General features: G+C 63.4%; 53 protein-coding genes, 2 tRNA genes and 2 pseudogenes (1 of these 57 only partly in view). 32 read left to right on the top strand and 25 right to left on the bottom strand.

Annotated elements, in window-relative coordinates; genetic code table 11:
- From HWX91_RS30105 to pncB, 4 genes are all read right to left on the bottom strand, one after another.
- Positions 1-707: the 5' portion of a 2-hydroxyacid dehydrogenase gene (locus tag HWX91_RS30105; protein WP_028199222.1), read on the bottom strand. It extends 283 nt beyond the left edge of the window; 707 of the gene's 990 nt are visible here — the first part of the coding sequence; its start codon is at positions 705-707; its stop codon lies off the left edge, out of view.
- Between the two features lie 66 nt (positions 708-773).
- The gene (locus HWX91_RS30100; protein WP_028199223.1) at positions 774-2,201 is read right to left on the bottom strand and encodes a sodium:proton antiporter; all 1,428 of its coding nucleotides are present in this window, start codon (positions 2,199-2,201) and stop codon (positions 774-776) included.
- Positions 2,202-2,267: 66 nt separating this feature from the next.
- Positions 2,268-2,930, bottom strand: coding sequence for a LutC/YkgG family protein (locus HWX91_RS30095; protein ID WP_028199224.1), 663 nt, complete (start codon positions 2,928-2,930; stop codon positions 2,268-2,270).
- 170 nt (positions 2,931-3,100) lie between these two features.
- Positions 3,101-4,300: a nicotinate phosphoribosyltransferase gene (pncB, locus tag HWX91_RS30090; RefSeq protein ID WP_028199225.1), complete on the bottom strand. Its 1,200-nt coding sequence runs from the start codon at positions 4,298-4,300 to the stop codon at positions 3,101-3,103.
- Positions 4,301-4,580: 280 nt separating this feature from the next.
- On the opposite strand from pncB, the gene fdxA reads away from it, so the two are divergent.
- The 8 genes and pseudogenes from fdxA (at position 4,581) to HWX91_RS30050 (ending at position 9,361) form a co-directional block, all read left to right on the top strand.
- On the top strand, positions 4,581-4,904 hold the full coding sequence (gene fdxA / locus HWX91_RS30085; protein ID WP_028199226.1) for a ferredoxin FdxA: 324 nt from the start codon (positions 4,581-4,583) through the stop codon (positions 4,902-4,904).
- A gap of 117 nt (positions 4,905-5,021) precedes the next feature.
- Positions 5,022-5,097 (top strand) — tRNA-Asn (locus HWX91_RS30080).
- A 62-nt stretch (positions 5,098-5,159) separates the two neighbouring features.
- Positions 5,160-5,235: transfer RNA gene (locus HWX91_RS30075), tRNA-Asn, on the top strand.
- A gap of 256 nt (positions 5,236-5,491) precedes the next feature.
- Complete coding sequence (locus HWX91_RS30070) at positions 5,492-5,968, top strand: CreA family protein (RefSeq protein WP_028199227.1); 477 nt, start codon at positions 5,492-5,494, stop codon at positions 5,966-5,968.
- Positions 5,969-6,161: 193 nt separating this feature from the next.
- Positions 6,162-6,989: a helix-turn-helix transcriptional regulator gene (locus tag HWX91_RS30065; RefSeq protein ID WP_028199228.1), complete on the top strand. Its 828-nt coding sequence runs from the start codon at positions 6,162-6,164 to the stop codon at positions 6,987-6,989.
- 185 nt (positions 6,990-7,174) lie between these two features.
- A pseudogene (locus tag HWX91_RS30060) lies at positions 7,175-7,927 on the top strand (AzlC family ABC transporter permease); the annotation flags it as partial.
- Between the two features lie 95 nt (positions 7,928-8,022).
- Positions 8,023-8,346, top strand: a complete 324-nt coding sequence (locus HWX91_RS30055) for an AzlD domain-containing protein (protein WP_028199229.1) — start codon at positions 8,023-8,025, stop codon at positions 8,344-8,346.
- A 241-nt stretch (positions 8,347-8,587) separates the two neighbouring features.
- Positions 8,588-9,361, top strand: coding sequence for a DUF4088 family protein (locus HWX91_RS30050; RefSeq protein ID WP_028199230.1), 774 nt, complete (start codon positions 8,588-8,590; stop codon positions 9,359-9,361).
- A gap of 17 nt (positions 9,362-9,378) precedes the next feature.
- On the opposite strand, the gene HWX91_RS30045 is transcribed toward HWX91_RS30050, so the two are convergent.
- The 3 genes from HWX91_RS30045 to HWX91_RS30035 form a co-directional block, all read right to left on the bottom strand.
- Positions 9,379-11,607, bottom strand: a complete 2,229-nt coding sequence (locus HWX91_RS30045) for an ATP-dependent helicase (RefSeq protein ID WP_028199231.1) — start codon at positions 11,605-11,607, stop codon at positions 9,379-9,381.
- A 200-nt stretch (positions 11,608-11,807) separates the two neighbouring features.
- Positions 11,808-12,071, bottom strand: coding sequence for a hypothetical protein (locus HWX91_RS30040; protein ID WP_028199232.1), 264 nt, complete (start codon positions 12,069-12,071; stop codon positions 11,808-11,810).
- Positions 12,072-12,184: 113 nt separating this feature from the next.
- Positions 12,185-12,640, bottom strand: a complete 456-nt coding sequence (locus tag HWX91_RS30035) for a hypothetical protein (RefSeq protein WP_028199233.1) — start codon at positions 12,638-12,640, stop codon at positions 12,185-12,187.
- Positions 12,641-12,954: 314 nt separating this feature from the next.
- Here HWX91_RS30035 and HWX91_RS30030 point away from each other — a divergent pair, with 314 nt between their 5' ends.
- The 5 genes from HWX91_RS30030 (at position 12,955) to fumC (ending at position 19,630) form a co-directional block, all read left to right on the top strand.
- Positions 12,955-13,173: an RNA-binding S4 domain-containing protein gene (locus HWX91_RS30030; protein WP_011489423.1), complete on the top strand. Its 219-nt coding sequence runs from the start codon at positions 12,955-12,957 to the stop codon at positions 13,171-13,173.
- A gap of 266 nt (positions 13,174-13,439) precedes the next feature.
- Positions 13,440-14,852 carry an MATE family efflux transporter gene (locus HWX91_RS30025; protein ID WP_028199234.1) on the top strand — a complete coding sequence of 471 codons (1,413 nt, stop codon included), beginning with the start codon at positions 13,440-13,442 and terminating at the stop codon, positions 14,850-14,852.
- Between the two features lie 337 nt (positions 14,853-15,189).
- Positions 15,190-16,149 (top strand): ketopantoate/pantoate/pantothenate transporter PanS, encoded by a 960-nt coding sequence (gene panS, locus HWX91_RS30020; protein ID WP_028199235.1) that lies wholly within the window; start codon positions 15,190-15,192, stop codon positions 16,147-16,149.
- 499 nt (positions 16,150-16,648) lie between these two features.
- Positions 16,649-18,199, top strand: coding sequence for a phospholipase D family protein (locus tag HWX91_RS30015; protein ID WP_244144165.1), 1,551 nt, complete (start codon positions 16,649-16,651; stop codon positions 18,197-18,199).
- A 30-nt stretch (positions 18,200-18,229) separates the two neighbouring features.
- On the top strand, positions 18,230-19,630 hold the full coding sequence (fumC, locus tag HWX91_RS30010; protein WP_028199237.1) for a class II fumarate hydratase: 1,401 nt from the start codon (positions 18,230-18,232) through the stop codon (positions 19,628-19,630).
- A 102-nt stretch (positions 19,631-19,732) separates the two neighbouring features.
- On the opposite strand, the gene HWX91_RS30005 is transcribed toward fumC, so the two are convergent.
- From HWX91_RS30005 to HWX91_RS29990, 4 genes are all read right to left on the bottom strand, one after another.
- Positions 19,733-20,239: an acyl-CoA thioesterase gene (locus HWX91_RS30005; RefSeq protein ID WP_028199238.1), complete on the bottom strand. Its 507-nt coding sequence runs from the start codon at positions 20,237-20,239 to the stop codon at positions 19,733-19,735.
- Positions 20,240-20,368: 129 nt separating this feature from the next.
- Positions 20,369-21,424, bottom strand: coding sequence for a GlxA family transcriptional regulator (locus tag HWX91_RS30000; protein ID WP_028199239.1), 1,056 nt, complete (start codon positions 21,422-21,424; stop codon positions 20,369-20,371).
- Positions 21,424-22,710, bottom strand: a complete 1,287-nt coding sequence (locus tag HWX91_RS29995; protein WP_028199240.1) for an MFS transporter — start codon at positions 22,708-22,710, stop codon at positions 21,424-21,426. The genes HWX91_RS30000 and HWX91_RS29995 overlap by 1 nt, the downstream gene beginning before the upstream one ends.
- A 137-nt stretch (positions 22,711-22,847) precedes the next feature.
- Positions 22,848-22,991 carry a hypothetical protein gene (locus HWX91_RS29990; RefSeq protein ID WP_167346786.1) on the bottom strand — a complete coding sequence of 48 codons (144 nt, stop codon included), beginning with the start codon at positions 22,989-22,991 and terminating at the stop codon, positions 22,848-22,850.
- Positions 22,992-23,278: 287 nt separating this feature from the next.
- Here HWX91_RS29990 and HWX91_RS29985 point away from each other — a divergent pair, with 287 nt between their 5' ends.
- On the top strand, positions 23,279-23,992 hold the full coding sequence (locus HWX91_RS29985; protein ID WP_028199241.1) for an ArsR/SmtB family transcription factor: 714 nt from the start codon (positions 23,279-23,281) through the stop codon (positions 23,990-23,992).
- A gap of 182 nt (positions 23,993-24,174) precedes the next feature.
- On the top strand, positions 24,175-26,592 hold the full coding sequence (locus HWX91_RS29980; RefSeq protein ID WP_028199242.1) for a DUF6600 domain-containing protein: 2,418 nt from the start codon (positions 24,175-24,177) through the stop codon (positions 26,590-26,592).
- 125 nt (positions 26,593-26,717) lie between these two features.
- Here HWX91_RS29980 and HWX91_RS29975 read toward each other — a convergent pair whose 3' ends face one another.
- Positions 26,718-27,689 (bottom strand): thymidylate synthase, encoded by a 972-nt coding sequence (locus tag HWX91_RS29975; RefSeq protein WP_028199243.1) that lies wholly within the window; start codon positions 27,687-27,689, stop codon positions 26,718-26,720.
- A gap of 140 nt (positions 27,690-27,829) precedes the next feature.
- A complete protein-coding gene (locus tag HWX91_RS29970; protein WP_028199244.1) occupies positions 27,830-29,224 on the bottom strand; it encodes a sigma-54 dependent transcriptional regulator in 1,395 nt (464 codons plus the stop codon).
- Between the two features lie 536 nt (positions 29,225-29,760).
- On the opposite strand from HWX91_RS29970, the gene HWX91_RS29965 reads away from it, so the two are divergent.
- The 9 genes from HWX91_RS29965 (at position 29,761) to HWX91_RS29925 (ending at position 38,373) form a co-directional block, all read left to right on the top strand.
- On the top strand, positions 29,761-30,327 hold the full coding sequence (locus HWX91_RS29965; RefSeq protein WP_028199245.1) for a hypothetical protein: 567 nt from the start codon (positions 29,761-29,763) through the stop codon (positions 30,325-30,327).
- Between the two features lie 62 nt (positions 30,328-30,389).
- The gene (locus HWX91_RS29960) at positions 30,390-30,881 is read left to right on the top strand and encodes a hypothetical protein (protein ID WP_028199246.1); all 492 of its coding nucleotides are present in this window, start codon (positions 30,390-30,392) and stop codon (positions 30,879-30,881) included.
- Between the two features lie 131 nt (positions 30,882-31,012).
- Complete coding sequence (locus HWX91_RS29955) at positions 31,013-31,528, top strand: hypothetical protein (protein WP_244144164.1); 516 nt, start codon at positions 31,013-31,015, stop codon at positions 31,526-31,528.
- A gap of 29 nt (positions 31,529-31,557) precedes the next feature.
- Complete coding sequence (locus tag HWX91_RS29950; protein WP_028199248.1) at positions 31,558-32,961, top strand: hypothetical protein; 1,404 nt, start codon at positions 31,558-31,560, stop codon at positions 32,959-32,961.
- Positions 32,962-33,055: 94 nt separating this feature from the next.
- The gene (locus HWX91_RS29945) at positions 33,056-33,766 is read left to right on the top strand and encodes a C39 family peptidase (RefSeq protein ID WP_030101276.1); all 711 of its coding nucleotides are present in this window, start codon (positions 33,056-33,058) and stop codon (positions 33,764-33,766) included.
- Between the two features lie 6 nt (positions 33,767-33,772).
- On the top strand, positions 33,773-34,573 hold the full coding sequence (locus HWX91_RS29940; protein ID WP_028199250.1) for a hypothetical protein: 801 nt from the start codon (positions 33,773-33,775) through the stop codon (positions 34,571-34,573).
- Between the two features lie 111 nt (positions 34,574-34,684).
- Entirely contained in the window at positions 34,685-36,124 is a 1,440-nt protein-coding gene (locus HWX91_RS29935) for a hypothetical protein (protein WP_028199251.1), read from the top strand.
- A gap of 24 nt (positions 36,125-36,148) precedes the next feature.
- The gene (locus HWX91_RS29930; protein WP_028199252.1) at positions 36,149-37,759 is read left to right on the top strand and encodes a sigma-54 dependent transcriptional regulator; all 1,611 of its coding nucleotides are present in this window, start codon (positions 36,149-36,151) and stop codon (positions 37,757-37,759) included.
- Positions 37,760-37,872: 113 nt separating this feature from the next.
- On the top strand, positions 37,873-38,373 hold the full coding sequence (locus HWX91_RS29925) for a dihydrofolate reductase (RefSeq protein ID WP_028199253.1): 501 nt from the start codon (positions 37,873-37,875) through the stop codon (positions 38,371-38,373).
- 177 nt (positions 38,374-38,550) lie between these two features.
- Here the strand turns inward: HWX91_RS29925 and pmbA are convergent, their stop codons facing one another.
- A complete protein-coding gene (gene pmbA / locus HWX91_RS29920; protein WP_028199254.1) occupies positions 38,551-39,921 on the bottom strand; it encodes a metalloprotease PmbA in 1,371 nt (456 codons plus the stop codon).
- Positions 39,922-40,272: 351 nt separating this feature from the next.
- On the opposite strand from pmbA, the gene yjgA reads away from it, so the two are divergent.
- Together yjgA and mog are read left to right on the top strand one after the other, a co-directional pair.
- Complete coding sequence (gene yjgA / locus HWX91_RS29915) at positions 40,273-40,884, top strand: ribosome biogenesis factor YjgA (RefSeq protein WP_028199255.1); 612 nt, start codon at positions 40,273-40,275, stop codon at positions 40,882-40,884.
- On the top strand, positions 40,865-41,509 hold the full coding sequence (mog, locus tag HWX91_RS29910) for a molybdopterin adenylyltransferase (RefSeq protein WP_042276451.1): 645 nt from the start codon (positions 40,865-40,867) through the stop codon (positions 41,507-41,509). The genes yjgA and mog overlap by 20 nt, the downstream gene beginning before the upstream one ends.
- Positions 41,510-41,605: 96 nt before the next feature.
- Here mog and orn read toward each other — a convergent pair whose 3' ends face one another.
- Positions 41,606-42,214, bottom strand: coding sequence for an oligoribonuclease (gene orn, locus HWX91_RS29905; RefSeq protein ID WP_028199257.1), 609 nt, complete (start codon positions 42,212-42,214; stop codon positions 41,606-41,608).
- A gap of 179 nt (positions 42,215-42,393) precedes the next feature.
- Between orn and HWX91_RS29900 the strand changes: the two genes are divergently transcribed.
- The 3 genes from HWX91_RS29900 to HWX91_RS29890 are packed head-to-tail and all read left to right on the top strand — an operon-like array spanning position 42,394 to position 44,944.
- Positions 42,394-43,653, top strand: a complete 1,260-nt coding sequence (locus tag HWX91_RS29900; RefSeq protein ID WP_028199258.1) for a M48 family metallopeptidase — start codon at positions 42,394-42,396, stop codon at positions 43,651-43,653.
- Positions 43,650-44,591: a ribosome small subunit-dependent GTPase A gene (gene rsgA, locus HWX91_RS29895; protein WP_028199259.1), complete on the top strand. Its 942-nt coding sequence runs from the start codon at positions 43,650-43,652 to the stop codon at positions 44,589-44,591. Before HWX91_RS29900 ends, rsgA begins: the two co-directional genes overlap by 4 nt.
- A gap of 32 nt (positions 44,592-44,623) precedes the next feature.
- Entirely contained in the window at positions 44,624-44,944 is a 321-nt protein-coding gene (locus tag HWX91_RS29890; RefSeq protein ID WP_028199260.1) for a putative signal transducing protein, read from the top strand.
- Between the two features lie 105 nt (positions 44,945-45,049).
- Here the strand turns inward: HWX91_RS29890 and HWX91_RS29885 are convergent, their stop codons facing one another.
- The 6 genes from HWX91_RS29885 to rpsP all read right to left on the bottom strand — a co-directional run bounded on the left by HWX91_RS29885 (position 45,050) and on the right by rpsP (position 49,346).
- The gene (locus tag HWX91_RS29885) at positions 45,050-45,988 is read right to left on the bottom strand and encodes a CobD/CbiB family protein (protein ID WP_028199261.1); all 939 of its coding nucleotides are present in this window, start codon (positions 45,986-45,988) and stop codon (positions 45,050-45,052) included.
- A gap of 114 nt (positions 45,989-46,102) precedes the next feature.
- A complete protein-coding gene (locus HWX91_RS29880) occupies positions 46,103-46,819 on the bottom strand; it encodes a CoA pyrophosphatase (protein ID WP_028199262.1) in 717 nt (238 codons plus the stop codon).
- Between the two features lie 93 nt (positions 46,820-46,912).
- Positions 46,913-47,302, bottom strand: coding sequence for a 50S ribosomal protein L19 (gene rplS, locus HWX91_RS29875; protein ID WP_007180916.1), 390 nt, complete (start codon positions 47,300-47,302; stop codon positions 46,913-46,915).
- Positions 47,303-47,446: 144 nt separating this feature from the next.
- Positions 47,447-48,214, bottom strand: a complete 768-nt coding sequence (gene trmD / locus HWX91_RS29870; protein WP_028199263.1) for a tRNA (guanosine(37)-N1)-methyltransferase TrmD — start codon at positions 48,212-48,214, stop codon at positions 47,447-47,449.
- A gap of 25 nt (positions 48,215-48,239) precedes the next feature.
- Positions 48,240-48,974 (bottom strand): ribosome maturation factor RimM, encoded by a 735-nt coding sequence (rimM, locus tag HWX91_RS29865; protein ID WP_028199264.1) that lies wholly within the window; start codon positions 48,972-48,974, stop codon positions 48,240-48,242.
- 117 nt (positions 48,975-49,091) lie between these two features.
- Positions 49,092-49,346: a 30S ribosomal protein S16 gene (gene rpsP, locus HWX91_RS29860; RefSeq protein WP_012734974.1), complete on the bottom strand. Its 255-nt coding sequence runs from the start codon at positions 49,344-49,346 to the stop codon at positions 49,092-49,094.
- A gap of 172 nt (positions 49,347-49,518) precedes the next feature.
- Between rpsP and HWX91_RS29855 the strand changes: the two genes are divergently transcribed.
- Together HWX91_RS29855 and HWX91_RS29850 are read left to right on the top strand one after the other, a co-directional pair.
- Positions 49,519-50,721 (top strand): PQQ-dependent sugar dehydrogenase, encoded by a 1,203-nt coding sequence (locus HWX91_RS29855; RefSeq protein WP_028199265.1) that lies wholly within the window; start codon positions 49,519-49,521, stop codon positions 50,719-50,721.
- Positions 50,722-50,841: 120 nt separating this feature from the next.
- Positions 50,842-51,309 (top strand): NINE protein, encoded by a 468-nt coding sequence (locus tag HWX91_RS29850; RefSeq protein WP_028199266.1) that lies wholly within the window; start codon positions 50,842-50,844, stop codon positions 51,307-51,309.
- Between the two features lie 19 nt (positions 51,310-51,328).
- Here HWX91_RS29850 and HWX91_RS29845 read toward each other — a convergent pair whose 3' ends face one another.
- Entirely contained in the window at positions 51,329-52,474 is a 1,146-nt protein-coding gene (locus HWX91_RS29845; protein ID WP_028199267.1) for a PA0069 family radical SAM protein, read from the bottom strand.
- A gap of 99 nt (positions 52,475-52,573) precedes the next feature.
- Complete coding sequence (locus HWX91_RS29840) at positions 52,574-53,062, bottom strand: Lrp/AsnC ligand binding domain-containing protein (protein ID WP_028199268.1); 489 nt, start codon at positions 53,060-53,062, stop codon at positions 52,574-52,576.
- Between the two features lie 159 nt (positions 53,063-53,221).
- On the opposite strand from HWX91_RS29840, the gene HWX91_RS29835 reads away from it, so the two are divergent.
- Positions 53,222-54,508, top strand: coding sequence for a D-amino acid dehydrogenase (locus HWX91_RS29835; RefSeq protein WP_028199269.1), 1,287 nt, complete (start codon positions 53,222-53,224; stop codon positions 54,506-54,508).
- A gap of 153 nt (positions 54,509-54,661) precedes the next feature.
- Here HWX91_RS29835 and HWX91_RS29830 read toward each other — a convergent pair whose 3' ends face one another.
- Together HWX91_RS29830 and HWX91_RS29825 are read right to left on the bottom strand one after the other, a co-directional pair.
- Positions 54,662-56,452 (bottom strand): acyl-CoA dehydrogenase, encoded by a 1,791-nt coding sequence (locus tag HWX91_RS29830; RefSeq protein WP_028199270.1) that lies wholly within the window; start codon positions 56,450-56,452, stop codon positions 54,662-54,664.
- Positions 56,453-56,559: 107 nt separating this feature from the next.
- Positions 56,560-56,685, bottom strand: a pseudogene (locus HWX91_RS29825) (electron transfer flavoprotein subunit alpha/FixB family protein); the annotation flags it as partial.

Raw genomic sequence — 56,685 nt, 5'->3', positions numbered from 1 at the left:
CCGCGTGCGATGTTGGTCAGCGTTGCAGTCGGCTTCATCTGCGCAAGTTCGGCCGCGCCGATCGTGTGATGATTTTCCTTCGTGTACGGCAACACCAGCACCACGTGATCGGCGCGTTTCAGCAGGTCTTGCTTGGACACGTATTCGGCGTTCAACTCCGCCTCGATCTGCGCTGCGACGCGCGAACGGTTGTGATAGATCACCTGCATATTGAAGCCCTTCGCGCGGCGCGCCAGCGCCTGCCCGATCCGGCCCATGCCGATCACCCCCAATGTGGAACCGTACAGATCCGTGCCGAGAAAGCCGTCATAGGCCCACTTTTGCCACTTGCCGGCGCGCAGCCAGTGCTCCGATTCGGCAATGCGGCGCGCCGCGGCCATCATCAGCGCCCAGCCAAAATCCGCGGTCGATTCGTTCAGTACGTCCGGCGTATTGGTGCCGAGCACGTTGGCCGCATTAAAGGCGGCCATGTCGAAGTTGTTGTAGCCCACTGCCATGTTCGACACCACACGCAGGCGCGGCGCCGCGGCGAGCGCCGCCGCACCGACCGGATCGCCCGCGGTCAGCGCGCCGTCTTTGTCCGCGAGACGGCGTGTCAGTTCCTCGGCGGACAACACATCGCCCTGATTCCAGTCGACGTCGAAATACTGTTTGAGCCGTTCGATCACATCGGGAAAGATCGGACGGGCAACGAGGATCTTCTGCATTGCAATTCTCCGAATAGCGCGCCGGGCTCAATGGCCCCGGCGTCAAAATAAGCGGGAAACCAGGCGTCAAAAAAACAGCCAGCCGGTGATGAGAAACACGGGCACGAGCACCACGACAGACCAGCCGAGATACGCGAAAAAGCTCGGCATCCGAATGCCGCGCGACTCCGCGATCGCTTTCACCATGAAATTCGGCGCATTGCCGATATACGTGTTGGCGCCCATGAACACCGCCCCGGCCGAGATCGCCGCGAGCGTGGTGGCGCCGGTGGTCATCAGCGTCTGCGCGTCGCCGCCGGCCAGGTTGAAGAACACCAGGTAGGTCGGCGCATTGTCGAGAAACGACGATAGCAGGCCGGTCGCCCAGAAGTACATCAGGTCGTGCGGCTGCCCGGCCGGATTGACCAGATGGACGATGCCAGCAAACGCACCCGCCTCGCCGGCCCGCAGGATCGTGATGACCGGCGCGATCGTCACGAAAATACCGGCGAACAGCTTGGCGACTTCTTCGATCGGCGCCCAGTTGAAGTCATTGCCCGTGCGTGCGGCGCGCGGCGTCAACGCGAGCGAGAGCAGAGTGACGCCGATCAGCGCGACATCGCGCACGGCATTCTGCAACGCGACATGCGTACCGAAGACATCGAACACGACCTCCGACTTCCACAGTCCGCTCATCAGAACCAGCGCAATCACCGCAACAAGAAGCACGAAGTTGATCTTGCCGTCGATACCCAACGGCGGCGAATCCGGCGTCGGATCGAGAAACCGCGAGCGCTCTTCTTCACGCCGATGAAAATAGTACGAATCCAGCGCATAGAACGCGGTGAGCAGCACAACGCAGACGAATAGCATCGGCAACGCCAGATGCGTGGTGGTCCAGAAAAAACTGACACCCTGCAGGAAGCCGAGAAAGAGCGGCGGGTCACCGAGTGGCGACAAGGAGCCACCCGCGTTCGCGACCAGAAAGATGAAGAACACCACCACGTGAACAACATGCTTGCGATTGTCGTTGGCGCGCAGCAAAGGGCGGATCAGCAGCATCGCCGCGCCGGTCGTTCCCATGATGCTGGCCAGCAAGGTGCCCAGCGCGAGGATGGCGGTATTCAGCCGCGGCGTGCCATGCAGATTACCGCGCACGCAGATGCCGCCCGCGACGGTGTAGAGCGCCGTCAGCAATACGATGAACGGAATGTATTCTTCGAGCAATGCATGGACCAGCGTGCCGAATGCAACGCCGGAGCCGAAGGTCAGCGCAAACGGCGCCAGGAACAGCAGCGCCCACGCTGCTGCGATCTTGCCGAAATGGTGATGCCAGAATGCCGGCGCGACCAGCGGGAACACCGCGATCGACAGCAACACGCCCGCAAACGGCAAGCCCCACAGCGCCGACAACGACGCGCCGTCGAGCGTGGCTGCCGCGGCCAGTTGAGGCCACATTGCCAATGTCAGTGCAGCGGCAAGCACCATGCTCGCGCCTACGGCATGTCGTTTCATATCGTTGAAGTCCTTGTTATAACGGCGGCGGCTCGCGCCGTGAAGATACGCCGACGTGCACTACGCTCAGGCGCCGCGTACGACGATCGCATGGACCCGGTAAGGTCCATGCGCGCCAAGCACGATAGTCTGTTCGATATCGCCGGTACGCGAGGGCCCGGAGACGAAATTGACCGCACGCGGAAGTTCGCCGCGTTCGCTGCGGATCAGCGCGAAGGCCTCTTCATGCCCAGAGACGATGCGCGAAGCCGGCACGATCGCAATATGCGTTTCCGGCAGCAAGCCAGCCGATGCGTAGGTTTGCGGTCCGGACAGCAGCACAAGGGTGCCGGTCTCCGCGGTCGCGCAGAAGCAGCCGGTGAGGCCGACCGCGTCGCCGTCTTCGGGCTTGCGGAATTCGACGCTGAGCCCAGCTTCGGCCCATTGCAGATCTTGTAGTGTTTGCCAGGCGATCGCCTGCAGCGGCAATGCATGTTCGGTGAGATAGCGATGCGCGGCTGAAGGCACCTCGCTCAGCGTTTCGACCGTATCGACCGTGGTCGCCATTTTTTGCGCTTCTTCAATGAAACGCGTGGTCAGATCGGCCGGCATTTCCGGACGCGGACCTTGGGGATGGCGCGCCAGATAATCAGCGGCCGCCTCGCGCTCGGAAGCGGACGGCTCAGGCTCGCGCCCTTGCGCCGCGCGGATGCGCGCCAGGATGTTACGGCGGGCAATCGATGTATCCATATGCGAAATCCTCGTGTCGACAGCCGTGCGATATGGCGAGGATTATACCGGCCACCCTGCGCGCGAACACCCTGGCCGAACGGCCAGTCGCCGCGTATCAAGCCCGCCGCGAACGCGATCTCCGCGAGGTATCGGCCCATGAGTCGCCCATGGGCCGGGCTGACGCAGCGTTACTTCGCAGCGCCATCTTCCTCGGGTTGCGCAATGCCGAACACCTGGCGCAGATACGCCAGATAAGCCTTGTCCTCACACATGTTCTTGCCCGGCGAATCCGACAGCTTGGCGACCGGCTGGCCATTGCAGCGAACCATCTTGATGACGATCTGCAACGGGTTATAGCCGAGATCGTTGGTCAGATTGGTTCCTACGCCGAAGGCCAGTTTGCAGCGGCCACGGAAACGCTCGTACAGTTGCAGCACCTTCGGAATGTCGAGTGCGTCGGAAAACACCAGGATCTTGGTGCGCGGGTCGCAGCGGTTCGCCTCGTAGTGTTTGAGCAGGCGCTCGCCCCAGTCGAACGGGTCGCCGGAATCGTGGCGCGCGCCGTCGAACAGCTTGCAGAAGTACATGTCGAAGTCGCGCAGGAACGCCTCCATGCCGTACACGTCCGACAGGGCGATACCCAGGTCGCCGCGATATTCCTTCGCCCACATCTCGAAGCCGTAGATCTGCGAATCGCGCAGCCGCGGACCGAGCGCCTGGCACGCCTGCAGGTATTCATGCGCCATCGTGCCGAGCGGCGTGAGGCTGTGCTTCATTGCATAGAAGACGTTGCTGGTGCCGGCGAACTGCTCACCCAGACCGTCTTTCAGCGTGAGGATCACTTCCTCGTGCCATTGTTTCGAGAAGCGGCGGCGTGTGCCGTAGTCGGCGATCTTGCAGTCGGCGAATTCCGGGCGCGCGCCCAGCAGTTTCATCTTCTCGACGAGACGGTCGCGCCCTTCGCTGTAGTCAGGCTTTTGCTGGGTGTTGCGGAAATAGACCTCGTTTACGATCGCGAGCATCGGGATCTCGAACAGGATCGTGTGCAGCCACGGCCCCTTGATCTCGATGTCGATTTCGCCATTGCCCTTCGGCGACGGCTCGATCGAAATGTATTTCTCGTTCAGATGGAACAGCGCGAGAAACTCGATGAAGTCGCCCTTGATGAAGCGCATGCGCCGCAGGTAATCGAGTTCGTCGTCGGCGAAGCGCAGATCGCACAGCTTGCGCACTTCTTCGCGAATCTCGCCGATGTACGGCACGAGGTCGACATTCGGCGTGCGGCAGCGAAACCGGTACTCGACATTCGCCGCGGGAAAGTGATGCAACACCACTTGCATCATCGTGAACTTGTACAGATCGGTGTCGAGCAGCGAAGTAATAATCATGATGGCGCGAACTGGACTGCAGGAAAAACGGAAGGCTTGGCTCGACCAGACACGTCAACCCATGCGCGTGCGGCGCGCCCCGTGCGCACCGGTCTGACGGCATGTTACCCGAATGCGCCCGGATTCAGCGTGCCGCCGGGCGGCTGTGCCGGACGCCATAAACTAATCACAAAAACGTATAAAAGCCGTTGTGCGATGCCATATGCGGCTCTTGACGTTACGTTACAATAGCGCTTTTGGCGTTTCGCCTCCCCTGATTCCGCATGCAGGAGCTGCCTGAATGACTCACGTTGTGACCGAAAGCTGCATCAAGTGCCGCTATACCGACTGCGTCGATGTGTGCCCGGTGGACTGCTTTCGCGAAGGTCCCAACTTCCTCGCGATCGACCCCGATGAATGCATCGACTGCGCCGTGTGCGTGGCCGAGTGCCCGGTGAATGCCATCTATGCCGAAGAAGACGTGCCGAGCGACCAGCAGAACTTCATCGAGCTGAATGCCGATCTGGCGAAGAACTGGCCGAGCATCACCAAGACCAAGGCACCGCTGCCGGAAGCTGATGAATTCAAGGACGTGAAGGAAAAGCTGGCACTGCTCGCACGCTGAGCGGCGCGGCCCGCCTGCCGCCTTGCCGGATTCGACCCGAATCGAGATGAACGCAAGGTATTGACAGGTGCCTAAGCTGCCCCTACAATTTCGCTTCTCTGCTGTTTGTTGTTCTGTTCCTCGATAGCTCAGTCGGTAGAGCGCCGGACTGTTAATCCGTAGGTCCCTGGTTCGAGCCCAGGTCGAGGAGCCAAGAATTGCAAAAGCCCGTTAACCAATACGGGCTTTTTTATGTAGATCAAGTTGTACTGCTGTTCCTCGATAGCTCAGTCGGTAGAGCGCCGGACTGTTAATCCGTAGGTCCCTGGTTCGAGCCCAGGTCGAGGAGCCAAAAAATTTAGAAGGCCCGCATTCGTGCGGGCCTTTTTGTTTTGGCTGCACGTTCTGACCACACCTCCCGGCGCTGCCTGCTTCAACCCCGGATCAGGTGGCTGAACTCGGGGGTCGGCCGTTTTTCTCCAGTTGGAAAATAGCGCACGATCCAGGGCATTTGCACCGGCCCTCTGAGACCCACGCCGTTATACGATGCTGCTTTGTCGGCGCAACGCCCTCTCGCGCTCAATCCCTCCATCTTTCCCGGCCAGCTCATGAAATCGACCTTGTTGCGCATCGCGCTTGCAGCCACCGCCGCCCTGCTGCTGTCCCCGGCACACAGCGAAGAAGTGGGCAGCGTCAATACCAACTTCCGTGTCACGGGCTCCGACCGCGTGGTCGTCGAAGCCTATGACGACCCGCTGGTCCAGGGCGTGACCTGTTACGTGTCGCGGGCGCGCACCGGTGGCGTCAAGGGTACGCTCGGCATCGCCGAAGATCCGACCGAAGCGTCGATCGCCTGCCGTCAGGTCAGCGAGATTCACTTCACGGGGCCGGTGAAAAAGCAGGCCGACGTGTTCTCCGTGAGCATGTCGCTGATCTTCAAATCGCTGCATGTGGTGCGCGTGGTCGACACGAAGCGCAACACGCTCGTGTACATGACCTATAGCGACCGCGTCGTCAGCGGCAGCGCGAAAAACAGCGTGACCGCCGTGGCGATGCCGGCCGGCACGACGATCCCGGTCAAGTAAGCCCCGGAGCCTACGGTAAAACTCACGGCGTAAAGGCCTGGGCCGCATGCGTGACGGCGCCCGCGGCGGCCATGCCGCGCTAAACTAAGGGGTCCAGCCGACCGGCCTGCCGGCCACCGGTATGCCGGCCACCGGTATGCCGGCCACCGGAACGCCGGCCGCCGGCAGGTTTGCCGGACCACGGACCTTCACCATGACCGCCCATCACTTCCAGGACTCCGCCCGCTACTGGCGCACGCCGCTTCTGCCCGGCGCGGATCTGCTCACGGCCGAATATCACGATCACGAGTTCACGCCGCATTGGCACGATGCGTACACGATTCCGGTGATTGTCGCGGGCGCGGAGTGCTATCGGTATCTGGGTTCGGACTATGTCGCCGAAGCGGGCAGCGTGCCGATCATCAATCCCGGCGAGTTGCATACAGGGTCAAAGGCTATCGAAGCAGGCTGGCGGTATCGCGTGATGTACGCGCCCGTGCCCTTCATCCACGACCTCGCCGGCCAGGTGGCCGGCAAACCGCAGGCCTTGCCCTGGTTTGCACCGGGCGTGATCCGCGACCCCGATCTGGCGCATCGGCTGGCGCGCGCGCACCGTTTGCTGGAGGCCGGCGACGACCCGCTCGCCGCCGAAGCCGCGATGCTCGACGCGCTGTCCACCTTGCTGGTCCGCTACGCCCAAACACGCCCGAGGCCGTCGCGCCCCGCCGCCGACGACGCCCGTGTTGCGACAATGCAGGAGCGCCTGACAGGCGACCTCGCCGAGCCGGTTACGCTCGCCGAAGTCGCACAGGCCGCGGGGCTGTCGTCCTTTCACGCGGCTCGTCTTTTCACGCAGACCACCGGCTTGCCGCCGCATGCATGGCGCAATCAGGTGCGCTTGCAACGCGCGCTCGCACCGCTACGGGCCGGCGTCTCCGTCACGGAGGTCGCCGCGGCCTCCGGTTTCACGGATCAGAGCCATTTCACGCGCCATTTCCGGCGCATGTTCGGCGTGCCGCCAGGACGCTGGCAAGGAAACTGATGCGACGCGCCCGTGGGCACCCGCCCCCCGCAGCGCCCCGGCATTCATGCCCCATCCGCGCAATTGCCGCCAACGCAGCCTGAGCGCCGCAAGCACACGATCCGCGCCGCCTCATCTCCCACCGCAAGAACGTACAAGCGCCAGCCGCCACCGCTCGCTATGCTTGCCCAATCAAGGAGGCAAGATTGACCCATTCCAACCCCGGCCGGCCCTCGGGCACAGGCCACTTAAAAGAATTCACCGCCGGCGCGCGCGACATTATCCCGATGATGGTCGGCGCGGCGCCCTTCGGCGTGATTTTTGGCACCCTCGTCGCGTCCGGCCCGCTGCATCTATGGCACGGGCAACTGATGTCGCTCGTCGTATTCGCCGGCTCGGCGCAATTCATCGCGCTCGGCCTGATCGCCGGCCACGCCAGCTTTGCGCTGATCTGGGCGACCACGCTGGTCGTCAACCTGCGTCACGTGCTGTACAGCGCGACGCTCGCGCCGCACGTCGCGCATCTGTCCGCGCGCTGGCGCTGGGCGCTTGGCGCGCTGCTCACCGACGAAGTCTTCGCGGTCGCGTGGGAGCATTACCGGCATCGGGAGCCCGGCACCGTCGGCCCGCACTATTTCTTTGGCGCGGGTCTGGCCATGTACCTGAACTGGCAGATCTGGACCGTCGCCGGCCTGCTGTTCGGCGCGGCCTTTCCAGGACTGCAGTCGCTCGGGCTCGACTTCGCGATGGTCGCGACCTTCATTGCGATCGTCGTGCCGCAACTCGTCGCGCTGCGCTATATCGCGGCGGCGGCCACCGCGGGTACGCTGGCGTTCTTCTGGCAAGCCTGGCCGTACAAGCTCGGCCTGCTCGGCGCGGTGTTCGCGGGTGTGGCAATCGGTGTCCTGCTGTCAGCGCCCCGATTCGGGCGAGGCGCGCAGGGCAATCGTGAATCGTCCGAGGACGCCTCACGCGATAACTCTCAGGCAGCTCGACGGGAAACCCCGCGGGAAACCCCACGCCAAACCTCGCAGGAAACCATGGAGGCGTCGCGATGAACTACGTCGTTTTGATCCTCGGCATGGCCGCGATTACGTGGGTGATCCGCGCCGCCGTCTTCGTGCTCGGCGACCGGCTGGTCTTTCCGCCGCTCATGCGCACCGCGCTCGGTTTCGTCCCCGTTACCGTGCTGACCGCGATCATCGTCCCGATGGCGGTCTCGCCGCACGGCACCCAGGCCGAATTGACCTGGCGCAATCCGCAACTGGTCGGAGCCCTGGCGGCCATCGCGGTCAGCGCGCTGACGCGGCGGCCACTCCTGACCATCGCGGTCGGCCTGACGGTCTTTTTTGTCTGGCAAGGCGTCGTGCTGAAATAGGCGTGCCCCGCGCGCTCTGGCGACGCTTCCCTCTAAAGCCGTCGCCAGAACGTCGCCTACCCTTAAGTTTCCCTTAATTCCGCCGATATGCAGTCGAGGTCCGCTCATCGGGATACCCCCGCTGGTTACGCGGCAACAGGCAGGAATCAACCGCGCCGGCATTCGGCGTCGCGTCTCACCGGGCCCGGATGCGTTCGGGCGATGCGACGAGGCCGCGCGGCAGGACCAAACGGGATAACACATGGGTCAAATCACCCTCACGCTCAAAGACGAGACCATTGCGACGCTGCGCAAGGATTTCGATGCGTTTCTGCGGGTTTCGCTGAAGCTCGATCCGCAGTTCGCGACGCCGTCGTTTGAGGATTTTTTGCGCGCCAAGCTACTCGACAACATGGTGCCGCTGACAGAACACGCAGTTCAGCGGATGTTGCAAGGCGGCCAGTACGCGTGGGCGAAACGCACGCTGGACAAGGAATTCCCGGACGTCGTGGCGATTCTGATGCGGCAGGCGGGGGAATTCGGTTTCGGCTTTGCAGCCCGCTCGGAATGGACGCCTGAAGAGCTCGCCAAGCATTGCCGCGACTGGGCCGCGGCCATCGTCAAGGAAGCGGAAGGCGACGCCGCGCTGATCGATCCGCTCGCGGCCCAGATCAAAAGCGCGGCGCAGGACATCCAGGCGCTCGAGGAAATCATGCAGACGCCGGCCTGGCGTCTGGTGGAATCGCTGCGTCAACGCGTCTATGAAGCCAAGGTGGCGTGCGAAACGAACGTGGGCAGCACGGCGCGCGAAAAGCTCGGTGAGTTGCGCGGACTACTGCGTCTGGGAATTTCGCACGGCTCGTTCCAGAAGCAGGAAGCGCAGCAGATCATGGAGTACCTGCGCCTGCTGAAGCCGGAGATTTTCATCGAAGAACCGTATGACGTGTTCTCACGCCTCGCCGCATGGTTGCGCAATTTCTTTGTGCCGCCGCGCCCGGTGCCGCAACAGCAGCAACAACAGCGGCAGTCGCGGTAATCGCAGTAAAAGCCGGCTCAGTCCCACATCTTCCTGAGCCTCGCGCCAATTTCGATCTTCGCCTGCGCCGCCGCGGCCAGCCCCGCCGCCGTCGGCGCGCTCGGCACCGGCACGCGCGGCCACGCATAGGCGTCGAATAAAGGCATCAGATGCGCCGGAATGAACCGGGTGCGCGACGCCCATACGTGACGGTCGCCCAGATGAGTCTGGTTGTGCACGTAAAAGCGCTGCGGCACGACGATATGCAGGTCCTCCTTCGCGCGCGTCATCGCCACGTATAGCAGGCGGCGCTCCTCGTCGATTTCCTCTTCGCTGCCGGTGCCGAGATCGGACGGAATGCAGCCATCCACGCCATTCAGGACGAACACGTTGCGCCACTCCTGCCCCTTCGCCGAATGAATCGTGGACAGGATCAGGTAGTCCTCGTCGATTAGCGGCACGCCGGATTCGTCGCTGGTGGCGTCGGGCGGATCGAGCGTCAACTCGGTCAGAAAACGCTCGCGCGACGGGTACGTGCCCGCGATGCTTTCCATCTGCAGCACGTCCGCATGACGGATCGCCGCGTCTTCGTGATTGCGTTCGAGATGCGGCTCGTACCAGCGCCGCACCATTTCGAACTCGGCCGGCCACGGCGTCTCACGCCCGTACACGCTCGACATCAGCTTGACGAACGGATGCCAGTCTTCCCGCGCGCGGGCGGGCGGCGCAAAGGCAGCCAGCGCACCACCTGCGCTCCGGGTGAAATCGGCCGGATTGCCGGCGCCTGCCCGCGCCGCGACCTCGTCCAGCACCTTCGCGGCGGTAGTGGGACCGACGCCCGGCAGCAATTGCACGACCCGAAAACCGGCGACGCGGTCGCGTGGATTCTCCGCCCAGCGCAGCACGGCGAGCACATCCTTGACATGCACCGAGTCGAGAAACTTCAGGCCGCCGAACTTCACGAACGGAATATTGCGGCGGGTCAATTCGATCTCGAGCGCCGCGCTGTGATGAGCCGCGCGAAACAGCACCGCCTGGGACTTGAGCTTCATGCCTTGCTCGCGCGCTTCGAGCACCTGCTCGACGATGTAGCGCGCCTGATCTGCTTCGTCGGCGACCGTCACCAGACGCGGGCGCTGCGCCGAGGCCTTGTCGGTCCACAGATTCTTCGTGTAGCGCTCGCTGGCCAGCTCGATCACCGCATTCGACGCCGCCAGAATCGGCTCGGTCGAGCGGTAATTGCGCTCAAGCGTAATCTGCGTCGCGGGCGGATCGAAGTGCCCCGGAAAATCGAGAATATTGCGCACGGTCGCGCCGCGAAACGAATAGATCGACTGGGCGTCGTCGCCGACCACGGTCAGGCCACGGCCATCGGGTTTTAGCGCGAGCAGGATCGACGCCTGCAGGCGATTGGTGTCCTGATACTCGTCGACCAGCACGTGATCGAAGCGGGCTGACAGATCGGCCGCGATGGCCGGCTCGGCGGCCATATGCGACCAGTAGAGCAGCAGATCGTCATAGTCGAGCACGCTCTGCTTCTGCTTGGCTTCGGTGTACGAGGCGAACAGCCTGCGCAGATCGGCCTCCCACTCGCGGCACCAGGGGAACGCGCTGTCGAGCACGTCGGCGAGCGACGCGCCGGTGTTCACCACGCGCGAGTAAATCGCAAAGCAGGTGCCCTTGGCCGGAAAGCGCCGCTCTTTCGCGGACAAACCGAGCTCGTGGCGCACCAGATTCATCAGGTCGGCGGAATCCTCACGGTCGTTGATCGTGAAGGCGGGCGCGAGGCCGATCAGGTCCGCGTATTCGCGCAAAAGCCGCGCGCCGACGCTATGGAAGGTTCCGGACCACGTCAGCCCTTGCGCCAACGCAGCCCGCGTACCGAGCGCCGCGCCGGCGATGCGCGTGACGCGGCGGGTCATTTCGAGCGCAGCGCGGCGTGAGAAGGTCAGCAGCAGAATACGGCGCGGATCGGCGCCCTTCACCACCAGATTGGCGACCCGATGCGCCAGCGTATTGGTCTTGCCGGAACCCGCCCCCGCTATCACCAGCAGCGCGCCGGGCGGCGCGTTGGGACTGTCAGCGCCATATTCGACGGCTTCGCGTTGCGCGTCGTTGAGTTTGGTCAGCCAGTCGGCGGTATCAGAATGAGGATGAGGATGGGTACCGGAATCGGCATCGACCGGTGACGGAGATTCAGCGACGGAGAGCACGATGGATTCGGGCCTGAGAGGGAGTGGACGCGGCGACGCATACTGTATATCCATACAACCCGCTGAGACAAGCGACCCTTTTTTAACAACGCCGCCAAGCTCCGCGAGGTCTCGCGAAATGAGCGTCGCGGCCGGTCGACCAAGCGAAGCAAACCAAGCATAAAAAATGGCCCGGGCGCACACACGCTCCGGGCCATTCTGGCGACGACGCCGGGCAACGCGTTCGCGACGCGTTGCCTCCCATCGAAGTAGTCTTACTGCTTCTTCGCGTCCTTCAAACTGGCGTCGGCGTTCGCCTTGTCGGCGTCGGCCTGCGCATCGGTCTTTTGCTTGTCGGCCTTGGCTTGCGCCACCGAGGCCTTCTTGTCAGCCTTCGCCTGTTCCTTGGCCGCTTTCTTGTCGGCGTGGGTCACCGGCGCGGCGGCCGGGTCGCTCGCCTGCGCGAACGCGACTGACGACAGGCAACCGGCAATCAGCGCGGCGTAAATCCGGTTCTTCATCGGCTGGGTGATGTTCATGCGATACCTCCGTACAACGGGAATGCGGGTCAATCAGACAGCTTGCACAGCCCCGCTTCACGCCGCGGAAAACCGGGTGAAGCGGGCCGCACAGGACGTGTCAGAACTCGGGCTTAGTGCTTCACGTCGGCGCCGTCGTCCTGAGCGGCAGCCTGGCCTTGCATGTTCATCTTCATTTCGTTGTTGGCGGCCTGCTTGTCAGCCTTCTGGTTGATCTTGGCGTCGCGCACCTGCTCCTTGTACTGCGACTTGGCAGCCTTTTCCTGCTGCTTCAACTCGGTCTTGGACGCCTTCTTCGACGCCTTGTATTCGGCATTGGCCTGCGCGTTTGCCTCACGCTTCTGGACCAGCGGATCGGTCGAGCCCGATGCCGTCAGACGCGTCGGCGCCGGCGTGACCGGCTGCACACCCTGCGCGGCCGGTGCGGCGGGCGCGTCAACGGCGCCCTGGGCCTGGACTTGTGCCTGGCCATTCATCCCCGCGGCCGGTTGCGCGGTCTGCGCGAAAGCAGCGGTAGCGGCAAATGCAGTCAGGGCGGTACCGATCAGGAGCGAACGAATCTGAGTCATGGCGAAATCCTCTCTAAAATTGTTGTGACACGGGCGCCGCATCCAGTGCGGCATACGGATGAGCGATTCATGCCTCTCGCCCGGTCTATTCGCTGCTGGAAAAATTCAGCAGGCTTTCCTACAGACCCGCACTTTACGAGTGAAGTTCGTTATGTACGACCAGTGTTACGGAACGTTTCATTTTCTGACAAAAGTACAACATCACATAACAACTGCTTGCAATTGCCAGTGCAAGGTCCAAACCCACCGGGACTTTCATTCAAGGCCAGCTTCTGCCTTATGATGCGAACCCTTTGCTCCAACGCGCAAACGCCATGCCCAACCTCGATTTCACACTGACCGGCGACTACGTCGAACTGCACAATCTTCTGAAGATAACGGGGCTCGCCGACAGTGGCGGGTCCGCAAAAATGATGGTCGCGGACGGCGCGGTGACCGTCGACGGTCGGGTCGAAACGCGTAAAACCTGCAAAATCCGCGCGGGCCAGGTCGTGCTGCTGGGCGATACGCGAATTGCGGTGCATGAGGCCTGACGCCCCCGGAGTCTGAAAACCAGTCCGAGAACTCGGAAGACCGCACGCACCAAAATCGTGCTTCCTCCATCGACATCCCCGTGCTGAAGCAATAAGCTGTCGGTTTCGACAGACAAACAATCGGCTGACAGCCGCCCTACGCCCCGGTGAGCCGCCCGCGCCACCCCGCCAACGGCACGCAAGCCGCGGGAGTCGCATGCGCCGTGCGGCTCCGTGCGGCTTACACCGCCGCCGCGCTGTCACCCCATTCCGCCTCCAGGCGCTCCATGACTCAATCCGGCTTCACCCGGGTGGCCGCCCGGCCGCCGACTTTATCCCGCCACGCCGCCGATACCGCCCGGCTGGCGGCGCCGCTCGCCATCGCCCAACTGTCGCAAATGGCGATGGGCGTCACCGATACGATCCTGCTCGGCTCGCTCGGCCCCGACGCTCTGGCAGCCGGCGGTCTCGGCGCCAATCTGTTCTTCGTCGTGGTCACGCTGCTGCAAGGCGTGCTGACCTCCGTCAGCGTGAGCGTGTCGCATGCGCGCGGCGCGCAGGACGAAGGCCGCGTGCCGCACATCTACTGGACCGGTTTCGTCTTATCCGTCCTGCTGTCGGTGCCCGCGTTCTTCCTGCTGTCGTTCGCCACGCCGATCCTGCTGGCGTTCGGCGAACCCGCACTGCTTGCCCACAACGTCGGCGAATACGCGGCGGTGCTGCGCTGGGGCTCGCTCGGCAGCCTGATCGGCGTCGGCCTGATGCGCTCGTTCCTGCCGGCCATCGGTGCGGCCAAACGGCTCCTGTGGGTGTCGCTCGTCAGTGTGTTCGTCAATGGTTTTCTCAATTACGGGCTGATTCACGGCGTCTACGGCTTGCCTCGTCTCGGCTTTCTCGGTTCGGCGGCGGCCACCTCGATCACCGTCTGGCTGAGCGCGCTCGTGCTGATGGCCTTGCTGCATCTGCGGCCCCGCTATAGACACTTTGTCGTCGCCACGCGGCCGAACGTGCCGTTGATGGGCGAGCTATTCGGCATCGGCTGGCCGGTCGCGATTACCTACGGCGTCGAGTCGACCCTGTTCCTCGCCACCGGCCTGATGGTCGGCCTGCTCGGCGAGTCGCAACTGGCCGCGCATCAGATCGCGTTGAACGTCGCGTCCGTCGCCTTCATGGTGCCGCTCGCGATCGGCCAGGCGGCCAATGTGCGGGTCGGCTACTGGTCCGGCGCGGGGCAGCCGCTCGCCGCGCGCCACGCGGGTTTCGTCGCGCTCGCGCTCGGCGTCGGTTTCATGACGCTGTCCGGCATCGTGCTGATCGCGGCGCCGCATTGGATCGTGGGCCTGTATCTGCATCTCGACGACCCGGCCAACGCGGCCACGGTCACGCTGGCGAGTTCGCTGCTCGGCGTGGCCGCGATCTTCCAGATCGTCGACGGCATGCAGACGGTCGGCTCAGGCTGCCTGCGCGGCCTGAAGGACACGCGCGTGCCGATGATCGCCGCGACGTTCGGGTACTGGGTGATCGGCTTTCCGACCGGCTATGTGCTGGCCTTTCACTTCGGGCTGGGCGCGCGCGGTTTGTGGTGGGGTCTCGCGGCCGGCCTCGCCAGCGTGGCGCTGCTGATGACCTTGCGCTTTCACAAGCTGAGCTTGCGGCGCATGCCGGTCGCGCCAGACGCGCCGCCGGCCACCTCGGCCTGAGTTCGGCCTGAGTTCGGCATGAATTCCGCATGAGGTCCGCCTGCGCCTCACAAGAGCGGCTCTGAACCACGCAACGCCCGGATGGTTGCGCCCGCAACCATCGTTTCCCGGAAAAACCGCCGTCAACGGTAAAATACGTGCTCCGGCGACACTGCGCGCACCCGCGTAACGCCACTCGCGCGCCTCACGAAGGCCTGCGTCACCCGACGGCTCGACACCTGACGTCGGGGCATGCCGCTCCTTGCGAACAGCACCTCGAACATGCACCGCTTCTTGCGGCGTGCCGTTCGGCCGACCTTCAATACTCGCCATAAAACATAACCAGGGACCACCCGTCATGCTTGCCCGCGTCACCCGTTTATTTCCGCTTTGGGCCGTGCTCGTCTCGATCGCCGCGTACTCCTCGCCGGCCTCCTTCACCAGCATTGCGCCGCATGTCACCACGCTGCTGACGATCATCATGCTGGCCATGGGCGTCACGCTCTCGGTGGCCGATTTCCAGCGCGTCTTCACGCGCCCCGCGCCGGTGATCGCCGGCATCGTGCTGCATTACCTCGTGATGCCGCTCGCTGCATGGGTTATCGCCAAGGCACTGCGCATGCCGCCCGATCTGACCGCCGGCATGGTGCTGGTGGGTAGCGTGGCGAGCGGCACGGCGTCGAACGTCATGATCTATCTGGCACGCGGCGACGTGGCGCTGTCGGTAACGATCAGCGCATTGTCGACACTGGTCGGCGTATTCGCGACGCCGCTGCTCACGCGCCTTTATGTGGACGCGTCGATTGCCGTCGACGTGCACGGCATGCTGATGAGCATCCTGCAGATCGTCGCGTTGCCGATCGTGGTCGGACTCGTCGTCAACCAGTTGTTCAACAAGGCGGTGCGCAAGGTCGAACCGATCCTGCCCCTGATCTCGATGGTGGCGATTCTGCTGATCATCGGCGCGGTGGTTGGCGGCACGCAGAAGAGCATCGCGTCGGTGGGTCTCGTGGTGATGCTGGGCGTCGTGCTGCACAACGGCATCGGCTTGCTCGGCGGTTACTGGGGCGGGCGCTTGCTCGGCTTCGACGAAGCCGTCTGCCGCACGCTCGCTATCGAAGTGGGCATGCAGAATTCAGGGCTCGCGGCGACGCTCGGCAAGCTGTATTTCACGCCGATCGCGGCGTTGCCGGGCGCGTTGTTTTCCGTATGGCATAACCTCTCGGGCTCGCTGCTCGCGGGCTATTGGGCGGGACGTCCCGCGAAAGGGTCGACGCATCCAGATGGCCAGCGCGCGTTGAACGCCGAACGAGGATAAGCACCCGCACGCGACCGGCAAGTTACCACCCGGCGTCTGCCAGACGCCGCGGCGCTCGGGCCACTGGCCTTAGCCGGATTTATCTGGCCTTGGCTGGATTTGCCTGGCTTTAGCTGGCGGTATGTGTCCTCACGCTCACAGCGCGCCGACAAATACCGCCAGCCTCCGTCATGCGGGCAAACAGACCAAGGACCCGCTTTACGGTCAATTCCAGCAACGAAAGCCCGCCCGCCTGATTCCCCTTAGAATGCATTCCTCGGCAGCGCGATCAAGCCGCACGCGCTGCCGCCATGAGAGGCCTGCCAACGGGAGAAACAGCGTGTCGTGGCATCAAGACAAAAATCAGAACGCACTGCACCACAAGTCCGCTTTGAGCACGTCCCCGAGGACGTCCTCCGCCCTCAACGAAGCGCCGCGCCGGGCAGATAGTCCCGGTAGCGAATCGCGGGATGGGTGGACAACGATACGTTTCTTCCTGTTGTGCTGCGCGGCGGCATGTTTGACCGCTTGCGCCGCCAAGCCTCCCGCCACCGCATTCGAGCGCCCCGTCACCCACGCACTGCCGGTCACCGAGCCAACACCGCTTCGCACGGCCCTCGCGCCGCTCGAAGCGGCGCATCCGAACGAGTCCGGTTTCCGGATCTTGCCGAGCGGCACCGACGCCTTGCAGATGCGCATTGCCCTCGCGCGCGCGGCGACGAAAACGCTCGACATGCAGTACTACATCGCCAATGAGGACACCACCGGCAAGCTGCTGCTCGGCGCCGCACTCTACGCGGCCGATCACGGCGTGCGGGTGCGCATGCTGGTCGACGATCTGAACTTCAAGGACATCGACCGCACGATGGCGGGTCTGAACTCGCATCCCAACATTGCGATCCGCGTCTTCAATCCGTTCGGCAGCGCGCAGGAGGGCGTGTTCCAACGCACCACCAACCTGTTCACGCAGATCGATCATTTCACGCGCCGCATGCACAACAAGTCGATGATCACCGACAACCAGCTGGCGATCGTCGGCGGCCGCAACCTCGGCGACGAATATTTCAGCGCCAGCGAAACGCTGCAATTTCGCGACCTCGATGTACTCGCCGCCGGCCCGATTACCGCCGACGTCTCCGCGAGTTTCGACGACTACTGGAACAGCAGCGTCGCCTATCCGTTGCAGGTGTTGAACAAACAGAAGTTCAGCGCGCAAGAGCTCGACCAGACACGCGACGACTTACGTCAGCACTGGCGCACCAACGCCGACCCCTACAACGCGAAGCCGCTGAACGCCACACCGCTCGCCTCGCAGATTGCCCAGAATCAACTCGGCCTGACGTGGGCTCCCGCGGAATTCAAGGCGGACCTGCCGGAGAAAATCGAACATCCGTCGCCGGACTACGTCAGCCCGCCGATGCAGCGCCTCGCCGAACTGATGCGCGACGCGCAGAAAGACTTTCTGATCATTTCGCCCTACTTCGTACCGCACGAGAGCGGCGTCAAGGCGGCCGGCGAACTGACGCATCGTGGCGTGCGCATCGCCGTACTGACCAACTCGCTCGCCGCAACCGACGCGGTGGCCGTGCAAGCGGGCTACAGTCCGTTTCGCGTGCCGCTGCTGCAACAGGGCGTGGAATTGTACGAATTCAAACCGCAGCAGAATACGCCTCGCGCCCGCTTCACCGGATCTCACTCGCGCGCCAGCCTGCATGCCAAGACCTACGTGATCGACCGCAAGATTCTGGTGATCGGCTCGATGAATCTCGATCCGCGCTCAGCCAATCTGAACACTGAGCAGACGCTGGTCATCCATAGCCCGGCGCTTGCCGAACAGGTCGCGCAAATCTTCGAGCGCGCCATCGCACCCGACGCGAGCTACCGCGTCACGCTCGCCGATCCGGCTCAGCTCGCCTATCTGCGCTCGATCGGCGCGCCCCTTTCGCCTCTGGTCTGGACCGACGTCGAAGACGGCACACACCGTGCCTATATCTTCGATCCGCAAGCGGGTTTTTACCGGAACGCGCTAACCGGTCTATTCTCCTTATTGCCGGTTAACGCACAACTTTGATCGCACCACTTTGAGAAGCGGAGTTGAACCATGACTGAAGACGTACGAATGGAGCGCGACACGTTCGGCGAAATCGCCGTACCGAACGCCCGTCTATGGGGTGCGCAGACCCAGCGCTCGCTGCAGAATTTCCGCATTTCGTCGGAGAAACAATCGCCCGAACTGATCACCGCGCTGGCCGTCATTAAACGCGCGGCCGCGGAAGTCAATCTGGGTCTGGGCGTGCTCGACGAGAGCAAGGCGAAGGCGATCATGCAAGCGGCCGACGAGATCATCGACGGCAAGCATCCGGAGGAATTTCCGCTCGCGGTCTGGCAAACCGGCTCCGGCACGCAGACCAACATGAACCTCAACGAGGTGATCGCGAATCGCGCGAGCGAACTGCTCGGCGGCGAGCGCGGCGAAGCGCGCAAAGTGCATCCGAACGACGACGTGAATCGCGGCCAGTCGTCGAACGACGTCTTTCCGACGGCGATGCACGTGGCCGCAGCCTACGCGATCGTCAAGCATCTGCTACCGGCGCTGAAAACGCTGCGCGATACGCTCGACAGCAAGGCAAAATCCTTCGCCGACGTCGTCAAGATCGGCCGCACGCACCTGCAGGACGCCACACCGCTGACGCTCGGCCAGGAGTTCTCCGGCTACGTCGCGCAACTCGATCATGGCATGCGCCACGTGGAGTCGGCGCTGCCGCATCTGTACGAACTCGCGCAGGGCGGCACGGCGGTCGGCACGGGTCTGAACGCGCATCCGCAATTCGCGGACAAAGTGGCGGCCGCGATCGGCAAGCTGACCGGTTTGCCGTTCGTCTCCGCGCCCAACAAATTCGAAGTCATGGCAGGGGCCGATGCGCTGGTGTTCGCGCATGGTGCATTGAAGACGGTGGCGGCCAGCCTGAACAAGATCGCCAACGACATCCGCTGGCTCGCGAGCGGCCCGCGCTGCGGGCTCGGCGAACTGTCGATTCCGGAAAACGAACCCGGCAGCTCGATCATGCCGGGCAAGGTCAATCCGACCCAATCCGAAGCCGTGACAATGCTGTGCTCACAGGTGTTCGGCAACGATGTCGCGGTGAATATCGGCGGCGCGAGCGGCAACTTCGAGTTGAACGTGTTCCGGCCGATGATCGCGCACAACGTGCTGCAATCGATCCGTTTGCTCGCCGACGGCGCGCACAGCTTCAACGACAACTGCGCGGTGGGCATCGAGCCGAATCGCGAGCGTATCGATACGCTGCTCAACGAATCGCTGATGCTGGTGACGGCGCTCAATCCGCACATCGGCTACGACAAGGCCGCGCAGATCGCGAAGAAAGCGCATAAGGAAGGCACCACGCTGAAGGCGGCGGCGCTCGCGCTCGGCTATGTCACCGGGCAGCAGTTCGACGAATGGGTACGGCCAAAGGATATGGTCGGGCATTCGGCCAAATGACCGGCTACGTCACCGGGCGGCATTGAGCCTGGTGACCGCTTTGCCGACGCGGGTTGTACAGCAGGCCGCGAATGCAACGATCGCGCGGCCTGCAGGCGCGGCTTAAACCTTTCCCTGCGCCACTTCTTCCGGCTTCAGCTCGACGATCGCGTCGAGCGCTTCCTTGACGTCCATCGCGTACTTGGCGAGGCGCTTCTGCTCATCCGTTTCCGGCACGAATGCCGGCACCGGCACCGGATGGCCGTTCTCGTTGACGGCCACCATCACCACCAGACAGTCCGTGGTTTGCAACAGCTCGCCGCCCTTCGGATCGCCCGCCTGCACCGACACGTGGATGTGCATGCTGGTGCGGCCCGTCGCCACGACCCGCGCGCGCAGCTCGACCAGGTTGCCGACCAGAATCGGCCGGCGAAAGCGGATATTGCCGACGCTGACCGTCACGCAGTAGCGCCCCGACCATACCGCCGAGCACGCATAGGCGGTTTCGTCGATCCACTTCATCAACGCGCCGCCATGCACCTTGCCGCCGAAGTTGACCGAACTGGGTTCGGCAAGAAAGCGGAAGGTGGTTTCGGAACGGTCCAGCGGCGCTAAGGCAGGGGTGCTCATCTTGACTCCGGTCAATCGGATGCATTAAAGGAGGCGATTATACGAGCGCAATATTGACTCCGTCGCGAGTCGGACCGGGTTATCTTGCGGAATTCGTACCGGGGTGGCCGCCATGCTTTCGTCGGGCTTTCATTCGCGCCGTGGCGCGACCGCCGATTCGAACCGCTCCCGATACTCGAGCGGCAACACGCCGAAACGCCTCACAAATGCGCGCCGCAAGTTCTGCTCGCTGCCGAAGCCGCAATCGAGCGCAATCCGCTTGAGCGGCCGCTGCGATTCGGCGAGCACCCGTGCGGCTTCCTCGAGCCGCAGTGCCGCGACGGTTTTGGCCGGCGTGCGGCCGACCTCGTCGACGTAGCGCCGCGCGAAAGTCCGCGGGCTCATCCGCGCGCGCTCGGCGAGGCGCTCGACCGACAGATCGTCGCGTAAATTGGCCGCCATCCAGCTATGCAGCGCCTCGAATGGTCCGCGCGCCGACGCCTGGGCCGCCAACGCGGCGCTGAATTGCGATTGCCCGCCGGGCCGCTTCATGAACACCACCAACCGCCGCGCCGCCTGCATCGCGACTGCGTGGCCGACATCCTCTTCGATCAGCGCGAGCGCCAGATCGATACCCGCCGTGACGCCCGCCGATGTCCAGACCACGCTCTCACCTTCCCCGCGCCCCGCGTCGCGGATGAAAATCGGGTCGGCGTCGACCTGCACGTTCGGGAAACGGCGCGCCAGAAGCGGCGCATCGCGCCAGTGAGTGGTCGCGCGACGGCCGTCGAGCAGGCCCGCGGCCGCCAGATAGAAAGCGCCCGTGCAGACCGAGCACACACGCCGCGCCTGCGGCGCACGGCGCCGGATCCACGCGACGAGTTCGGGCTGCAAGGTGCAGGCTTCGTCGATCGGCACGCCCGGGACGATCAGCGTGTCGATCGGCTGGTCGTCGAGCGAATCGAGCCGTTCCGTGACGACCGGCAGGCCCGGGAAGGTTTGCAGCACGCCACCGTCGATCGACGCCACGGTCGTGCGATAGGCAACCGGTCCGGCGGGCTTGCCGACTGAGTTCGCGGTGCGGTTCGCAGCGCCTGCCGCAGCCGCCATGGTCAGCTCGGCACGCCAGAACGCTTCGAGCGGACCGCACGCATCGAGCAACACGAGTTCAGGCGCCACCGCGAAAACGATATGACGTGCAACCATCAGGAAACCCCTTTTGCGAGTTGCCGCTTGCTCGACCACGCATAGCTCAGCGTGGCCAACGCCGCGATTCCGAGCAACGGAAAAATCGCGGCGTTGATCGTCGCCCAGCCGAAGCGCGCCAGCAATTGCCCGGCGAACAGCGAGCCCAACGCGGAAAACGCAAAGGTCGTGAACTCGCTGGTGGCCTGCGTCTTCGCGCGCTCGGACGGCCGGTACGATTGCGCGAGCAAGGTCGATCCGCCGACGAACATGAAATTCCAACCCACGCCGAGACACGCGAGCGCCGCATAGAAGTGCGGTAGATCGGTGGAGCGCAACGCCAGCACGCCGCACATCGCCGACAGCGCGATCCCCGCGCCGATCACCGGCAGCACGCCGAAGCGCTGGATCAGCCGCGCGGAAAACAGCGATGGCGCGAACATGCCGACCAGATGCCATTGAATGATCCCGGCGCCGTCGCCGATCGTGTGGCCGCACGCGACCGCCGCAATCGGCGTCGCGGTCATCACGAACATCATCACGGCGTAGCCGAGCGCATTGTTGGCGAGTGCCGCGGCAAAAATCGGTTGCCGGACGATTTCGCCGAGCGGCCGGGCCGCGTCTTGAGTCACGGCCGCGCTCGCGTGCGGCGCGGCGTCGCGATACAGCAGCGCCAGCATGGCGATCGATACGAGTCCGAAGCCCGTGACCAGCGCATAGGAGCCCGCAAATGCGACCGGCGCGAGCCAGTCCTTGCTCCACGCGGCGAGGAGCGGCCCGCAGACAGCGGCCACCACGCCGCCGGTGAGCACCGTTGAAATCGCCCGGCTCTTGCCTTCGATGCCGACGGCATCCGCGGCCGCCAGCCGGTAATACTGCGCGAACGCCTGAAACACACCGACTGTGGCCGTACCGGTACAGAACGCCCAGAAACTGTGGTGAAAGATCGCCCATACGGAGACGGCCCCGCCCAGTGCACCGACGCCCGCGCCGAGCACGAAGCCCGCGCGCCGGCCGATGCGCGCCATCAGGAACGAAGCAAAGATCGTGGTCAACGCGGCAGCGACGGTGATCAGCGAAAACGGCAGCGTCGCGAACGCCTTGTCGTCGGCAAGCGTGTAGCCGACCAGACCGGTCAAAGTCAGATCGATTGAGACAGACGAGGTATAGAGCGCCTGGCAGATCGCCAGCACGCGCGCCGCGCGCCGGCCGTTGGGGTCGGAATGGCCGGAGCCGGTTTGACTGGCGGTAAAGCTGGCAGCGGTGGAAGGGGCGGAAGAAGCAGTGGAAGAAGCAGCGGGCGGCATCGGTAAGCCTCGGGTCGGCGAAAGTGGCGATGCCCAGATCGTCACATGGCTCGCAATGGCAGGAATGACAATGATGCATCAATTCCAGCCAGTCGCCGCACTCGTCCGTCGAAAAAGCGGCCGCAGCCGCCTCCGGACTACTTGTGGACTGTAATGCCTTCGTCGATCGTGCCGTACATCGTGATGCTGCCGGTACCCGCGCCCGAGCTCGAACCCGATCCGCCCTGCGCACACGCGCTGAACAGCAAAACCGCCGCGGTGGCGGCAAGAAGAAATTTCATGACAGCGCGTTCCTGCAAGGACAGGCTTCGATTTTAGCCTGGCCGTCTGGCGCGACTCAGAAGCGACTCAGCAGCGGCTCACAACCCAACTCACAGGCGACTCACAAGCGGCCTTGAAGCGCCCACGAAGCGATTTGAAAGCGACCGCGGCGCACACCCAACCCTGCCCGCCGCATTTTCGTAGCCACTACATTCGACAATTCACGCTAAGCTGAAACATCGAATGCACCAACCCTATAGAGTGAACTGCATGGCGCCCTGCCCGCGCCGCCAACCGGAGACGCCCGATGCCCGCGAACCTCGCAGACGAGCAAAACCATTTTCCAGGCTTGAGCCGTATCGGCGCGCTGCTCGCCGACCCCGGCCGCGCCGCAATGCTGTGGGCGCTGATGGACGGCAGCGCCCGCCCGGCCGGCGAACTGACGATGATCGCCGGGCTCTCGCCGTCGGCGGCCAGCGCTCATCTGGCGCGCCTGACTGACGGCGGCCTGCTCGCGCTCGAAGTGCGCGGCCGGCATCGTTACTTCCGGATCGCCTCGCCGGATATCGCCGCGTCGATAGAAGCCCTCGCCAACGTCGCACAGGTTAGCGCGCCGCAACGGGCGGCGCCGCGTCCGGCGCGCACCGTGCCGGTCGACATGCGCTACGCCCGCACCTGCTACGACCACATGGCGGGAGAACTGTCGGTGCGGGTGTTCGAGCGGATGGTCGAGGGCGGTCTGCTGACACTGCACGGTTCGTCGCTTGAAGCCACCGCTGACGGCGCCGCCCGCTTCGCCGATTGGGGCATCGACCTGTCCGCCCAGAAGAGCCGCCGGCGGCGCTTCGCCTGTACCTGTCCCGACTGGAGCGAACGGCGTCCCCACCTGGGTGGCGCGCTCGGCGCGGCACTGCTCGATTCATGGTCGACGCATGGCTGGGTCGAGCGCACGGAGCGCCCGAGGATCCTGCGAATCACACCCGCGGGCCACCGTCATTTCGACGCGTTCCTCGCCACCTGAGTCGCGCCTAACCGATTGATGTAATTACAAAATTTGTTCTATCAGCTTACGAAATGCCTTATCGAGACCTTTTGTTACACGCTCGCGAAAGAGCCTTACAAAACTGGGGGCCTTGAAACAATCCGTACGGGTAGAGTGGTTCTCACGGTTACGGCACAATGCCGCGTCCGTCGGAGAAAACCATGAGAACAGTCACCACACCTCAACACTCGAAACGCCGGACGACCGGCTACACGCTGATCGCTGCCGCGGCCTTTCTGTTCGCCGCGCAGGCCACCTTCGCACAGGAAGCCGAACAGGCACCGCCGGGCGCCGCAACGCAAAATACCGATCCGCCGGGGCGCGTGGCGCGTCTGAACTACACGGCCGGCGCCGTGACCACCGAGCCGGCCGGCGCAAGCGACTGGTCGTACGCGCAAATCAACCGCCCGCTCACCACGGGCGACCAATTGTGGAACGACCAGAACGCGCGCTCCGAACTGCATATTGGCTCGACCGCGGTGCGCCTCGACCAGTCCACCAGCCTCGACATCCTCAATCTCGACGACAACAGCGCCCAGTTGAAAGTCGCGCAGGGCACGTTATCGGCGCGGGTGCGCGAACTCGCGCCCGGCTCCTCGTATGAAATCGACACGCCGAATCTGGCGCTCGGCCTGAACGGCCCTGGCGACTATCGCGTCGACGTCGCACCGGACGGCAGCAGCACCACCCTCACCGTACGCAGCGGCAGCGCGACGGTGTATGGCGACAGCGGCCAGGTGCCGGTCGCGGCGGGCCAGCAGGTCCGCTTTGCCGGCACCAACCTGCAACAGGTCGCCGACAATGGCGCGCCCGGTCTCGACCCGTTCGACCAATGGGCGGCAAGCCGCGACGCAGCGGAAGACCGCTCGGTGTCGGCGCGCTACGTGTCGCGCGACATCCCCGGCTATCAGGATCTCGACGCCAACGGCACGTGGCAGAGCAGCCCGCAGTACGGTGAAGTGTGGGTGCCGCGTGCCACGCCGGCCGGCTGGGCGCCGTATCACGACGGCCATTGGGTATGGCAGGCACCGTGGGGCTGGACCTGGGTAGACGACGCGCCTTGGGGTTTCGCACCCTATCACTATGGCCGCTGGGCCTATGTCGACAACTCGTGGGCGTGGGTGCCTGGGCCGATGGTAGTCAGCGCGCCGCCGGTCTACGCACCGGCACTGGTCGCGTTCGTGGGCGGCGGTGGCGGTGGCGGCGGAGTCAACTGGGGAGTCAGTCTGGCGATCGGCGGCGCTGTCGCGGCCGGTGTCGCGTGGTTCCCGCTCGGCCCCGGCGAGCCGTGGCACCCGAACTGGGGTGGCCACGACCACTGGAGCCCGGGTTACTACAACCGCGTCAACAACACGACGGTCGTCAACAACTACAACCGCAACATCAACGTGACGAATGTGAATGTGACCAACATTCACAACACGTACATCAACTATCGCGCGCCGGGTGGCGTGACCGCGGTACCGGCGACGGCTTTCGTGCACGGTCAGCCGGTTGGCCGCTTCGCGCAGAAGGTCGATCCGCAACAGTGGCGCAACGCGCAGATCAATCCGGGCGGTCCGGGGATCGCGCCGGTGAAGCAAAGCTTCGGGCCGGGCCTGCGTAACGCGAACTATCGTCCGCCGGCCGCCGTGACGGCGCGGCCGGTCGTCGCCACGCGCAGCCCGGCCGTACCGGCCGCGTACCACGACACGCTCGCGCAGCGCTTTGCGCAGAGCGGCGGACGGGTGCCGGGCGCGGGTGAGCCGATCGTGCGAACCTCGGTGCCGGCGCACATGGTGGGCGCTCCAGGAGCCGTGCCGGTGCAAAACGTGCGGGTCGTGCAATCGCACATGGCCGGGCGGACACCGGGTGCAGCGCCGGGTGCGCCTAATGGCATGCAACAGGGCATGCAACAGGCCGGCCAGCGGGCCGGCGCAGCGCCGAACGCTCAACCGCAGCGTGGCGGCGAACCACAAGCCCGGCCGGGCACGCCGCCGCAAATGGCCAATCTGCACGAGCAACCCGGCGAAGCAGCACGTCCGTCGAATGGCGTGCCGCGCCCGCCGCAAGCTAACAGCGCCAACCCGAACGCCTACGCACAGCAGCACGGTGCGCCGGGGCTAGCGGGTCAGCAACCGGGTGCGGAGGCACGGCGCGAGCCGGCCTGGACGCAGCCGCATGCGCCGATGGCCCAGCAGGCGCAGCAACATGGCGCCCCGCAGGAGCAGGCACGTCAGCCGGAGGGCCGTCCTGAGCCGCAGCAACAGGCCCAGCGTCAGCCGGAAGCGCAACCGCCGCGTGCGCCCGAAGTGCACGCCCAGCCGCAGCAGCAACCGCGTGAGGAATATCGTCCGCAGCCGCAACAGGCACAGCAGCCGCGCCCGGAGCCACGTCCGCAACAGGTGCAGCAGCCACGCCCGGAGTCACGTCCGCAGCAGGTGCAGCAGCCACGTCCTGAACCGCGTCCGCAACAGGTGCAGCAGCCACGCCCGGAGCCGCGTCCGCAGCAGGTGCAGCAGCCGCGCCCGGAGCCGCATCCCCAGCATGAGGAGCAGCATTCGAGCGGCGCTAATCGCGACGAGCATCACAAAGGCTAAAGATGACGCGCGCGGCTAGATGCGCGCGCAACGCGACCGTCAGAAGGCGCTAATAAAAAACCTCCGCGACTCACGTCGCGGAGGTTTTTCTTTGAGCAGATTGCAAGCCGGCGCTCGGGCCGTACTCAAACCGCCATGGGCGCCGTAAGCGGCTCGTGATGACGGTAGCCGACCAGCGAGAAATCCGACGGTTCGATTTTCTCGAGCCACTCCGGCTCGTACACGCCGGTTTTCGCATAGTCCGGAACGCGGTCCGAGATCGCGAAGGCCGGGCTTTCGTACGGCTCGCGCGTGAGCTGTTGTTGCAGCATATCGAGCTGGTTCTCGTAGATATGCGCGTCGCCGATGAAATAGGTGAACCAGCGCGGCGTGTAGCCCGTCAGGCGGCCAACCAGATGCAGCAAAGCCGCGCCTTCGGTCAGATTGAACGGCGTGCCGAGCCCGACATCATTGCTGCGAATGTACAGGCACAGCGAAATTTCACGGCGCGCGACATTCGGCACGAACTGATAAAGCAGATGGCAAGCCGGCAGCGCGATCTGATCCAGCACGGCGGGGTTCCAGGCATGAAACAGAATTCGCCGGTCGGCGGGATTCTGCATGATCGTGTCGAGACACTGCCGCAGCTGATCGATCGCTTTGTACAGCAGCACCTTGCGGCCGCCGTCCTCGTCGAACTCCGTCACTACCCGGAAGCCACGCGCGGTGGCGTCGGCCAGTTGCGCGTCGGCGCCGGCGTCCAGCACCTTGTAAGCCGGCCATTGGCGCCACTGCACGCCGTACACATCGCCGAGGTCGTCCGGGCCCTGACGATACGGATTAGCAAGCCATTGCGGATTCTGATTGGCGTTCGCGTCCCACACCTTGCAGCCCAGATCGCGAAAATCCGCGGCGCTGCGCGAAGCGCGCAGAAACCCGACCAGTTCGCCGATTGCCGATTTAAACGCCAGCTTCTTCGTGGTGACGGCGGGAAAGCCCTGCTGGAGGTCGAAGCGCAACATGGCGCCCGGCATGCTGATCGTGCGGATGCCGGTGCGGTTCTCCTGCCACGTACCGGTGTCGAGAATCGTGCGGACGAGGTCGAGATATTGTTTCATGCGGGTTCCTTCGACGCAGCGCGCCCTTCGGTCGGGAACATGCGCCACGGAGAGTGAGCGGAAAACCCGATTTTAACAAGCGCAGCCGCGCGGCGCCCGATTGGGGCGCGCGGCGAAGAAAATATCGGAGGGAAAGCCTGCTAGAGATGCGGCACCGACGCCGGCAGCTCGCCGTGCGGGGTAGCCAGCGGTTCGCCTTCCATATGGCGCATGCCGTGGGAACACAACAGGCGATACAGCGTCACGCGCGAAATGCCGAGTTCCTGGGCGGCGTCGCCGAGACGGCCGCGATGGCGCAGAAGCGCAAGTTCGATTGCCTGACGCTCGGCCGCTTCGCGCGCCTGGGCGAGCGACACCGGCACGATCTCCACGTATTCGGCCAACTCGAGATCGCGTGCCGTGATCGCACGCCCTTCCGACATCACGATCGCGCGCCGCACGCGATTGATCAACTCGCGTACGTTGCCGGGCCAGCCGTAGTTATGCAGCGCCGCGATGGCGTCGGGCGCGAAACCGCGCAGACGGCGGCTTGCATCTTTCTTGAAACGTTCCAGCATGTGCCGCGCAAGCAGTTCGATATCCTTACCACGCGCGCGCAACGGCGGTTCGTCGATTTGCAGCACGCACAGGCGGTGATACAGATCGGAGCGGAACCGCCCTTCGATCATCGCCGCCGTCATATCCACGTGCGTGGCCGAGATGATGCGCACGTCGACGTCGATCGAACCGTGACCGCCCAGCCGCTCCACTTTGCGTTCCTGCAGAAAACGCAGCAGGCTCGCCTGGCTTTCGAGCGGGAGATCGCCGATTTCATCGAGGAACAGCGTCCCGCCGTTGGCCGCTTCCACCCGGCCGATCTTGCGCTGACTGGCGCCCGTGAACGCGCCGCGTTCATAACCGAATAATTCGGATTGCAACAGATGTGGCGGAATCGCGCCGCAGTTGATCGGCACAAAAGGCGCATTGCGGCGCGCCGAGCGTTCATGGATCGCGACCGCGGTCAGCTCCTTGCCCGTGCCAGATTCGCCCGAGATAAATACCGGCGCGTCGGTCATCGCCACCTTGCGAATCGAACGGAACAGCGCGAGCATCGCGTCGCACGAACCGACCATTTCGCCTTCCGCGCCTTGCGAGCCGTCGTTCGATGCCGGCTCTCCGAGCGAGATCATGCCGTACGCATGCCCCACCGAATCGACGATCCTGTCGCCCGAGTAAGGCACCGTTACATAGTCGAAACAGTAGTCCCGCACGAGCCGGCGCAAGGCCGCATCCTGCAATTGCCCGGGTGTGGTGGCCGCAACCCAGCCAACATTAGGAATGGTCAGACAGGACTCGAAAGCGGCGATTTCGTGGGGCTGAAATTCGCTGGACAGGTCGAGCAGGCCGCCCGCCGCCATGCCGGCGCGAACCGCACGGCGCACGTCGCGCGCCGACCCCACGACTTCGACATGCCAGCCGCGCTGATTGAAGCGTGTATTCAGTTCCGCGCTCGGATCGCGTGAAACGTAAATCAGTTGCCGCGTTGCGGGTTCCATTATTCAGATCCTCTCGTCAACGAACGTTAAGGATGACGTACGCACCTGAACCGCGGTTCAGACACGCTGACTCATTCGGGATTCGCGAAATAGCAAAACCCGAACGGTCATTCCATTCCGTGCGGACAGCTGATCCCCAAGAAAGCGGCGTGTGTGTTTGAGACGGCCCGTTAGCGGGCTTTTTTAAATCTGAAGCTGTTTTCGAGAGCTTACTATACACGCGCCGCTTGGAAAACAATTATGCGAATTTAATCGGGGACTCCTTTCTCAGCAAGGCCGGGCGGGCGATCCAATCTTATTCAACTTACGAATAAAAGCATTGTGGAAGCGCTTTTCCTGGCGTTCACCCCAAGGTAGTTCATACCGTCCGATTTAACGAATTGCAGGTATTTTCTGCCTGCCGTTTCAGCACTGAAACGTTTTTGTCCGATTTCCCGGTTCTTTCTCCGCGGTATGCGGGCCGCCTCCAGACGCATCAATGGATTGCGACTCATGGCACACGTTTCGCTAAATGCTGTGCACCAAGGAGACACATCATGCGACTCGCTTTCCGCATCGACCTGAACAGCATCGCACCTTGCGCCGCACTGTGCGCCGCCGCGATGGTCCTGATCGTGCTGCCCGCCGGTGTCGATGCACAGGAATTCACCCTGCCTCAATCCGCCACGGTGGCCGAAACCGCCGATACCGGTTCCGCCACCCTCGCGAGCACGACGCTCGCAGCGGTGGCAACGCCGGATATGGCGGCCATCCACACGGCGAGCGCCGCTTCGATGGACAACGCGGTGGCGGACAACAAGGCAGCCGACATGATCGACAGCGCCACGTCGCGCAGCGATCTGGCCGGCAACGCGCTGAGCATTACCGCCGACACCGCGTCCGTGAGCGATCTCGTGCTGGACGACCAGGCGCTATCCAGTCAGCGCGGCGGCTTCAGCGGCATGTTGATGGTCGCGGCCACCCCGCAAATGATGCGCAGCTTCAACAGCGGCGGCAACCGCGTGACGCTGTGGGACGAAATAGCTCCGCCGTCCCAGTTGCCGGTGCCCGTCGACGTCGCCCGTTCTGCGCAAGGCAACGTCACAAGCTATCAGAGAAATTAGCGCGGCGATCCATTCGCTGCCCAAGACCGCACCGGCCGATCGTCCGCCAGCAAGGAGCTGACATGAACGCCTCAACCCAGATGCCGAGCAGCCGCCGCCCACATGCGGCCCTGCTGTCCGCGCTGCTCGGCGTGCTCGCCGCGGGTGCCGTCACGAGTGCCGCCGCGCAGCAGGCGACCGAGCCAGGCAACCTGATCATCGAGCGCGACATCACCCCGCGCGATGCGTTCGTGCCGGTGCCGAAGAGCCAGGATCCGATTTCGGTGCAGGTTCAAACCTTCCCGCGCGCGGCGTTCGACGGCGCGATCGGCGCGATGGCGAGCGACCTCGACCTGAACGGCGCGCACGGCACCAGCGGCGTCGCCAGCAACGGCTTCATGCCGGCGCTGGTCGGCGCCAACGGCATCCAGCACATGCTCGCGGGGGCCGGCAATACCGTCCCGGTTGGCGCGGGCGCCAGCTTCGGCGGCGCCGGCGGAATCGGCAGCTCGATCGCCCAGTCGGTCAACGGTGCCCTCGCACCCCTCGGCGCTGCGTTGGGAGCCATGAAATGAAAACCACATACGCACCGGCCGCGAAGCCCTTTGCGTCACGCAAGCAGCCGCGCTGGCCCTTGATGGTCTGCGCTCTCCTCGGCCTTGCGAGCGTAACGGCATACGCTCAAACGCCGTCCGCGCTCGTCGACGTGCAGTCGGTGATCGGCAACGGTGCGCTCAACGGTGCGACTGGGGTCGTCGCCATCAACGAGGCGGCGGGTCTGGACAACGTGCAGGCAAATCAGGGCGTGCTCGCCAACGGGCAAACCCCTTTCAATCTGATCGGCAGTTCGCAGAGCGCGTCCACCAACGCCAAAACAACGGCCGCGAAAAGCACGATCAGCAATAACGCTTTTTCAAACACCTCTGGCCTTATCGAAGTGAATCAGTCGGCGGGTGTAGGGAATCTTCAGCGGAACAGCGCCATGATCGGCACTGGGCCGGTTGAAGCGGAGATCGTAGCGGATGGGGTGCTATCCGCTACGACCGCCAAGGGAGGCGGGCTGGGAAAGTCCGGCAATAACCACGACGCACGCGAGGTGTCCATCGGTGCGGACGCGTTCAAGAACGTCAGTGGAATCGTCCAGATCAACCAGACTGCCGGCTCAGGTAACGTCAGTTCAAACAGTTTTGTGCTCCGTCCCCCGGCGGGCACCTTTTTCTAACGAGCCACACTCTTTATCGGAGCGTCATCATGAAGCGCACACTCATTGCAGCGGCTGTCCTGTCGACGATGGCAGCAAGCTCGGCTTACGCCGAATGCACGGCCGGCTGCGACCCGGCTGAGCTCTTTACGGCAACCAACGTCTATACCGACATCGGTGAATTCGGCTTCATCACGCTGCGTGGCAAGGTCAACGTGAACAGCAGTTCCGGCGCCACGGTCAACAACACGCAAAACGTGAACGTCGGCGGCGTGGACATGAAGACGCCGCCGCAGAGCTATGTCTCCGGCCACGTGACCACGACCGTCAACACGACGGATAGCTGGGACCACGCAAGCGGCGGCGGCAGCGGCTGGGGCGTGAGCCAGTCGTATAGCAACAACGCCTGGGCTTACAACAAGAGCAACACGCAAACCAACACGGCCTCGTCGAGCGCTGCGTTCATTGCGGGCGGCGGCTTCGCAACCGGTTTCGAAACATCGGTCAGAGGGTACAACTATGCGAACACGCACGCTTCCGCCAATGGTTTCCTCGCGGCGGGCTTCATCGCCGGTCTCGGCGGCGGCCCCGGCGTGATCTTCGGCGGTCTCGCGGCAGGCTTTGCCGGCGCGCTGAACACCCACGAGTCGAGCAATTTCGGCGCGGGGCTCCAGGCACAGGCAGCCGGCTACGGCGTCGCGTACGGCGGCTATGCGGCAGCCAGCCAGAGCACGGCGACGCAAACCCGCAGCGGCTATGGCGACGAAGTACATGCCAGCTTCTCCGAAGGCAGCCACGCCTATGGATGGACCCATAACTACGATGACAACCGGGGCTCCGTCACGGTCACGGGCAGCATCACCCAGCACATCAACACCGAAACGCCGACCACGATGTCCGCCGGCATCGGCAACAATGCGCTGGATACGGCAAGCGGCAACATTGGCGTCAACATCGCCACCGGCATCGACAACGCGCAGTCCAACGACGCCGCGCTGTCGAACATGGATGTCGGCCCCGTGTTCGGCACCGCGCAGATCTACTCGACTCAATCGTCGAGCGGCTCGGCCAAAGTGGGTGACTTCAACTTCGTCGCTTCCGTCGGCGCGGGCGCGCTGGCCAATGCAACCGGCAACATCGGCGTGAACGTGGCCTCGGGTGTGGGCAACGTGCAAAACAATAGCCTGGCAGCGTCGGCTACGACCGACAGCAGCAGCAGCGGGATGGGCGGCTGGAATCATCATCGCGGCAGCATGCAAGGTGGCGAAGTCATCGCCAGCGACCAGAACTGCCAGACCGCGGACGCAGCCGTTAATGGCCAGTTCACCGGCTCGTCGATGCTCGGCGCAGGCGCACTGGCCAATGCGACCGGCAACATCGGTGTGAACATCGCGTCGGGTGTAGGCAACCTGCAACACAACGGCCTTGCAGTCGCCAGCGTGTCGCATCAGTAATCAGCAGTCCGTAATCAGTAATTAAAGCTGTATAGCAGGAAGACAACCGGTCAGCCTTCGGGCTGACCGGTGTCTCCCCTGGGGGGGATAGACCATGTTCGGGGTGAGCAGGGCAACGCATGGCTTTTTTGCGGCGCTCTTCGCAGGACTCGTGCTGTCACAGGCGGCTCATGCGCAGAGTGCCCTTTCCATGAACGCCGCAGCCGGTGTGCCGTTCGACGTGAACGTGCGCTCGATTCGCGAGCTGCGCTACAACCATATAGTTTCGCAGCGTTACGACTACAGCTGCGGCTCGGCCGCTCTGGCCACGTTGCTGAAGTACGGCTACGGCATCGACATTCCCGAAACCGAAATGATCCGCCGCATGATGGTGTTTTCGACACCGGAGGTGGTGGTCAAGAACGGCTTCTCGATGCTCGACATGAAGAAGTTCGTCGAAACGATCGGCCTGCGCGGCCGAGGTTTCCGTGTCACCGCCGAAGCGCTCTATCACCTGCAGATTCCCGTGCTCGTCCTGATGAACAGCGACGGCTACGAGCACTTCGTGATCGTCAAGCACGCCGAAGACCGCCGCGTTTTCATTGCCGACCCCGCCCTCGGCAACCGCATCGTCATGGAAGACGACTTCGTCAAGAAGTGGAACGGCCTCGTGTTCGCGGTCGTCGGCAAGCCATTCAAGGAGGATTCTCCGCTCTTGCAAGGCAACGAGTCGCTCGCGCTCAAACTGCGCGAACGCGCGCTGGAAAACGGCACGGCTGCGACTCCCTTTGTTGAATACGGTTTGATCAAGGCAGAGTTGTTCTGACCCATCATGGACCGAAACTTAATCGCTATTGGCTGCGCGTTGTGTTTCGCGACGTGCGGCCTTACACCAATCGCGCAGGCTGCCGAGCAGGCGCCGACGGTGTTTGAAGACGTCGGCGCCCTCAAGCTGCAAGCCGTCGACGACACCGTCCTCGCCAGCCAGACCGGCAAAGGCATTGTCGGGGACATCATCTCAGGCGTCGTCATCAACCTGCTGTCGCAATGGCAGCTGCCGAACGGCGCCACCGCTGTCGCCTCAGGCGCGCTCTCCATTGTCACCAACGCCCTCAACACGCCGAGCGTGCAGTTCAATTCATCGGCCTCCGTGACCAGTCCGAACGGACCATCGGGCAGCGGCGCCAACCACAACGCCAGCGCGAGCGGCGGGCAGAACGTCAGCGTCAACGGCGTCTCGCAGATCGCTCAGGTGGCCGGCAACGGCAACCTCGGCACCAACCAGGCGCTGATCGATTTCGACGCCTCGCCGGCCAGTCTGAGCGGCGGTACCTATAACAACGCAAGCTCGGCAACCGCCAGCAATGCGAACGGCTCGATAAAGGCCTCCGTCAGTCTCGCCAACGGCGGAATTTCGATCGCGCTGCAAACGCCGGCCGGTATCGCCACGCAAAGCATCTCGCCGAGCAACGCGCAACAAGCCGGGATGATCGCCCAACTCTTGCAGATCGCAGGCAATAACCAGCAAGTCGCCAACCAGTTGCAACTGCATTTGCAGACACAACAGATGTCGGCCTCGATGCTGCGCCAGTTGGGTGTCCTACAAGCCCTGCAAAACACCGTAAGGAGATAACGCGGGCCGCCACCCGCCGAGGACCAAGACCAAGTATCACAGCAGCACCAAAACGGCCGCGCGAAGCATAGGAGACATGCGACGCACGGTCAGAATACCGGGGGAACAAAAATGATCAGATTCTCAAGGACCGTCACGCCACGCATGGCGTTAGCGGCCATACCGGCCGCAGTCATGCTGTTCGCGTTATCGCAGGGGGCCAGCGCGCAGGCGCTCGCCGATCAATCGGTTGAAGACCGGCTGAACACGCTCATGCGCGTCGTCAGCGAGCAGCAAAAGCAGATCATCTCACTCGAACGGCAGGTCACGAATCTCGAGATGGCGCAGCGCGGCCGCGGCGCACCGGGCTACGGCACGCCGACCGGCGACGCCGCGGTCGCCGAGCAACCCGGCGCGGACGGCCTGCCTGTGCCGCTGCCGCCGCTGGCCCAGATAAACCCCGGCACACCCGCACCCGGCAGCGCGACGGGCACCGCGACAGGCGTGCCGGTCAATCCGCCGGTGCCGGACAACAGCGGCGGAGGCAGCCTGCCTGCCGCGACCGACGGCAGCGGCGCGGTCGGCCAGACCCAGAAAGCCGCGCAACCGGTGCGCACGCAAGCCGAAGACGCGGTGGTGCAGAACCAGCAGCACACGCCGCTGTTCGAGCACAAGCTCACCATGGACTGGGGCATCAGCGATACCTACTACGACCGCCGCCAGTTGCAACTGTCCGGCTTCCTCGCGCTCGATGCGATTTTCCTCGGCAACATCAACCTCGGCGAAACCAAGTCGCACCAGGTGATGGCCGACCTCGACACGCGCTACGGTCTGACCGACCGCATCAGCGTCGACGTCGACGTGCCCTACGTCTACCGGCACAGCAATTTCATCGTCGGCGGGGCCGGCGGGGCCGCCAATACGGTCTCGGACGCCTCGGCGAATTCGAGCAACATCGGCGACGTCAACCTCGGGATCTACTACCAGATCCTGAAGGAAACCAACAGCCTGCCGGACCTGGTCGGCAGCCTGCGCATCAAGGCGCCGACCGGTACGTCGCCGTTTGGCATCAAGCTGCAACAGGTCGATGCCAACAACACCAACCTCGTCGCGCCCACCAAGCTGCCCACCGGCACCGGCTTCTGGAACATCACGGCGGGCCTCTCGGTGTTGAAGACCTACGATCCGGTCGTGCTGTTCGGCAGCGTTTCGTACACCTACAACATTGCCCGCTCGTTCTCGGACATTTCGTCGGTGATCGGTCAGACCGAACCGGCGACCGTCAAGATCGGCGACGTCGTGCAGTTCGGCGGCGGCGTCGCGCTCGCGTTCTCGGACAAGGATTCGGCCAGCATCTCGTACACGATGGCGCTGGAACCCGAATCGCAAACCAAGGCGCCAGGCGGAACCTATTCGAAGGTGCCGGGCAGCGAAACCACGGCGGCCGCCCTGACCTTCGGCCTGAATCACGTAGTGAACAAGCACTTGACGATCAACGGTTCGGTGTCGGTGGGCCTCACGCCCGACACGCCGAACTTCGTGATCGGTGTGCGCTTTCCCTACACTTTTTGACGTGCCAACGATACGAGGCTGATCGTGCGCGAATCACCCCATCTGAGCAGCGTTACACCGCCCTCCGGCGCTCATCTGTCGATTGCCCGGGCGCCGGAAGGTCCTGTGACACGAGCAACGGGCGTCCTCGGGGGGCGCCCATCGGAAGTCTCTTTGGTGCGTCCTCAGGAGGCTGTCGTGGAGCGCTTGCATGAGCCCTCTTCCGCCGCAAAAGGAGGCGGTCTGCCGCACGCGCAGATCGAGCGGACCCTGCTCTATGTCGCGCGCACGCCGGACGAGACGCTGAGCGCCCATCTGCAGAGCCGTGGCTGGCACGTGCTGGTGGCCCGCTCGGCTCACGAGGTTACGCGCCTGCTCAAGCCCGACGTGCTGTGCGCCGGCATCGCCGACCTCGCAAGCTTTGCGCCGCGCGACCTGGGCGGCCTCGAGGCGAGCCTGCGTCAACAGCAGATTGGCTGGATTGCGCTCGTCACGCCGGAGCGCCTCGCCGACCCGGGCGTGCGCCGCCTGATCCGTCATTACTGCTTCGACTACGTCAAGACGCCGGTAGCCAACGCCACGATCGACTATCTCGTCAGTCACGCATTCGGTATGGTGACCTTATGCGATGCCGATGAGATCCCGCCTGCCGCGCCCACTGCGGCCGACGACGAAGACGAAATGGTCGGCACCTGCGAAGCGATGCAGCAACTGTTCCGCACCATTCGCAAAGTCGCCAATACCGACGCCAGCGTGTTTATCTCGGGTGAATCCGGCACCGGCAAGGAACTCACCGCGCTGGCGATTCACGAACGCTCGCCGCGCCGCAAGGCGCCGTTCATCGCCATCAACTGCGGGGCGATTCCGCATCATCTGCTGCAGTCCGAACTATTCGGCTACGAACGTGGTGCGTTCACCGGCGCGAACCAGCGCAAGATCGGCCGGGTCGAGGCCGCGGACGGCGGCACCTTGCTGCTCGACGAAATCGGCGATCTGCCGATGGAAAGTCAGGCCAGCCTGCTGCGCTTTCTGCAGGAAGGTAAGATCGAGCGGCTCGGCGGCCGCGAATCGATCCAGGTGGACGTGCGCATTATCTCGGCAACCCACGTGGACCTCGAAATCGCGATGCGCGAAGGACGGTTCCGCGCCGACCTGTTTCACCGTCTGTGCGTGCTGCGGGTCGACGAGCCGCCGCTGCGCGCTCGCGGCAAGGACATCGAGATTCTTGCGCATCACATCATGCACAAGTTCAAGACCGACAGCGCGCGCAAGATCCGCGGCTTTACGCCGTCTGCGATCGAGGCGATGTACAACTACAGTTGGCCTGGCAACGTGCGCGAACTGATCAACCGGGTGCGCCGCGCGATCGTGATGGCGGAAAACAAGCTGATTTCCGCCGACGACCTCGACCTCGCGCAATTCACCGGACAACAGACCATGAGCCTCTCGCAGGCACGCGAAGCCGCCGAGAAGCGCGCGATCGAAGCAGCGCTGCTGCGGCATCGCCACCGGCTGAACGAGGCGGCGATCGATCTGAACATTTCGCGCGTCACGCTATATCGGCTGATGGGTCAGCACGGCTTGCGGGATCCCAGCGCGGCCGACGAGAAAGCGGCGCTTGAGGCGCTCGGCGCCGATGAGCCCGCGCACGAATGAGCGGGACGCGTAGCAGGGAGCGCCTGGCCGGGGACACCCGACCAGGCACCCGACCGGGGCGCGCCCTTTCGCCTCAGGTAGAATCATCCTGGTTACGTTCCCCTTTCCATTCGATGACGACGCTAACCCTGATCGTCGCTCGCGCCAATAACGGCGTGATCGGCCGCGACAACCAGTTGCCCTGGCGACTTCCCGAAGACCTCGCGTTCTTCAAGCGCACTACGATGGGCGCGCCCATCATCATGGGCCGCAAGACGCATGAATCGATCGGCCGGCCGTTGCCGGGACGCCGCAACATTGTCGTGACACGGGACGCCACGCGGCGCTTTCAGGGCTGCGACGCGGCCACCACGCTCGCAGACGCGCTCAAGCTCGCCGCCCAGGACCAGGCGCCGGAAGCGTTTCTGATCGGCGGCGCGCAACTGTATGCGGAAGGCTTGCGTCAGGCGGACAAGCTGATCGTCACCGAAATCTCCGCGGATTTCGAAGGCGACGCCACCTTCCCTGAGCTCGACGAAAACGAATGGGAAGAGGTCGCGCATGAAACCCATCGCGCGGATGCACCGAACGACTTCGATTACGCCTTCGTGACCTATAAGCGCAAGGGCGCGTGAAGGCCACGCGCCGCGCCTGATTGACTGGCTGACTAACTGACGGTTCTTGCATCTGACGCCGGGATTCGCGCATTCATCTTTCGCCTTGCGCCGCCCGACACGCATAAAAAAACGCCACGCATGCAACTGCGTGGCGTTTCTTTTTTCAGCCCTTTTCTCAGCGCTGTTGCCGACCGCTTACTGACCCGCGATCGTCATCCGTTCGATCAGCACCGAGCCCGTTTCCTTGGTGCCGCGCGTGATCGTATCCGCACCGATCGCGACGATATGGCGGAACATCTCCTGCAGCGTGCTCGCCACGGTGATTTCCTCGACCGGATACTGGATCTTGCCGTTCTCGACCCAGAAGCCCGACGCGCCGCGCGAATAATCGCCCGTCACGTAATTCACGCCCTGCCCCATCAGTTCGGTCAGCAGCAGGCCCGTGCCGAGCTTCTTCAGCATTGCCTCGAAGTCGTCTTCCGGACGTGTCTTCGAGCTGCGCAGCGACAGATTGTGCGAGCCGCCGGCGTTGCCGGTGGTCTGCATGCCGAGCTTGCGCGCCGAGTAGGTGGACAGGAAATAGCCTTCCACCACACCGTCCTTCACCACGGAGCGCTGTTTGGTGCGCACGCCTTCTTCGTCGAACGGCGCGCTGCCCATGGCCCGCGCAACGTGCGGATCTTCGACCACCTGAATGTGCGGCGCGAACACCGGCTTGCCGAGGCTATCGACGAGGAATGAGGTCTTGCGGTACAACGCGCCGCCGCTGGTGGCCTGAACGAACGCGCCGAGAATGCCGGCGGCGAGCGGCGCTTCGAACAGCACCGGCACCTTGCGCGTATCGAGCCCGCGCGCACCGATGCGCGACAAGGCCCGCTGCGCCGCGTAACGGCCTACTGCTTCCGGGTCGGCGAGGTCGGACGCGCTGCGGGTCGACGTGTACCAGTCGTCGCGCTGCATATTGCGGCCACCGCCGGCGATCGGCGCGCAGGCGATGTAGTGACGCGAGTACGGATAGCCCGCGAGAAAGCCGCGCGAGGTGGCCAGCACGAATTGCGAGTGCTGCGCCGAGACGCTCGCGCCTTCCGAATTCTTGATCTGCGGATCGGTGGCGAAAGCGGCGTCTTCCGAGCGGCGGGCGATTTCCACCGCTTCGTCGGCCGTCAGATTCCACGGGTGATACAGATCGAGATCGCGTGGTGCGGTTTCGAGCAGGTCGGCTTCGGCGAGACCCGCGCAATCGTCTTCAGCCGTGAAGCGGGCGATGTTGTACGCCGCCGCGACCGTGTCCTTCAGAGCCTGCGACGAAAAGTCCGAGGTGCTCGCATTGCCGCGCTTGTTGCCGATGAACACCGTCACGCCGACCATCTTGTCGCGATTGTGTTCGATCGTCTCGACTTCGCCGCGCCGCACGGAGACGGACAGGCCGTCGCCTTCGGAAATCTCGGTTGCCGCGTCGGTACCGCCGAGCGACTTCGCGTGACGAAGGATGTCCGAGGCGATTTCCTTCAGTTCATCCTGGGTATGCGGAAAAAAGCGCTGCTTGACGTCCATGTCTGCTGCCATTGTCGTTGCCGTCCTGTTCGGGGCCGAGCGGCCCTGTGTGTTCGCCCATGCCGCACGCATGCGCTCGCATTTTTACGGGCGCTGTTCACGTGCTCATCTGCCTGCTCGTTTGCGTAATCACGCATCCCGCGATCATAGCAAGGTACGCGAAGCTGCACCTGGCATTCGCTGAGCCTTGCGTTGCCTTGGCCTGGTTGCGGCGCCGTCGTGACGTGGTTGTGACGCCACCGTGGCCCGGCTCCGGTTTCGTCCTGGATTGCCGGCGTGCCCGTGCTTGAGAAAACCTCCGCCAGACGCCTTGTGCACGGCAGCACGGCGGGTTCCAAGGGCGCGGCACGCTACAATATCGGTATGACACGCAAAACCCGCATTCAACCCATCGAATCCGCCGAGCCGGAAGTCGACGAGAACGGCTACGACCGTCCCAGCAAGTCCCAGCTCAAGCGCGAAATGCACGAGCTGCAGGAACTGGGCTCGGCGCTGATCGCCCTGCCCAAGGACGCGCTCAAGCGCATGCCGATGCCCGAAAAGCTCGACGACGCCGTGCGCGAGGCGCGCCGCATCACCGACCACGAAGGCAAACGCCGCCAGGTGCAGTACGTCGGGCGCGTGATGCGCTCGCTGCTGGAAGAGGAAACCGCCGCGCTGCGCACCGCGCTCGACACCTATAACGGCGTCAACAAGGCGGAAACGGCCAAACTGCACTGGATCGAGCGCACCCGCGAGAAACTGCTCGCCGACGACGCCGCGCTGACCGAATTCATCCGCCAGCACCCGAACGCCGATCCGCAGCAGGGTCGCACGCTGATCCGCAACGCCCGCAAGGAAGCGCAGCAAAGCAAGCCGCCACGCTACTTCCGCGAGCTGTTCCAGTGGATCAAGAATGCCGACGGGCCGGCTGCCGACGCCGATTCCGATGCTGAAGACGCTCTGGAAGACGACGATGACGACCGCGACGCATAAGGCTGTACGTCAGCATCCGGATGAGGTCGTGATCGGCCTCGTGTCGATCAGCGACCGTGCATCCACCGGCGTGTACGAGGACAAAGGCATTCCGGCGCTGCAGGAATGGCTCGGCGCCGCCCTAAGCTCGCCGTTTCAGGTGGTCACGCGCCTGATTCAGGACGACGCGGCCACGATCTCCGCCACGCTGGTCGAACTGGTAGACGAAACCGGCTGCGATCTGGTGCTGACCACCGGTGGCACCGGCCCGTCGCGCCGCGACGTGACGCCGGAAGCGACTCTCGCGGTCGCGACGAAGGAAATGCCGGGTTTCGGCGAGCAGATGCGGCAAATCAGCCTGAATTTCGTGCCGACCGCCATTCTGTCGCGTCAGGTGGCGGTAATTCGCGAAACTGCGGAACACGCGGCGCTGATCATCAATCTGCCTGGCCAGCCGAAGTCGATCAAGGAAACGCTGGAAGGTCTACGCGACGCCGAAGCAGGCGGCGCGGTGAAGGTGCCGGGCATTTTCGCCGCGGTGCCCTATTGCATCGACCTGATCGGCGGCCCGTATGTGGAAACGAATGCCGACGTGGTGAAGGCGTTCCGGCCGAAAAACGCAGTGCGCGCGCCCCGGCAGCATTGAGGCCGAAGTTGCGGCGGCGGCCGCGTATTGCTGTGCGCACTGCCGGAGCCGCGCCAGCGTGACTTGCGCCGCCACGCCCCCCGAGCCGCAGCGGTATTACTCCGCAGCCGCTGCGTCCGGTGCCGCCGGGATCAGGAAGTGCTCGCGGTAGTACTTCAGCTCGTCGATCGATTCGTGGATGTCAGCCAGCGCCGTATGCATCGCGCGCTTCTGGAAACCCTTGTAGATCGTGGGCTGCCAGCGGCGGCACAGTTCCTTCAGGGTGCTGACGTCGAGATTGCGGTAATGGAAGAAGCGCTCCAGATCCGGCATCCAGCGCGCCATGAAACGGCGGTCCTGGCAGATCGAATTGCCGCACATCGGCGACTTGCCCGGCGGCACATAAGCGCCAAGAAACTCGCGAATCTGCTCGGTGGCGTCGGCTTCGCTCACTGTCGACGCCTTCACCCGGTCGATCAGGCCCGAACGGCCGTGTGTGTTCTGGTTCCACTGATCCATTTTGGCGAGCGTCTCGTCGCTCTGATGAATCGCCAGCACCGGCCCTTCGACCAACCGATCGAGCGTCGAATTCGTCACCACCACCGCGATTTCGATGATGCGGTCGGTGTCCGGTTCGAGCCCGGTCATTTCCATGTCCAGCCAGACGAGATTCATGTCGCTGCGCACGAGCGACGGCGGTTCGGTGGATGCGAGGATGTCAGTCATGAGGGCAACCCTGAGGGCCCGGCAAATCGCTTCGCAGGAAGCAGAATGGCCGCGCCGATTGTTCGTATGAGATTGGTTTGTGCCGGCCTCGGCCGGTTTTGTCCAGTTTTGGACTTAGCCCCCCGCCACGAAGCGGGAAGAAACATATAATTCTCGCATAGTTACCACGGAATCCCCGGATGCCCACCCTGTACTTCACTGTCCTGTTCGTCGTCGCCGTTGTGGCGATGGTCGGCACCAAACTGTGGCTCGCGTCGCGGCAGATCCGCTTCGTCGCCGGCCATCGCGACCAGGTGCCGAGCCAGTTCGCCGGCACCATCGCGCTCACCGCGCACCAGCGCGCCGCCGACTACACCATCGAACGCACACGGCTGGCGATGATCGAGGTCGTCGTCGGCGCTGCCGTCCTGATCGGGCTGACGCTGCTGGGCGGCGTTCAGGCACTCGATCTGGCGATTTCCGACTGGCTGGGCCGCGGCTACGTCGGTCAGATCGTACTGGTCGCGGCGGTGATCGCGATCACCGGCGTGATCGATCTGCCGTTCGAGTACTACCGGCAATTCGTGGTCGAACAGCGCTTCGGCTTCAACCGGATGAGCAAGGGCATTTTCTTCCTCGACCGGCTCAAGGGCCTGCTGCTCGGCGCCGCATTTGGCCTGCCGCTGCTCTTCGTCGTGCTGTGGCTGATGAACCAGGCCGGCAGCCTGTGGTGGCTGTGGACGTGGATCGTCTGGGTCGCATTCCAGATGCTCGTGCTGGTGCTGTATCCGTCGTTTATCGCACCGCTCTTCAACAAGTTCGAACCGCTCAAGGACGAGGCGCTGAAAAGCCGCATCGAAGCGCTGATGCAGCGCTGCGGTTTCGCCGCGAAGGGCCTGTTCGTGATGGACGGCAGCCGCCGTTCGGCACATGGCAACGCCTACTTCACAGGCTTCGGCGCGGCCAAGCGGATCGTGTTCTTCGATACGCTGATCGCGCGCCTGTCGGGCAGCGAGATCGAAGCGGTGCTCGCGCACGAACTTGGCCACTTCAAGCGCCGTCACGTGATCAAGCGGATGGTCGTCACGTTCGCGATCAGTCTGGTGATGCTCGCCCTGCTCGGCTGGCTGACGCAATGCGTGTGGTTCTACGAAGGGCTGGGCGTGCGGCCGTCGCTGATCGGCGGCAATAGCGGCCTCGCGCTGGTGCTGTTCTTCCTCGCGTTGCCGGTATTCCTGTTCTTTGTCACGCCGCTCGGCAGCCTTAGCTCACGCAAGCACGAGTTCGAAGCCGACGCGTTCGCCGCCACGCAAACCGATGCGCAAGACCTCGTCAACGCGCTCGTCAAGCTATACGAGGACAACGCGTCGACCCTGACGCCCGATCCGATCTATACCGCGTTCTATTACTCGCATCCGCCGGCGTCGCAGCGGATCGACCGCCTGCTGCGGCACGCATGAGCGGCCGCTCCCCGAAAGCGCCGCGCGCGCCGTCCAGCACACGCGTAGGCGGGCTCGTGATTGCCGCGCATGGGCGCCACTACCTGGTCGCGCCGGAAGACGGCGGCCCGATGCTCCAGTGCTTCCCGCGCGGCAAGCGCAGCGAGGTGGCGGTCGGCGATCGCGTGATTTACGAGCCGACTTCGGCGGACCAGGGCGTGATCGTCGAGATCGGCGAACGTCGCAATCTGCTGTATCGCTCGGATCAGTACAAGTCGAAGCTGTTTGCCGCGAATCTCGATCAGTTGCTGATCGTGCTCGCGACCGAGCCGCATTTCAGCGAAGACCTGCTCGGCCGCGCGCTGGTCGCTGCCGAAGCGAACGAACTGAAGCCGTTGATCGTGCTGAACAAGATCGACGTGACCGGTGCGCTGGAGGGCGCGCGCAAACGGCTTGAACCGTACCGCGCGCTCGGCTACACGGTGGTCGAAGTGTCGATCAAGACGCAGCCTGATAACGCGCGACCTGCTTTGCTGGAACATCTGCAAGGTCATTCGACGCTGCTGCTCGGCCAGTCGGGCATGGGTAAATCCACGTTGGTGAATCTGCTGATTCCAGATGCGGAAGTCGCCACCCGTGAGATCTCGACCGCGCTGAACAGCGGCCGGCATACCACCACGTTCACGCGGCTCTACCCTTTGCCCGGTGCCGACGGCGGCGCGTTGATCGATTCGCCGGGTTTCCAGGAATTCGGTCTGCATCACCTCACCGAAGGCCGGCTCGAACGCGCGTTTCCCGAATTCCGGCCGTTGCTGCCGAACTGCCGCTTCTACAACTGCCATCATTTGCAGGAGCCGGGTTGCGCAATTCTCGAAGCGGTTGCCGATGGCCGGATCCGGCGCGAACGGCATGCTCTGTATGCGCAACTGGTGCATGAAGCCAGTCAGATCGTGCGCTAACGCGCGCGTCGCTTTCAACCCTCGGATTCACGATGAAACTGATGCGCGCGCCGAATCTGATCATCGGACAGCATTGGGTCAATGTGCTGGAGACGGCGGGCATCGCTTGCGAGTTGCACAACCGTTACCTGAACGGCGCGCTCGGCGATATTCCGGCGGATCAGTGCGCGCCGGAGTTGTGGCTTGTCGACGAACGCGACGAGGCAATGGCGCGACGGCTGATCGATGCAGCGGCGCATGGACCAACGCCAGGTTCGCCTTCATGGCAATGCCATCAGTGTGGGGAGACGCTCGAAGCGCAGTTCACGGTGTGCTGGCAGTGCGGAACGGCGCGGGATCCGCTGGATGGATGACGCAGTCGGGTTCGGGGGGCAGGTAGTGAGGCCACTGCGGTGAGCGCAAAAAAGCCGGGTAAGAACCCGGCTTTTTCTATTGCATCGCGTTAGCGACGCGCCGATTCACGCGAGCCATACCGCGATCGTGAGCATCAACAACAAAATCATCCATAGGACCACCGCGCGCCACACGAGGCCCACTGCCGATTGCAGCGTGCGCGGCGTGCAGTCGTCACCGACCTGCATCGGGCCACCGTCGCCCGTGGCGAGCGCGTCGAGGCTCGACTGCTCAGCGAGCGGCCCACTCAAACGCGCGCCAAGCGCCCCACTGCCCGCAGCCAGCAGCACACCGTCATTCGCATCCGGCCACTGGCGCGCGTGATTGCGCCAGGCATAAATCGCGTCCTCGAAATTGCCGACAATCGCGAAACCCAGCGACGTGAGCCGCGCCGGCACCCAGTCGATCACAAAAAAGGCCCGCTGCGCAAAACTCGAGAAGGCGACCGTGCGATCGTCGACTGGCCGTGCCCATGCGCGTGCCAGATACTCGGCGATCCGATACAGCACCGCGCCCGCCGGCCCGACCGGAATCAGGAACCAGAAGAAAACCCCAAACACGTGCCGATGCGAGGCCACCACCGCGTGAATCAGCGTATGGCGCACGATCTCGCTGACGGGCATGTCGACGGTGTCGAGCCCGGTCCATTCATTCAGGATTTCACGCGCGCGCGGCACATCGTCGTTGTTCAACGCGAGGTGAATGTCGGTGAAGTAATGGCTGAACTGCCGGAAGCCAAGCGTGAAGTACAGCACGGCGACATTCCACAGGAAGGCCAGTGCAAAGTGAATGTGGTAGAGCACGTAATAGACAAGCGCGACAGCCAGCGTCCACGGCACCACTACCACGAGCCACGCGAGCAGGCCATGCCTGGGCTTGCCGGCATCGAATCCGTGCGCCGCCGACTCCGCATGGTATTGAAGCAGCGCGGACACCGGATTGTTCGGCGACAGCGCGCGCACCTGTTCAATGATCAGAGCCAGCAATACGGAGAAAAAAGTCATGCGATGCGCCGTGCTTTTCGAGTTTTACGATTGTTTTATAACGATAGCACAGGGTCGGATGCGACTGAGCGCAGACGTTGACAAACACCCAACAACTGCACAGACCGCCGTGGCTTACGCCGCGAGAAAGCGATAGAAGTTGCGCAGCATCGCCGCCGTTGCGCCCCAAATGAAATAATGGCCGCCCGGTTGACCCTCACGATCTTCCGTCTGCGCCGACGCCGCCCGCGGATAGGGCATCGCGAAAAAGCGCCGCTCGCCGCCTTCGTAACGAAACACGCGTTCCTCGTGATGCGCGGGGTCCATCAGAAATGCGAGCGGGACTTCGAAGACGTCGGCTACTTCAAGTGCATCCATTTTCAACGTGAAAGGCGGATGCACAAGACCGATCACCGGCGTCACGCGAAACCCGGTGCCCGTCAGATAGTCGGGCAACGCACCGAGAATTTCAACGCGCGACGGATCGAGGCCGACTTCTTCCTGCGCCTCGCGCAAGGCCGTGGCGGTCGCGTCGGCGTCGAACGGCTCATGGCGGCCGCCGGGGAAGCTCACCTGGCCGGCGTGGTCGTTCAGATGGTCGGCACGTTGAGTCAGGAGCACGGTGAGACCGTTGTCGCGCACGACCAACGGCACCAGCACGGCGGCCACGCGCGGATCGACGTGCTTATCGCGCCAGGGCGCTTCGATAATCGGTTCAGGCGTCCAACTGAGACGCTGCTCGAACCGCCCGCGCAGACCATCGGGCGTCAGGCGCCCGGCAACCACCGGCGGCAGATCGGCACCCGTCGCTTCGACAGGCAGGGTTTCAGGCTCAAAGGCGGGGCGGATCAACGGGTCTCTCGGAATGAGCGGATAGGGGACATGCCGCTATTTTGACCTGGCAAACAAAAAAGCACCCGCGAGGGGTGCTTTTTCTTACAGCTTTTACGCTTCCGGAGCAGCGCGGTCTTTCTTGGCGACCAGCTTTTCCTTGATCCGAGCCGACTTGCCCGAACGGTCGCGCAGGTAGTACAGCTTCGCACGACGCACATCGCCGCGACGCTTCACGACGATGCTTGCCAGCAACGGCGAGTACGTCTGGAACGTACGCTCGACGCCTTCGCCCGACGAAATCTTGCGGACGATGAACGACGAATTCAGACCACGGTTACGCTTGGCGATCACGACGCCTTCGTAAGCCTGAACACGCTTACGCGTACCTTCAACCACGTTCACGCTGACGATCACCGTATCGCCGGGGGCGAATTCGGGGATGGTCTTCTCGCCGAGGGCGCGCGCGATTTCTTCCTGCTCGAGTTTTGCAATCAGATTCATCACTGACTCCTAAGTCCATCTTGTCGGCGTTCGTACCTGCCTCGTGAAAACACTTGGCTACGGCCCCGATAGAGGATGGGTTCACATCTGGCACCGTACACGCATGTGCGGCGCCGCCTATGTCCGCTCGAAAGCTCCACGGCTTTATGCCTTGGACGCTTCCTTTGCGAGACTCGCAAGCCATGCCTCGTCGGCACGGCTCAACATCTTGTTCTTTCTGGCCTTCACGATCAGATCGGGCCGCTTGTTCAACGTGTTACGCAAAGCCTCACGCCGACGCCACGCTTCGATTTCCGCATGATGGCCGCCGAGCAGCACATCAGGCACACGCACACCGTTGTATTCCTCCGGGCGCGTGTAATGCGGACAATCCAGCAGCACGTCGACAAAACTGTCCTGCACCGCCGATTGCGAGTCGTTCAGCACGCCGGGCAATTGACGCACCACCGCGTCCATCAACGCCATTGCAGGTAATTCGCCGCCGGACAGCACGAAGTCGCCGAGACTGACTTCTTCGTCGACAACACGGTCGAGCAAACGCTGATCGATCGCTTCATAGCGCCCGCACAACAGAATCAGGCCCGGTTCGGCCGCGAACTGCATGACGCGATCGTGATTCAGTGTGGCGCCTTGCGGCGACATCATCACGACGCGCGGCGCGCCGATGCCCTGCTCCGCTTGCGCGGCTTTCGCCGCACCGATCGCGTCTTCCAGAGGCTTGGCCAGCATGACCATGCCGGGGCCGCCGCCGTAGGGGCGATCGTCGATTGTGCGGTAGTTGTCGGTGGTGAAATCGCGCGGATTCCACGTACGCAACCCGTAGCGCTCCTGCTTCGCCGCACGGCTGGTGATACCCCAGTCGGTCAGCGCACGAAACATGTCCGGAAAGAGCGTCACGACATCGAACTGCATCGCTCTCTCCAGTCAGCGAAATTATTTAATAATCGGTTTCCCAGTCGACGATGATCTGCTTCGCCGCCTGATCCACCGTTTTGACAAAGACGCCGACGAACGGGATCAAACGCTCGCCGGTGACCGGCTTACCGCTTTTGTCGGTATCCGGATATTCGATGCGCAACACCGAGTGCGCACCGTTGTCGATCATGTCTGCAACCTTGCCGAGGTGGACCCCGGCAACGTTCACCACATCCAGGCCGAGCAGGTCGACCCAGTAGAATTCATCGGCCCCGAGGGCCGGAAATTCGCTGCGGCTGATGTAAACGCGCGTGCCGCGCAGTGCCAGTGCCACATCGCGGTCAGTGACGCCGCCCAGATGGGCAACGATACTGTCGCTATGCGTTTTTGCCTGTAATGACGGCGCCGACTTGCGCTCGTGGCCTTTCAGCAACCACCAGCGCTTTGCGCTTAGCAACGCGTCTCCGCCATGTCCGGCATCCGCATGCGCGGCTACCTTGACCCAGCCTTTGAGGCCGTAAGCGTCGACGATTGCACCGACCTCGACCGCGTCGGCCGGCCAGCTTTCCACCGTTTCCATCCGCATTTCTGCCGCGCTGGAAGCGGTGTTTGCAACTTTGGCTTTCGCCTTGCCTTCGGCTTTTTCGACCGGCTTGCGGACGAATGCGCCGAACGGCGCCTGACCAGACGTCTTTGCGCGCGGGGCTGCCGCTTTTGCCTTTGCGCTACCTGAACCGCCGGAATCACGCTCAGACATAAGAACACCTCACTGCCGACTTCGACGTCTGCTTCAGCAAAACTCGCGCATCGGACTGCTCACGCAAGCTGCGCGAGCCGCCGGCCGAACCGACGACGATACGCATGCTAGCTACCATTAAGCAGCCGGCTGCGCCTTTTGCGCTTCTTTCACGAGACGCGCGACGGTCGGCGACAGTTGTGCGCCAACGCCTTGCCAGTACGTCAGGCGGTCTTGAGCGATACGCAGCGACTCACCCTTCGTAGCGACCGGGTTGTAGAAGCCAACGCGTTCGATGAAGCGGCCGTCACGACGGTTGCGCGAATCGGTTGCGACGATGTTGTAGAACGGGCGCTTCTTGGAGCCGCCACGAGCCAAGCGGATGATGACCATATTAGAATCCTTGAAAACCGGGGTGCGGAACGACTGAAACACGCGATTATAGCGGGAAACCGACGCCATAACAAACACTTACGGGGATAAACTGAGTGACCGGGTTGCGCCGGCCATACAGGCGGGGGGCTTGGAATGCGCCGAAACGCCCGAATTACCTGACGGAGCGCCCATGAAACTCCTGCCACCGCCTGCGTTTTTTTCCGTTTTACGCGCCGTCTTTCGGCGAATTACCGGATTTTCGCCAGTTGCCGGCGTTTCGGGTGCCGCCCGCGCTGGGACCCTTCGCATCGGCGCAATGTTGTTGCTGGCGGCCGCCACCCTGCCGGCGTTAGCCGCACTGCCGATCGAACGCATCAAACTGCCGCCGGGCTTCCATATCGAAGTCCTGTCGGACGCGGTACCCAGCGCGCGGGGTATGGCGCTCTCGCCGAAAGGCATCCTCTATATAGGCAGCCTCGACGGCCATGTCTACGCGCTCGAGCTGCGCGATGGGCACGTGACAGCACGTCACGTGATTACGTCCGGATTGGAAACGCCGGCCGGCGTCGCGTGGCGGGACGGCGCATTGTATGTGTCCGCGGTGTCGAAAATTCTACGCTTCGACGCGATCGACACTCACCTGAGCGACCCGCCCAAACCGGTTATTGTCACCGACACACTGCCGACCGAAACGCATCACGGCTGGAAATTCATTGCTTTCGGGCCGGACGGCAAGCTTTACGTGCCGCAAGGCGCGCCCTGCAACGTCTGCCTGAAAGACCGCGACCGCTTTGGACTGATTGGCCGCATGAACCCGGACGGCAGCCACTATGAAGTCGTGGCCCGCGGCATTCGCAACACGGTCGGCTTCGCATGGCACCCGGTAACGCACGAACTGTGGTTCACCGACAACGGTCGCGATCTGATGGGCGACGACGTACCGGACGACAAACTCAACCGCGCGCCACGCGCCGGCATGGACTTCGGATTTCCCTACTGCCATGGCGGCGACACGCCCGACCCCGAATTCGGCAAAGATCATCCGTGCAGCGCCTTCACGCCACCGGTTGTCAAACTCGGGGCGCATGTGGCCTCGCTCGGCATGCGCTTTTACACCGGCTCGATGTTTCCGGGCGCCTATCGGGACAATATTTTCATCGCCGAACACGGTTCGTGGAATCGCAGCAAAAAGGTCGGTTACCGTGTCGTGCGGGTGATCACCAACCCGGACGGCAGCAACGCGCACCAGGAGATCTTTGCCGAAGGCTGGCTCCAGCCAGACGAAACGGTATGGGGGCGTCCGGCCGACGTGCAACCGATGCCGGACGGCTCACTCCTGATCAGCGACGACTACGCCGGCGCGGTTTACCGGGTGACCTACTCCACGCCTTAGTCATCGACGCACTCACCCGTCACGTGAGCATCACCAGACCGCGTGGCGTAGAATGCCCGACGGTCCGCGCCCACCGGCGCGCCGCTCCTTTCGCCCGCCTGTCACTCTGCTCTCGCCTACATGTCCACCCTTGCTTCGACTTCCTCGCATTTCAGATCCAAGACGATTACCGCTGCGCTGGCATTCTTCTTCGGCAGCCTCGGCGCTCACCGCTTCTATCTGTACGGCATGCGCGACATTTATGGCTGGGCTCATCTGCTCGGCACCCTGATCGGGATTCCGGGCGCCATGCTGGTGGTGGCGAGCGAGCGGGCCTCGATGCTCGGCTGGGTACTCGCTTTTTTCGGCGCCGTGTCGCTGCTTTCCGCTTTTCTGGCTGCGATCGTCTATGGCCTGCGTCCGGATGACAAATGGGACGCACAGTTCAACCCGCAAGCCCAGCGCAAAAGCCGCTCGGGCTGGACGGTCATTTTCATCGTGATTTTTTCGCTGCTGATCGGCGCGTTCCTGCTGATGACGGGCCTCGCAATCTCGTTTCAGACTTACTTCGAAGGTCAGGTTCAAGCCGCCAAAGCGCTGTCGCAGTGAGCTGCCGCCGCGCATCACGCTAAAAAAGCCTCAATTGCGGATTGTCGCGCGGCGGCGGTTCAGCACGCGCCAACTCGACCCGGTGGAAATGCGACATATCCAGAATGCCGCGATCGCGCCGGTTTAAGCCGAGCCGCCGCGCCGCCTGATGGAAACGTTGCTTCAGCAAATCTGCCCACAACCCTTCTCCCTTCATGCGAGTGGAGAAGTTCGAGTCATAGTCTTTCCCACCCCGCATATCGCGCACGCGGCTCATCACCCGGTCAGCACGATCGGGAAAATGTGCCGCGAGCCAATCCTTGAATAGCGGCGCCACTTCCCACGGCAAGCGCAACACGATGTAGCTTGCATTAGATGCGCCGGCCTCGGCACAGGCTTCCAGCACCCGCTCCATGTCCGGCTCGGTGACGAATGGAATCACCGGCGCGATGCTCACACCAACGGGAATACCCGCCTCACTTAGCGTACGGATGGTGCGCAATCGACGCGAAGGCGTAGCCGCACGCGGCTCGAGCGTGCGTGCAATATCCGCGTCCAGCGTGGTGATGGTGATGGCCGCCATGAACTGCCCGCGCGCCGCCATAGGGGCGAGCAGATCGATATCGCGCTCGATCAGCGATGATTTGGTGATCGCCGCAAACGGGTGCTGCCGCTCGCTGAGCACTTCGATCACGCGCCGCGTCAGCCGCAAGTCGCGTTCGGCCGGCTGCCAGGCGTCGGTAATGACGCCGAGCGCGATCGGCTCGGGTACATAGGACTTCTTCGACAACTCGCGCTCGAGCAATTCCGGCGCGTTGATCTTCGCGTAAACGCGGCTTTCGAAATCGAGACCGGGTGAGAGCCCCAGATAACTATGTGTCGGCCGCGCGAAGCAGTAGATACAGCCATGTTCGCAGCCCCGATACGGGTTCAACGACACGCTGAACGGAATATCCGGCGACGCGTTGCGCGTGAGAATGGTCTTGGCCCGCTCTTCGAACACCTGCGTGCGCAACACCTTGGGCTCGAGGTCTTCCTCGGACGACGAAACCCAGCCGTCGTCCACCCCTTCGCGCTGGTCGACTTCGTAACGGCCCTGCATGTTCGTCACCGCGCCACGCCCCTTGCGAGGCACGGGCGGAGCGATCGGAAATTCATTCGCGAAGTGGGGGTCGGAATCGGTCACGGCTGGAGCACGTAAAAAACGAGAAACGGCGAAAACACCTGTATAAATATACAGTGTTTGCGCCGTTTGTCGAGCCCAGCTACGGACCTTCGTGGGCAGCTACTCGCCAACCGCAATCGTCAGCGTTTCCTTGATCTCTTCCATCACCACATAGCTCTTCGACTGCACCGCGCCGGGCAGCTGCAGCAGGATGTCCCCCAGCAGCTTGCGATAATCGGCCATTTCACCGATACGCGCCTTGATCAGATAGTCGAAATCGCCTGACACGAGGTGGCACTCCAGCACCTCGGGGATCTTCTGCACCTCGCGGCGGAACTGGTCGAACATGTTGCCGCTTTTGTGATCGAGCGTGATCTCGACGAACACCAGCAGCGCAGCGCCCAGCTCAGCCGGGTTCACCCGCGCGTGATAGCCGGTGATCACGCCGTCGCGCTCCATCCGTTTGACGCGCTCGATGCACGGCGTAACCGACAACCCGACCTGTTCCGCGAGGTCTTTCATTGCCATCCGGCCGTCCTGTTGCAGGAGCCGCAGGATCTTGTGATCGAGTTTGTCGAGGGCCCGGACCGGTTGGCGCTGTGTACGCATAGTGTTTTTGCTGAAAATCCTGAAAATACAATAACAAAACCTGCCTGACTGTTAATAGTATAGCGGTTAACACTGGGCGATCCGCGTTACACCTCGTTAATCGAACGAATTCAACGAATCGACGAGCGCGCCGCCCTCAGACCTTTCTCTGGAGCAGTTATGCGAGTCGTCGTTTTGGGCAGTGGCGTCGTCGGGGTGACAAGTGCTTATTATCTGGCGCGTGCCGGTCATGAAGTGACGGTGATCGATCGCGAGGCCGGCCCCGCACTCGAAACGAGCTTTGCCAATGCGGGTCAGATCTCGCCGGGCTACGCGTCGCCGTGGGCCGCGCCGGGCGTGCCGCTGAAGGCTGTCAAGTGGATGTTCCAGAAACACGCGCCGCTGGCAATCCGCCTCGACGGCACGCAATTCCAGTTGCAATGGATGTGGCAGATGCTGCAGAACTGCACGTCGTCCCGCTATGCGGTGAACAAGGGCCGCATGGTCCGTCTCGCCGAATACAGCCGCGATTGCTTGCAGGCACTGCGCGCCGAAACCGGCATCCAGTACGAAGGCCGTACGGGTGGCACGCTGCAGGTGTTCCGCACGCAGCAACAGTTCGACGGCGCCGCGAAAGACATCGCCGTGCTGCAGGATGCCAATGTGCCGTACGAACTGCTGTCGCCGGCCGAACTCGCGCAAGCCGAACCGGCACTCGCCGCTGTCTCGCACAAACTGACGGGCGGTCTGCGCCTGCCTGGCGACGAAACCGGCGACTGCCAGATGTTCACCACGCGTCTTGCCGCGCTGGCCGAAGAACTGGGCGTCGAGTTCCGCTACAACACGCCGATCGACGCGCTCGCCGTGGCGGGTGGCCGTATCGCCGGCGTGCAATGCGGCGCGGAACTGGTGCGCGCGGATTCGTTCGTTGTTGCGCTCGGGTCGTACTCCACGAAGTTCCTGTCCGGCCTCGTCAAGATTCCCGTCTACCCGCTCAAGGGTTATTCGATCACCGCACCGATCGTCAACGAAGCGGCGGCGCCGGTTTCGACCGTGCTCGACGAAACCTACAAGATCGCGATCACGCGCTTTGACGACCGGATTCGTGTCGGCGGCATGGCGGAGATCGTCGGCTTCGACAAATCGTTGCGTGAGGCGCGCCGCGAAACGCTGGAACTGTGCGTGAACGATCTGTTCCCGGGCGGTGGCGACACGTCGAAAGCCACCTTCTGGACCGGCCTGCGTCCGATGACGCCGGACGGTACGCCGATCGTCGGCCGCACCCCTCTGCCGAACCTGTTCCTGAACACGGGTCACGGCACGCTGGGTTGGACGATGTCGTGCGGCTCGGGTCAACTGCTGGCCGACGTGATGTCAGGCAAGCAGCCGGCGATCAAGGCGGACGATCTGTCGGTGCATCGCTATCTCGGCGAAACAGCCGGCGCACATCGCCCGGCTTATGCATAAGGTCTAATGCTTTAACGCTTCGCGAGCGGTTGAGCCGATGCGTCATCGCAGGCAAACCGGCCTGACAAAGACAAACGGCGCCCACAAGGCGCCGTTTGTCTTTTCACGCATGAGCCTTCTCCTTCTACTAGCTGGCTCGAAAAACAGGCAGCATCAGAACTGATCGTCCGACAACGCCAGCACACTCTCCCCACCCTTCGCGCTCACAATCGACGCCTCCAGCGCCGAAGCCAGCGGCAACACGTGCTCGGCATAGAACTGTGCGGTCGCGATCTTCGCGCCGTAGAACGACGGATCCTCGGCGCGCTTTTCAGCCGCCACGAGCAATGCGCGCGCCATCTGCCAGCCGCCCAGGACGACACCCGCCAGCTTCAGATACGGCACGCTGCCGGCGAACACGGCGTTGGGATCGCTCTTCATGTTAACGACAACAAAATCGACCACCGCGCTCAGCGAACGATGCCCCTGCGCCAGATACGTCTTCATCGATTCGAACGCAGCGCCCTGTTGTGCGCCGAGTGCTTCGATGGTTTCAGCCACGCCGGCCAGCAGCGACTTCGCCACCTTGCCGCCGTCGCGCACAGTCTTACGGCCGATCAGGTCATTGGCCTGGATCGCCGTCGTGCCTTCATAGATCGGCAGAATGCGCGCATCGCGGTAATACTGAGCGGCGCCGGTTTCTTCGATGAAGCCCATGCCGCCATGCACCTGCACGCCGAGGCTCGTCACATCGATCGATAGCTCCGTGCTCCAGCCCTTCACGATCGGCACGAGGTATTCGTAGATCGCCTGATGTTCAGCGCGCTTTGCCTCGTCGGGATGACGATGCGCGATATCGCAATGACCCGCGGCGACATAAGCCAACGCGCGCGACGCTTCGGTGAGACCACGCATCGTCGCGAGCATGCGGCGCACGTCCGGGTGCTGGATGATCGCCACCGGCTGCTTCGCGGAGCCATCGACCGGCCGGCTTTGTACGCGATCCTTCGCATACGCCACAGCCTTCTGATACGCACGGTCCGACACGGCGACGCCCTGCATGCCCACCGCGAAGCGCGCCGCGTTCATCATGATGAACATGTACTCGAGGCCGCGATTTTCTTCGCCGATCAGGTGCCCGATCGCGCCGCCGTGATCGCCGAATTGCAGCACAGCCGTTGGGCTCGCCTTGATGCCGAGCTTGTGTTCGATCGACACGCAATGCACGTCGTTGCGCTCGCCGAGCGAACCATCTTCATTGATCAAGAACTTGGGCACGATGAAGAGCGAAATGCCCTTCACGCCTTCCGGTGCATTCGGCGTGCGCGCCAGCACGAGATGGGCGATGTTCTTCGCCATATCGTGCTCGCCCCACGTAATGAAAATCTTGGTGCCGAACAGCTTGAACGATCCGTCACCTTGCGGCTCGGCGCGCGTGCGCACCAGCGCGAGATCCGAACCGGCCTGCGGCTCGGTCAAGTTCATCGTGCCGGTCCACTCGCCGGAAATCAGCTTGGGCACGTAGGTTTGCTTCTGCTCTTCGCTGCCGGCCGTGAGTAGCGCTTCGATGGCGCCATCCGTGAGTAGTGGGCACAACGCGAACGACAGGTTTGACGCGTTCAGCATCTCGATACAGGCGGTGGCGATCAGCTTGGGCAAACCCTGGCCTTCATAGGCGACCGGATGCTGCACGCCTTGCCAGCCGCCCTCGCCAAACTGGCGGAACGCATCCTTGAAACCGGGCGTCGCGGTAACCACGCCATCCTTCCAACTGCTCGGATTGCGATCGCCTTCGACGTTCAGCGGCGCCAGCACTTCGCCGCACAGTTTCGCCGACTCGTCGAGCACGGCCTGAGCCGTGTCGAGGTTTGCGTCCTCAAAACCCGGCAGCGTCGCGATGTCTTCGAGACCGGCCAGTTCTTTCATCACGAACAGCATGTCCTTGATCGGCGCCGTGTAGCTCATTTCAGTTCTCCTCCTGCCTGTCTGTCGATAAAAAAAGGGCGCTGGACTTGATAGGTCCCGCGCCCTTTCGTGTGCTGCCAGACGCCTTTTAACCGGCGCTGCGGCGCTTAGCCAAGCTCGCTCACGAGTTCCGGCACGACCGTGAACAGATCGCCCACCAGACCATAATCGGCGACGCTGAAAATCGGCGCTTCCGGGTCCTTGTTGATCGCCACGATCACCTTCGAGTCCTT

Origin of the sequence: Paraburkholderia fungorum, from assembly GCF_902833645.1 — a bacterium.
Classification (GTDB): domain Bacteria; phylum Pseudomonadota; class Gammaproteobacteria; order Burkholderiales; family Burkholderiaceae; genus Paraburkholderia; species Paraburkholderia fungorum.
The sequence above is the reverse complement of the archived record's forward strand: the minus strand, read 5'-3'. Positions and strand labels throughout refer to the sequence as shown.

Bases quoted from the DNA above. Each gene is read 5' to 3' on its own strand.
- orn (WP_028199257.1), bottom strand. From the start codon at position 42,214: ATGACTGACATCCTCGCATCCACCGAACCGCCGTCGCTCGTGCGCAGC.
- HWX91_RS30095 (WP_028199224.1), bottom strand. From the start codon at position 2,930: ATGGATACATCGATTGCCCGCCGTAACATCCTGGCGCGCATCCGCGCG.
- HWX91_RS30045 (WP_028199231.1), bottom strand. From the start codon at position 11,607: ATGGATATACAGTATGCGTCGCCGCGTCCACTCCCTCTCAGGCCCGAA.
- HWX91_RS29830 (WP_028199270.1), bottom strand. From the start codon at position 56,452: ATGAGCTACACGGCGCCGATCAAGGACATGCTGTTCGTGATGAAAGAA.
- HWX91_RS29960 (WP_028199246.1), top strand. From the start codon at position 30,390: ATGAACGCCTCAACCCAGATGCCGAGCAGCCGCCGCCCACATGCGGCC.
- HWX91_RS29970 (WP_028199244.1), bottom strand. From the start codon at position 29,224: ATGGAACCCGCAACGCGGCAACTGATTTACGTTTCACGCGATCCGAGC.
- HWX91_RS29855 (WP_028199265.1), top strand. From the start codon at position 49,519: ATGAAACTCCTGCCACCGCCTGCGTTTTTTTCCGTTTTACGCGCCGTC.
- HWX91_RS30100 (WP_028199223.1), bottom strand. From the start codon at position 2,201: ATGAAACGACATGCCGTAGGCGCGAGCATGGTGCTTGCCGCTGCACTG.
- HWX91_RS29990 (WP_167346786.1), bottom strand. From the start codon at position 22,991: ATGAAATTTCTTCTTGCCGCCACCGCGGCGGTTTTGCTGTTCAGCGCG.
- HWX91_RS30055 (WP_028199229.1), top strand. From the start codon at position 8,023: ATGAACTACGTCGTTTTGATCCTCGGCATGGCCGCGATTACGTGGGTG.
- HWX91_RS30030 (WP_011489423.1), top strand. From the start codon at position 12,955: ATGCCCAACCTCGATTTCACACTGACCGGCGACTACGTCGAACTGCAC.
- HWX91_RS29945 (WP_030101276.1), top strand. From the start codon at position 33,056: ATGTTCGGGGTGAGCAGGGCAACGCATGGCTTTTTTGCGGCGCTCTTC.
- HWX91_RS29965 (WP_028199245.1), top strand. From the start codon at position 29,761: ATGCGACTCGCTTTCCGCATCGACCTGAACAGCATCGCACCTTGCGCC.
- HWX91_RS30070 (WP_028199227.1), top strand. From the start codon at position 5,492: ATGAAATCGACCTTGTTGCGCATCGCGCTTGCAGCCACCGCCGCCCTG.
- HWX91_RS30000 (WP_028199239.1), bottom strand. From the start codon at position 21,424: ATGGTTGCACGTCATATCGTTTTCGCGGTGGCGCCTGAACTCGTGTTG.
- HWX91_RS30050 (WP_028199230.1), top strand. From the start codon at position 8,588: ATGGGTCAAATCACCCTCACGCTCAAAGACGAGACCATTGCGACGCTG.
- HWX91_RS29995 (WP_028199240.1), bottom strand. From the start codon at position 22,710: ATGCCGCCCGCTGCTTCTTCCACTGCTTCTTCCGCCCCTTCCACCGCT.
- HWX91_RS30025 (WP_028199234.1), top strand. From the start codon at position 13,440: ATGACTCAATCCGGCTTCACCCGGGTGGCCGCCCGGCCGCCGACTTTA.
- HWX91_RS30005 (WP_028199238.1), bottom strand. From the start codon at position 20,239: ATGAGCACCCCTGCCTTAGCGCCGCTGGACCGTTCCGAAACCACCTTC.
- HWX91_RS29835 (WP_028199269.1), top strand. From the start codon at position 53,222: ATGCGAGTCGTCGTTTTGGGCAGTGGCGTCGTCGGGGTGACAAGTGCT.
- HWX91_RS29840 (WP_028199268.1), bottom strand. From the start codon at position 53,062: ATGCGTACACAGCGCCAACCGGTCCGGGCCCTCGACAAACTCGATCAC.
- HWX91_RS29980 (WP_028199242.1), top strand. From the start codon at position 24,175: ATGAGAACAGTCACCACACCTCAACACTCGAAACGCCGGACGACCGGC.
- HWX91_RS30065 (WP_028199228.1), top strand. From the start codon at position 6,162: ATGACCGCCCATCACTTCCAGGACTCCGCCCGCTACTGGCGCACGCCG.
- HWX91_RS30035 (WP_028199233.1), bottom strand. From the start codon at position 12,640: ATGACTCAGATTCGTTCGCTCCTGATCGGTACCGCCCTGACTGCATTT.
- pmbA (WP_028199254.1), bottom strand. From the start codon at position 39,921: ATGGCAGCAGACATGGACGTCAAGCAGCGCTTTTTTCCGCATACCCAG.
- HWX91_RS29950 (WP_028199248.1), top strand. From the start codon at position 31,558: ATGAAGCGCACACTCATTGCAGCGGCTGTCCTGTCGACGATGGCAGCA.
- HWX91_RS29885 (WP_028199261.1), bottom strand. From the start codon at position 45,988: ATGACTTTTTTCTCCGTATTGCTGGCTCTGATCATTGAACAGGTGCGC.
- rpsP (WP_012734974.1), bottom strand. From the start codon at position 49,346: ATGGTCATCATCCGCTTGGCTCGTGGCGGCTCCAAGAAGCGCCCGTTC.
- trmD (WP_028199263.1), bottom strand. From the start codon at position 48,214: ATGCAGTTCGATGTCGTGACGCTCTTTCCGGACATGTTTCGTGCGCTG.
- HWX91_RS29900 (WP_028199258.1), top strand. From the start codon at position 42,394: ATGCCCACCCTGTACTTCACTGTCCTGTTCGTCGTCGCCGTTGTGGCG.
- rimM (WP_028199264.1), bottom strand. From the start codon at position 48,974: ATGTCTGAGCGTGATTCCGGCGGTTCAGGTAGCGCAAAGGCAAAAGCG.
- HWX91_RS29935 (WP_028199251.1), top strand. From the start codon at position 34,685: ATGATCAGATTCTCAAGGACCGTCACGCCACGCATGGCGTTAGCGGCC.
- HWX91_RS29975 (WP_028199243.1), bottom strand. From the start codon at position 27,689: ATGAAACAATATCTCGACCTCGTCCGCACGATTCTCGACACCGGTACG.
- HWX91_RS29925 (WP_028199253.1), top strand. From the start codon at position 37,873: ATGACGACGCTAACCCTGATCGTCGCTCGCGCCAATAACGGCGTGATC.
- HWX91_RS29890 (WP_028199260.1), top strand. From the start codon at position 44,624: ATGAAACTGATGCGCGCGCCGAATCTGATCATCGGACAGCATTGGGTC.
- HWX91_RS29985 (WP_028199241.1), top strand. From the start codon at position 23,279: ATGCCCGCGAACCTCGCAGACGAGCAAAACCATTTTCCAGGCTTGAGC.
- fdxA (WP_028199226.1), top strand. From the start codon at position 4,581: ATGACTCACGTTGTGACCGAAAGCTGCATCAAGTGCCGCTATACCGAC.
- rsgA (WP_028199259.1), top strand. From the start codon at position 43,650: ATGAGCGGCCGCTCCCCGAAAGCGCCGCGCGCGCCGTCCAGCACACGC.
- mog (WP_042276451.1), top strand. From the start codon at position 40,865: ATGACGACCGCGACGCATAAGGCTGTACGTCAGCATCCGGATGAGGTC.
- HWX91_RS29940 (WP_028199250.1), top strand. From the start codon at position 33,773: ATGGACCGAAACTTAATCGCTATTGGCTGCGCGTTGTGTTTCGCGACG.
- rplS (WP_007180916.1), bottom strand. From the start codon at position 47,302: ATGAATCTGATTGCAAAACTCGAGCAGGAAGAAATCGCGCGCGCCCTC.
- yjgA (WP_028199255.1), top strand. From the start codon at position 40,273: ATGACACGCAAAACCCGCATTCAACCCATCGAATCCGCCGAGCCGGAA.
- fumC (WP_028199237.1), top strand. From the start codon at position 18,230: ATGACTGAAGACGTACGAATGGAGCGCGACACGTTCGGCGAAATCGCC.
- panS (WP_028199235.1), top strand. From the start codon at position 15,190: ATGCTTGCCCGCGTCACCCGTTTATTTCCGCTTTGGGCCGTGCTCGTC.
- pncB (WP_028199225.1), bottom strand. From the start codon at position 4,300: ATGATTATTACTTCGCTGCTCGACACCGATCTGTACAAGTTCACGATG.
- HWX91_RS30040 (WP_028199232.1), bottom strand. From the start codon at position 12,071: ATGAACATCACCCAGCCGATGAAGAACCGGATTTACGCCGCGCTGATT.
- HWX91_RS29850 (WP_028199266.1), top strand. From the start codon at position 50,842: ATGTCCACCCTTGCTTCGACTTCCTCGCATTTCAGATCCAAGACGATT.